The following is a 57,671-nucleotide window of genomic DNA, read 5'->3' on the forward strand; positions in this document are numbered from 1 at the left end:
ATCTACATATGAAACAATATCTTCTTATAGGCTTGGGATTACTGGCCTTAGCTTGTGAAACCCCTAAGGAAAAGGCAGACTTAATAGTACTTAATGCCAACGTATATACTGTAGACGATTCTTTTTCCAAAGCTTCTGCATTTGCCGTAAAGGATGGAAAGTTTGTAGGTGTAGGTACAACGGATGTTATTAAGGAGCAATATACTTCAGATAATATAATGGATGTTGGTGGGAAAACCATTGTCCCTGGCTTAATAGATGCCCATTGTCATTTTTATGGCTTGGGTCTTAATCAGCAAGTGGTAGATTTAACAGGTGCTACAAGCTTCAAGGAGATATTGGAGAGGGTAAAGGCTTTTCAGGAACAAAATCCCAAAGATTTCATTGTTGGTAGAGGTTGGGATCAGAATAATTGGGAGGTAAAAGAATTTCCTACTAAGGAAGAGTTGGATGAACTATTTCCCGATACCCCAGTATCATTACGAAGAATAGATGGTCATGCCCTAATTGCAAATCAGAAGGCGTTAGATATGGCTGGTATTACCAAGACCACTAAAGTAGATGGCGGAGAAGTGATTTTAAAAAACGGCGAACTTACCGGAGTACTGGTTGATGGGCCTATGGGGCTTATAGATGCTATTATTCCCGCTCCAGATAAGGAGACCAAAATTAGAGCCCTCAAGAAGGCGGAAGAATTATGCTTAGATTATGGCCTTACTACGGTAAACGATGCGGGTCTTGGTAGGTCTACGATAGCGCTTATAGATAGCTTGCAGCAGACAGGTGACTTATCTATTAGAGTGTATGCTATGGTAAGTGCCTCCCAAGAAAATTTAGATTACTATTTACCCAAAGGAATTATAAAGACCGATAAATTAAATGTGGGGTCTTTTAAGGTCTTTGGAGATGGCGCATTGGGCTCTAGAGGAGCTGCCATGAGGGAACCGTATTCAGATCAGCCCGGACATTATGGGGCTATGGTTACTTCCGTAGCTACTATTGAGGATATTGCAAGGCAAATTTCTGAGTCCGATTACCAGATGAATACCCATGCTATTGGAGATTCTGCTAATATTGCTGTGTTTAGAGCCTATAAAAATGTTCTAGAAGGAAAACCAGATCGTAGGTGGAAGATAGAGCACGCCCAGATAATATCCCCTGAGGATTTTGATTATTTTTCTGATGGAATTATACCTTCAGTACAGCCTACACACGCTACTAGTGATATGTATTGGGCAGGAGATAGGCTGGGAGAAGAGCGGTTGCAAGGCGCCTATGCTTATAAGACTATGTTGAACAAAGCAGGGACAATTGCATTGGGGACCGATTTTCCTGTGGAACAAGTGAATCCATTCCTTACCTTTTACTCCGCCGTAGCAAGAAAAGATGTGAATAATTATCCAGAGAATGGTTTTCAAATGAAGGATGCACTTAGCAGGGAAGAGACTTTAAAAGGGATGACGATATGGGCTGCCTATTCTAATTTTGAGGAAGCAGAAAAGGGAAGTATTTCGGTGGATAAATTTGCAGACTTTACTATATTGAGTGATGATATCATGACCGTTCCCCTAGAAGAGATCCCCAATATTAAAGCAGAAGCTACCTTTATAGATGGGAAGACAAAATAAGATGGTTAATCTCATTTATTCGGTACAGCGCTTTCTATATTTCTTAGAAACGGTTTCTAGTTTTTCGGATAAATCCTTAAGCCAGACCAATTGGTTATATATTAAGTGTGCCTCTTGTAGGTGAGATAACATATCTTTTTCAATAGTGATATTACCATTCTCTACTGCAGTTTCTCGTTCCCTTACTAAATTGTCATAGGAGAATTTTAAATTTTCTTTTGCGACGTCTATGTTTTCTGGGCGATTGCTAGGGAGTACATCAATTTGATCTATCTCCTTAGCGGCGTTTTTTAGCGTAGTCTCAATATAAGCAACCACTGTTCTAAAGTTAACCGATTCTGCTGTGGTTTTGTTATGCTGAATAAAGGTTCCTAAAGAAGCTAAGGTAGAGAGAATAGTATTATTTAAGGCTACCATTTCATAGATTAAATCTGCAGATTTTTGTTTGGATTTCGGGTCTTGAGACATACGCTGAAAAGCGGCATTTAAATTACTCACCGATAAAAAAGCTTCTTTTCTAGGGATTTTGTAACCTAATTCCGAAGTTTCTTTGGTGCGATATAAATGTCTAATGGCATCTAAATATTTAGCATTGGAGCGTATGCTTTCCGTAAGAAACTTATCTAAATTCATAGCCTCCCAACTGGGCCAGAAAAGATAATTAGCAATAACAGCAAGTACGGCTCCTAAAACAGTATCCAATACCCTGTATTGAATAATTTCTAAGGCATTTGGAACAATTAGGGAATAAACAAATATTACGTTGATGGTAATAAAAGCAGCTGCATATCGGTAGCTTTGTTGAATTAGGGAGAAAGCGATGGTTAAGGATAAGGCAGCTAGTACCCCATATACAATAGGATTTTGAGTTAAAAAGAGTATAACTATTGCAATAGCAGCTCCGGCCAGGGTTCCTATAATTCTATTGATAGATCTTTCTTTAGTAAGCCCGTAGTTAGGCCTCATGATTACAATAAGGGTTAGTAAGATCCAATAGGTATTTGTTATTCCAAAAGCAGTACCAAAAATATAGGCAATGGTAAGGGCAACAGTAAGACGGAGAGAATGTCTAAAAATTGGGGATTTTATACTAAGGTTTTCTAGGATAATATTAAACCCGTACTCTTGATCTGTAATAAACTGATGCGCATCCTTACTTTTTAGGGAGAGCTTAGAATCGTACCTAACATTTGCTAATGCCCGTCGTACAGTACGGATCTTTTGTAGTTGCAAGGTTTGGTAGTCGTGCAAGTTCTTTAGCATTACAGCACCTTCCCTAGCTTCTGGAAAACCAACTGCATCAATATAGGCTTTTATGGCTTCATTAGCCTCTGTAAGTGCCTTCACCATGGGTTCTTTGGAAGGAATGGCTTGTTTGGTGATGATACTATCTGATAATATTTTTAGCTGCTCGCTAAATACACTATTTACTTTTATAAATTTTTCGAGTTGAATTGTATGACCTTTAAAAAGTCGATCTACCTTATGGTAATCCAAACTATTGGCTAAAGCAAGCTCATAAATATCAATTAGGGATATAAAGATCATCAGGTGTTTCTCATCAAAATGAGACCTGTTTACTCTTTTCTCCTTGGTTAGGAGAAGCTCTCTTAGTACCTCGTGTTTTTCGCTAATTTCCGATTGTAGGCTAAAGAGCTTACGTGATAATTCATCTCTTTCCCCGGTTTTCGCTAATAATTCGCTTCTAACAGCTAGGTAGTCGCCCGTAAGGTTTAGAGTGTCCGATAGCAATTGGTCTTCATCCTTTTTTGGGATTATTCTATGAATTAATAGGGAAAAGCCTAAGTAAAAAAGACCACCAATTCCAATTAATAAAACATGAGTCCAAAGGGGAATAGTAGAGAGCCCGTGTGCAAGGCTTAAAATCATTGATAAAAGTCCTGAAAATGCTACTAGGGAGCCCCTAAATCCATATACAGCCAATAAGGAGATGAAAAAAGAAAAGACGAGAATTACGGTAAGTAGTAACCAGAAGTGTGGTTGGGCAAGGCTAACTATAAAGGTAACCCCCATGGTGAGGACTATACTTATTAGAATCCCTCGGACCTTCCTCCTTAAACTTCCTGGAATATCACTAGGGGCATTTAAAAACACCCCAATGGCCATCGGTATAGCGTATTCCGAATACCCCATCAGTCCAAGAGCAAGTAGCGGGATCAGTGCTGAAATAGTGAATTTACCAGCACGGAAAAAGTGTGCGCTTCTAAAATAAAGAGAAGCTAAACGTATCCAATCCTTAATCATAATACAAAAATACGTGCAATATTTTGGCTTTAAGGTTAGTTTGAGAACTAAGAAAGCCTAGGTGCAATTTTTTTGGGTTTTTCTAGGATTTAAAAAGGTATAAAAAATATAAAGACCGAAGCGTACACTTCGGTCTTTATATAGATTAAATTCTTTTTGGCAAGCCCTAAAAGGTGCTGCCGCTAACTTTTTAAAGTAAAGGTGAGACCCTTTAAGGCTCAATTAGCGAGTATTTTTATTAGAATACTATAGGGAGGCTTACTCTAGTATTTCCCCATCCTAAAACTAAATTAGTTCCTTTATCCATATCCTTATAGGCTATAGAAAAGGCATCCAAAGATTCCGATCCCTTGCTTACTTTAGCGGGTACTCTTAGAACATCTGCGCTTTCTTGGTAAGAATAGGCACCCCATTGATTTAGGTTTTTGTTTAAAATAATGGTCCATTCATTTGCACCAGGTATAGTAAATAAGGAATAGGTGCCTGCTGCTACTGCTTTCCCTCCAACGGTAGCATCTTTATAAAATGTTATTTCTGAAGCTTCGTTGGCTCCAGTGCGCCATACTTTTCCTGCAGGGGCCAATTCGGTAATAGACCTTCCTTTTAATTGAGGCCTACTATAAATTACCCTAACTAATTTTTCAGAGACTTTATAATCCGAAGGATAGGAAGCGATGTCAGCTGGACTTTTATCTAATCCGCTGAATTTTTGTGCTGTTGCATCTGTTGTAAAGCACATGGCAATGATCATAAGTGTAATTGTAAAAAGATTTTTCATTTTTAAAGTTTTAATGATTATCAAATTTAAGTAGTATTCCCTATTTATTGGTATAAATAGTCGCAATTTTTATACCAACTTACATTATGGAGCATTAGTTCTACTTAAACCCGACTTTAACTTTTTAATTACAACTAAAATGTAATATTAAGTTTCTATTTGTAACTAATATCACTATATATATTTTATAATTAAAACAATATAAAGACATTTGGTTTATAATTGATATAATAAATAAGTTATGTGTGGAATTGTTTGTGCTTTTGACGTGAAGGAAAGTACTGAGGTTTTAAGGCCTCAGCTATTGGAAATGTCTAAGAAAATTAGACACCGAGGACCAGATTGGAGTGGTATATTTTCTAATAATAAGGCTATAATGGCTCACGAGCGTTTAGCAATTGTAGATCCTGCTTCAGGAAAGCAGCCCTTGTTAAGTGAAGATGGGAAATTAGTTTTAGCAGCAAACGGTGAGATATATAATCATAGGGAGTTGCGTAGTCAATTGACGAGTTCCTATAATTTTCAGACAGAATCGGACTGTGAGGTAATCTTAGCCTTGTACAAAGAAAAGGGGATAAGCTTTCTAGACGAGATGAACGGAATTTTTGGTTTTGCCATTTATGATACGGAGAAGGACGAATATTTTATCGCTAGGGATCATATGGGAATCATTCCATTGTATATTGGATGGGATAGTAATGGTACCTTTTATGTAGCATCAGAATTAAAAGCCTTGGAAGGGACTTGTACTAAGATTGAGTTATTTCCTCCTGGTCACTATTTGCACAGTGCAGATGGCGAATTAAAACAATGGTATTCTAGAGATTGGAAAGACTATGATGAGGTAAAGGATAATGAAACAAGTATACAGAAGATAAGAGAGGCCTTGGAAGCTGCGGTGCACAGACAATTGATGTCAGACGTACCTTATGGAGTATTATTGTCTGGGGGGTTAGATTCTTCTATTACCTCGGCAATTGCAAAAAAATATGCTCAAAAGCGAGTAGAATCAGGTGATACTACAGAAGCTTGGTGGCCTCAGTTGCATTCCTTTTCTGTGGGATTGGAAGGGTCTCCAGATCTTGCTGCAGCTAAAAAAGTGGCAGATCATATTGGAACGGTACATCACGAGATAAAATTTACCATACAGGAAGGTTTAGATGCTTTAAAAGACGTGGTATATAAGTTAGAAACCTATGATGTAACTACTATTAGGGCTTCTACTCCTATGTACCTTATGGCTAGGGTGGTAAAGAGCATGGGAATTAAAATGGTGTTGTCTGGAGAAGGTGCCGATGAGCTCTTTGGTGGATACCTATACTTCCATAAAGCACCAAGTCCAAAAGACTTCCATGAGGAAACAGTGCGTAAATTAGAGAAGTTACATATGTACGATTGCCTTAGAGCAAACAAGTCGTTGGCGGCTTGGGGAATAGAGGGTAGGGTACCTTTCTTAGACAAGGAATTTATGGATGTGGCTATGAGGATTAACCCAAAGGATAAGATGATTAATGGGGAGCGAATGGAGAAATGGGTATTGCGAAAAGCTTTTGAAGATATGTTGCCAGAAAGTGTTGCTTGGAGGCAGAAAGAGCAGTTTTCTGATGGAGTGGGTTATAACTGGATAGATACCCTAAAAGACATGGTAGAAAACGAGGTATCGGATACGCAATTAGAAAATGCTAAATATAGGTTTCCATTACAAACCCCCACCTCAAAAGAGGAGTATTATTACCGTGCTGTTTTTGAGGAGCATTTCCCTTCAGATGCAGCTGCATTATGTGTTCCGCAAGAGGCCTCAGTGGCTTGTAGTACCAAAATTGCACTGGAATGGGATGAAGCTTTTAAAAACATGAACGACCCATCTGGAAGGGCAGTATCTAAAGTACATGCAGATGCTTATGTAAAATAATAAGGTTTATGGTTTTCTATAAGTTTAATTAGTAGTCGCTTTAGACAGCCATAAGAATTATGAATATATTTATGTTAAGTTAGTTTCTATGTTAATTAGAAACACCCACAAATGTCAATTTATTTGGTATGTGGGTGTTTTTTTTGTTTAAAAGTACGTAGTTGGTGTAACAATAAGTACAACTAAAAAGATTGCTTAAAGGGGAGTAATTGGAGTGAATTTATTAGTTGTTTCGATGCTGTTAATTTGATAAAAGGAATTACAAAACATCAATTAAGCAATTATTTGGGGGTATTTACTATGCTGAGGTATATCATGTCAATCAGCTACAATAAATCGCTTAGCGCAGCTGATAACCCCCTAATTTTAGTAAATATCCTTTACGGAAGGCTAAAAACCTAGGTTTTGCACATTTATTGTTGATAACTTGCCAAGTAATACCCGTAACAACCTTATAGTTTACGGGGTATTGATTATATTTGTAGGATTGCTAAAGTTATAATGAAATAAGTATAAATTTATGAGCGAAGAAGGAAAAAACGAAGAGCTTAAAAAGAATGATTATTCTGCAGATAGTATACAGGCTCTAGAGGGGATGGAACATGTACGTATGCGTCCGTCAATGTATATTGGGGATGTTGGTACTAGAGGGTTGCATCATTTGGTGTATGAGGTAGTGGATAACTCCATTGATGAAGCAATGGGTGGCCATTGTGATTCTATCGAAGTCATAATAAACGAAGATAATTCTATTACCACTACGGATAATGGTAGGGGTATTCCAGTAGATATTCATAAGAAAGAAGGGGTCTCCGCATTAGAGGTTGTAATGACCAAAATTGGAGCCGGTGGTAAGTTCGATAAAGATTCTTATAAAGTTTCTGGTGGACTTCACGGTGTTGGGGTATCCTGTGTGAACGCTTTGTCTAAGCACCTTAAAGCTACCGTACATAGAGACGGAGTTGTTTGGGAGCAAGAATATAGTCAAGGAAAAGCACTTTATCCTGTAAAAAGAGTTGGAGAGACCGATAAAAGAGGAACTATTGTATCCTTTACTCCTGATGATACTATTTTTACTCAGTCGATAGAATATAGCTACGAAACCTTATCTAATAGAATGCGAGAATTGGCATTCTTAAATAAAGGGCTAGCAATTACCCTTACCGATAAGAGACAAATAGATGAGAATGGTGAGTATTTAAGTGAGCGCTTTTTCTCTGAGGAAGGATTAAAAGAATTTATCAAATTCTTGGATGGAAATAGGGAGCCGTTAATTGGTACGGTAATCGCTATGGAAGGTGAGAAGAACGATATTCCTGTAGAAGTAGCTATGGTGTATAATACTTCTTATACAGAAAACCTTCACTCTTACGTAAACAATATTAATACCCATGAAGGAGGTACGCACCTTTCCGGTTTTAGAAGAGGTTTAACAACTACTCTTAAGAAATATGCGGATCAGTCCGGAATGTTAGATAAGTTGAAGTTTGAGGTGCAGGGGGACGACTTTAGAGAGGGGCTTACCGCTATTGTATCTGTAAAGGTACAGGAGCCTCAGTTTGAAGGTCAGACCAAAACCAAATTAGGTAACCGTGAGGTTTCTTCTGCAGTGAGTCAGGCAGTGTCAGAAATGCTGACCAACTACCTAGAAGAGCATCCAGATGATGCTAAGGTAATTGTTCAGAAAGTAATACTGGCTGCTCAAGCAAGACATGCTGCTACCAAAGCAAGGGAAATGGTGCAACGTAAAACGGTGATGAGTATAGGAGGACTTCCTGGAAAATTGTCGGATTGCTCGGAGCAAGACCCAACTTTATGCGAGGTATTCCTTGTGGAGGGAGATTCGGCGGGTGGTACTGCTAAACAAGGTAGAGATAGAAACTTCCAGGCAATTTTGCCATTAAGGGGTAAGATCCTTAACGTAGAGAAAGCTATGTCTCATAGGGTGTTCGAAAATGAGGAGATTAAAAACATCTATACCGCTTTAGGAGTTACTATCGGAACTGAAGAGGATAGTAAAGCACTTAACCTAGAAAAATTACGTTATCATAAGGTAGTAATCATGTGTGATGCGGATGTGGATGGTAGCCACATTGAAACCTTAATATTAACATTCTTCTTCCGTTATATGAGGGAGCTTATAGAAGGTGGTCACGTATATATTGCTACGCCACCACTTTATTTGGTTAAGAAAGGATCTAAAAAGCGCTATGCTTGGAGTGATAATGAAAGGGATGAGATTGCAGAAAGCTTTGGAGGTAGTGTTGGTATACAGCGATATAAAGGTCTTGGGGAGATGAATGCCGAGCAATTGTGGGATACCACAATGAATCCGGAACATAGGATCCTTAGACAAATAAATATTGATAACGCTACGGAATCAGATAGAGTTTTCTCTATGTTGATGGGGGATGACGTACCGCCTAGACGTGAGTTTATTGAGAAAAATGCTTCTTATGCTAAGATTGATGTATAAGTAAGACTGATTATAATTAAATCAAGCCCGCACAAATTGTGTGGGCTTTTTTTGTTTTATAAATCGGGTTTTGCTCTTAAAGAGAGATTTTTAAGTAATATGGTTGTTTTTTATTGGTGATTGCCGTTGCATTTAACGTTGAGGGAATTATTCGACTCATGGTACTTGCGCATACACCTACAAAATGTAAGATTTTACAACAATAATTAGATTTTGTATGATGAAATTTATTTATTTTGCTCGTTAATAATAACCACAACATATAATTATGAAATATATTATTGCTTCGGCTTGCCTATTCTTAGGTTTTGCAGGATTTTCTCAATCTAACGTTAATGAGATTTTTGCAGCGGGAATAGAGGATGCCGAGAAGTTTACCGATAACTATTTGGGGCCAGTCTCAGAGGGGGCGTTGTATAGTTTGGCAAATGGCTGGTACAATACTGCAGATGCTAAACCTTTGGGTGGATTTGAGATTTCTATAGTTGGGAATATGACCTCCTTTAAAGATGATAAGAAGACCTTTCTTTTGAACACTGCAGATTATGAAAACCTGCAATTCCAAGATGGTAGTACTTCTAAATTAGTGTCTACTGCTTTAGGGGATTTAGAAGGGATCGGAGTATTTGTAGAAGGAGAGTTTTTGGGGATTAGTTCTAGAGAAGAATTTGATTTACCTACCGGATTGGCTTCTGAAGGAATTAATTTTATTCCAAGTGGGTTTTTACAAGTTGGTGTAGGACTAGTTAAAGGACTTGAAGTGAAGGCTAGATTCTTACCTAAGATAGATAACGATGAGGTAAATATAGGCTTATACGGGGTTGGGTTACAACAAGAAATTACAAAGTTATTTTCTACAGAAAATGCATTGCCCGTAGCTATTTCTGCGGTAATAGGATATACTCATTTAGATGGAACTTATGATTTTACCAATACCAATGTAGTAGATGGTAAGGATCAGCGGATAGATGTGGGAATGGATGTGTGGAATTTCCAAGCAGTAGCAGCTACCAAATTAAAGATTATTAACTTCTACGGAGGCTTAGGATATGTTTCAGGAAAGTCTATTACAGATGTATTAGGTGAATATAATGTTCGTTCTGGACCCTTTCAGTCAGAAACCTATATAGACCCATTTAGTTTTACCAGAAAAGTAAGTGGAATGGCTGCTACTGTGGGAACCAAGTTAAAGCTAGGTTTTTTTAGACTAAATGCCGATTATACCTTTGCAGAATATAATAATTTAACGGTTGGTGTGAATTTCGGTTTTAGGTAAATCGCGTTGTAAAATATTTTGAAAATCCGGTCATGGGAAACTGTGGTCGGGTTTTTTTTGGAATAGTATTAACTATTAAGTAGTGAGATATTGGAATTGAGTTCTTCCCTCGGGCAAGCCCGAGAACACGAACTTTAGCTAACTTAAGTTTGGGTATCTTTTTAATAATATCCTATTTAAATAGCGAAGCAAAATTCCTTATCCTCAGAATAATGGGCCAAAGCTCCGAAATCAGGAGCGAAGGAACGTAGCGACGCGGAGTTTGGCCCATGGTTTTTCGACCTCGGTGTCGAAAAAATTCATAGGAGAAGGCGCCTTTTTCTTTGTTTCGTTTCTTTTGGGCGAGCAAAAGAAATGAAAGCAAGTAGGTTAGAGAAATTGATTAAAAGCACTTATTATTCAATTACAAAACTAACAACATAATGCATACCCAATATATGTTTAGTTAGATGATAGATGTTAGAAGTGAGTAGTGAGATGGGGCTTACTTGTCAAGGTGGAGCCTGCCTACCGAAGGTAGTGCCTGCCTACCGAGGGTAGGGCCTGTCTACCGAAGGTAGACGCAGTGGAGACCTCGTACAGAAATAGTACTGAGTATTAAGTACAAAGTATTTAGTATTTAGATTTGTTGGGTACAAACCTTTAACGCCTTAACAGTGAAAGATTAATTCTAGGTAAAATTAGAAATCTAATTTTAGTATTATATCTCTCCCTCGGGCAGGCCCGAGAACACGAATTTTAGCTAAGGTAAGATTGGGTGTCTTTTTAATAATATCCTAATTAAATAGCGTAGCATATAAAGCTCCTCGCTTTCGCTAGTACAAAGTATTAAGTAGTGAGTAGTTAGATTTGTTTGTTACATACCTTTAACATCCTAACTTGATTTATTACTCCATCACTTTTATGTAAAATCATTTGTAATGGTATTCCGGATTTATACTGAAATAGATTGTTGAATTAAAATTCTTGGTCTTCGCTACGGCTGGCTCCTCTAAACCAAGGTACACTGTACCTTAGTTTATCGGCCCTGTTCGTTTCTTTTATTCATACGCTTACTTATTGATATTAACGGAATTCATGAATGCATAGCATTTGGGCGAGCAAAAGAAACCGACGTAGGAGGTTCATGAATACCTTTAAAAAGGAAATAGAAAGCAATGAACTAAACCGACGAAGGAGCTTCATGAATTCCTATAAGAAACAAATAAAAACCAATGAACTAAATGAAAGCAAGTAGGTTAGAGAAATTGATTAAAAGCACTTATAATTCAAATACAAAACTAACTACATAATGCATACCCAATATATGTTTAGTTAGGTGATAGATGTTAGAATTGAGTAGTGAGATGGGGCTTACTTGCCAAGGTGGAGCCTGCCTACCGAAGGTAGTGCCTGTCTGCCGAAGGTAGACGCAGTGGAGACCTCGTACAGAAATAGTACTGAGTACGGAGTATTAAGTACAAAGTATTTAGTATTTAGATTTGTTGGTTACAAACCTTTAACGCCTTAACAGTGAAAGATTAATTCTAGGTAAAATTAGAAATCTAATTTTAGTATTATATCTCTCCATAGGGCAGGCCCGAGAAAAGGAACTTTAGATAATTAGCCGCAAATACGGTGACTGAGCGTAGTCGAAGTTATAAAATAAATATAGATGTTTAAATAAAAACAACGGTAAATGTAATTATGAGTACAAATCGGAGGGATTTGTTATTGTAATTAAAGGTTAGTATTGAGATGTTAGAATTGAGTAGTGAGATGGGGCTTACTTGCCAAGGTGGAGCCTGCTTACCGAAGGTAGTGCCTGTCTGCCGAAGGTAGATGCAGTGGAGACCTAAAAATAAGGAGATAAAGATAACACATGCAATTTCGCTCTTAGGTTAATGAAGGCTAAGTTTAGAATAATATCCTATAGCAGCCAATGGTAAACCCAAAGATTTTTTCTGAAGGAAATAAATCATTATTTTAAGAAGTATTATAAAGAGAACCATGAAAACAACACCAGAACATAATGAGCGAATAGCGAAAATGACTTTCGCTTCTGTATATCCTCATTATATTACAAAAGTGGAAAAAAAGGGCAGAACCGTGGAAGAGTTGCATCAGGTAATAGAATGGCTTACGGGGTTCAATGTCAGTAAATTGCAAGAGTTGATTAACGAGAAAGTTACTTTTGAAACTTTTTTCCAAGAAGCGATAATAAATCCTAATGCAGATCTTATTAAAGGGGTTATATGCGGTTATAGAATAGAGGAAATTGAAAACCCACTAACAAAGCAAGTTAGGTATTTGGATAAGCTAGTAGATGAATTGGCAAAAGGAAGAAAAATGGAAAAGATTCTGCGTACTAGATAAAAGAGAGGAATATCCTTTTACTTATATCTAACAATTTTTATACAGGCTTTCTTAAGGTTATTTATGCTGATTATTTTTATAAGGGGGGCATAAAATTATGTAGGCGTTTTCACTGGAACTTAAAATTTAATTTAAAGAAATTCGCCCCTGATATAAGGTGAAAATACTCGATTTTATTTTCTAAGAACCTACCATTATTATTAGTATATTTAGAAATAGATTTCTGTTGACTTCTCAGCTGTAATTAGCTGTGCCCTATGCTCATCAGAAAACTAGAATAAGCTAGCAGAAGGTCTGTTAGTGGTTAAGAACAAGAACAAGAGTATTTAAAAGATTATATCATGGCAAAGAGTCAAGACGCAAAGAAGAACGTAAAAAAAGAACCCGCTAAAACTGCAAAAGAGAAAAAGGCGGAAAAAAGGGAAAAGAAAGCTAAAAAAGGATAATCCTAGCTTTATAAAAACCATGGTATTAACTCCATTACATAGGGTCATTAGGCCCATATTAGATAATGATGAAAGTTGTGCTTTGGTGAAAGTTTGTATCCCTCCTGTGTGAGATACGTACTGACTACAATTAATTCTGTTGACAAGAGAAAAGACTCCCGAAATTCGATATTTCGGGAGTTTTTGTTTTATAGCATCTTGGTTTTATTAATCCATATGGCGCTATCCATCATAGTGAAAGCGTTTTAATATTTTATCACTTTGTATTTTTTGTTCCTTGTTAGGGCTATGTTGTACGTTTTAAAGGAAGTCAATAAAACGTTGTTAGGTTTCTTATAATACTTTATATTGTTTTAATATAGCAATATGAAATATCGGCGTGCGATTTATTACTGTCCGCGTTGGAGGTTTCCTTATTCTAGTGGTTGTTGGGGTACATATGAAGAACAGTAAAATAAACAAGGCGTGATTTTACTAATTAAATTTTTCGGGATACTAATGCTCCTCTCGGGGATATCGTTGCTTGTTAAACCAGATATAATTTTCCTCTTTATAGAGAATAATATGGCGAATACCTCATTATATGTCACTGCCATAGTAGTGCGTTTAGTTTTTGGGGTTCTATTTTTATTGACGGCGAGCAAAGCGAAATATTCTGGTGTAATTAAGTTTTTCGGTTACTTGTTTGTAATAGCTGCTTTCGTATTAATTCTCATGGGGGAAGTAGGTTTTAAAGACTTTTTTACTCCTCTTATTTCTGATTTTAGACCTTTTGCTGCAATAGCTGGTCTGTTTGCTATTGTATTTGGAGGGTTCTTAATATTTGCTTTTTCAGGTGGTAAGGAGAAATCGTCTACATAAATTTAAGTCAGCCTATAGCTATTTATAATGCCATCACTGTAATTTTCATTTCTATGCCTTCTGATAACTAGATTTTAATCCTAGCTCCCATCTTTTAATAAGTAGTTAGTTGCTGTAGATTCCTAAAAATTTTAGCGCTCATTCTCCTTCTTTTGCTATATTGTACACATAATACCTTAAAATTGGTTAAGGGTGAATGGGACTGCTGGTTGACGGCATAAACATACGCTTAACCGATTTTTTGCATATATCCACTAAACCAACCAAACTATGAAAATTTTGAAAATCACCATTTTCCTATTCGCCTTACTCCTTTTAACCAGCTGTGAAATTGTTCAGGAAACCCATTTTAATGTCAATGGAAGTGGCACCTATAGCCTTGGTTTTGATATGTCCGAGATGATGAAAATGGGGCTGAGTTCTGAGGAGGATGCTGCTAGTCAACAAATTGACACCCTACTTGTTTTTGCCGATTATATAGAATTAAAAAAAGATAGTATTGCCAAATTAAGTCAGGAAGACCAAGATAAAATTAAAGAGCTAGAACCTTTTAGTTTGTCTATGAAATCGGACTCGGTGACCAATACCTTAGAGATGAAATTGAAATACGATTTTAAGGATCAGGAAGATTTGCTGGCATTTGGGGAAAAGCTAAAAGGGCAGAATTTTGATGAATTGGATATTTTTAGTGGCGCATTAGCTAAAGACATATCCACAGACAATGCAGATGGGGAAGAGGGAAAAGAGGAGAGCGGCTTTCCAGATTTTAATAAATCTTTTATCACCAATTTTAGTAGAGCGGGGTTTTCTGTACGCATAACCCAGGAAGCTATGGAAAAGCAGGAAAAAGAGAAAGATACTACTATTACAGCGGATAGTCCTATGGTAGATATGATACGGTTTAAAAATAGGTATATATTTCCTTACAAAGTAAAATCGGTTAGCAATAAGAATGCGCGAGTCTTATCTGATTTTAAAGGCATCGAAATCTCAGGAAATCTTTATGAGATCACTAATAACCCACAATTCTTTGATACGGAAGTGAGGTTTGAAGGGGAGTGATTGGCTCTTGCTGATTATTTAAAGCATAGTGTTTTTAAGTGTTAGATTACTCTTGAGTTTCACACTCATGTAAGATTTTTAGCTCGGTAAAGTGAGGATGCATTCTAATATTTTATTATCTTGTTTGGTTGAGGTTTTTAATGGCTGGTTAGATGTATTAAGTGACGCACCTTTGATGTAAGTAGAATGAATTTGATTTAGGTAATAAATAAGAATATACTTAAAGTCGCATAGGAAGCGATAAAAATTCAGATGATAAATATTCTTTTACGAGAGCATATAAGTTGTTCATTGATTTCGCTAGAGACCTAGAGAAGCTAAATCACTCGTAATATTTTCAAACTAATTAAATACAAAGCATTATAATAATGATTGAAGTAGTTTGTGCTATAATAATAAAAGATGATAAAATTCTTATCGCCCAACGAAGTGAAGAAATGAAATTGCCTTTAAAATGGGAGTTTCCTGGAGGTAAGTTAAATGAAGGAGAGGACGAAGAGCAAGCTATTGTGAGAGAAATTAAAGAAGAGTTAAATATTGAAATATTTCCTCTTAAAAGGATATCCTCTAATATCCACGATTATGGTTCATTTAAAATAAAATTAACTGCCTATTTATGTGATTTTATAGGAGGTGAAATTGTTCTTTTAGAGCATAAGGATTTCAAATTTGTCAAATATGAGGATCTAATAAATCATGATTTAGCGGAAGCTGATATTCCTTTTATAAAGGAGTTAAAAACAGTTGTGTAATGATTGAAGGTATTTACGAACAGTTAATAACTAAGCTTGTCGCTTCCAAACTTCAAAGCCTCGAAATAAATGAATATTACATTAAGGACTCTGCAATTGATAAAGAGGAAGCGGCACAAGTTTTATCGAAGCACCTGAATAGTACAATTGGATATGCGCTATCCTTAATTAAGGGTGAACACGCAATAGAAAATCAAATTAAAATTGCTAATAAGATTATTGGGGTATTAAAAGATGAAATAGATAATGACCTTATTGAAGATGATCTTATAAAAGCAGAAGGGCGAATTCTAAAAGCTGTTTTCGAAAAAACTGATGCACATTTTTCAGATTTAGAATTACATCTTAAAGAAATAACTCCATATACCAGGCTAACACATAGTGAATTATTTACAGGTGGCAATGTTGGATTGTCTTTAGAGAGCGAATTGAAAAAGGAGATTTTGTCTTCAAACAGAGTAGATTTACTTGTATCTTTTATTAAATGGAAAGGAATAATAATTCTTGAAAGAGAGCTGAGAGAATTTACAGAAAGAGGTGGACGTTTAAGGGTAATCACTACTACATATATGGGTGCTTCAGATTATAAAGCAATTCAATTATTATCTAATCTGCCAAATACTGAAGTTAAAATTTCATATAATACTGGTAACGAAAGATTGCATGCAAAAGCATATTTCTTTTATCGCAATTCAGGGTTTCACACTGGCTATATTGGTTCTTCTAATTTTTCACGAACTGCATTAACAGATGGTTTGGAATGGAATCTTAAAATTACAACCAAAGAAGTTGGACACATCATTGACAAATTTCAAAAAACCTTTGAAGCTTACTGGCAAAATAATGAATTTGAATTATTTGATGACAAGATACATTCTGAGAAATTGATTAAGTCTTTAAGGTCAGGAAAAATGCCGCAACATGGTGTTAGTAATATAGCCTTTTTCGACTTGAAGCCTTACCCTTACCAAAAGGAAATTTTGGAAACATTGGAAGTTGAGCGCACTGTTCATAATCGACATAAAAATCTTTTAGTAGCAGCTACTGGAACAGGAAAGACTGTTATTTCAGCATTTGACTATAAAAAGTTCAAACAAGAAAATAAATCAGCAAAACTTCTTTTTGTAGCACACAGAAAAGAGATTTTAACCCAGGCTGCTTCAACCTTTCGAGGAGTTTTAAAAGACAATAATTTTGGTGAATTATGGGTGGATGGTATGCAGCCAGATAAATTCGATTTTGTATTTGCATCCGTGCAAACCTTAAGAAATAGAATCGAAGAGCTTTCTTTAAGTTCTACATTTTATGATTTTATCATTATTGATGAAGTTCATCACATTGCTGCTTCAAGTTATCGTCCTATTCTGAATCATTTTAAACCAGAAATTCTTTTAGGGTTGACTGCTACTCCTGAGAGAATGGATAATGAAAATATTTTAGACGATTTCTGTGATAGAATTGCTGCTGAAATTCGATTACCCGAAGCCTTAAACAGAAAGCTTCTATGTCCATTTCAATACTTCGGAATTTCTGATAGTGTAGACTTGTCTAAAGTTAGTTGGGAAAATGGAAGATATGTACCAAGTGAATTAACAAAATTGTATTTAGCTAATGACAGACGTGTAGGTGAAGTGATTAGCAACGCAGATAAATATTTAAGAGATATTAATGATGTAAGAGCTCTAGGATTCTGTGTGACTATTGAGCATGCAAAGTATATGGCAGAAAAATTCACTTTAGCTAATTTAAAAGCTCATTATCTAACAAGTGAAAACTCAAGAGAAAGAGAGGATATAAGAATAAAGTTGCGAAATAAAGAAATTAACTATTTATTCGTTGTTGACATATTTAATGAAGGAGTTGATATTCCTGAAATCGACACTGTGCTTTTCTTAAGACCAACCGAAAGTTTAACAGTTTTTCTTCAGCAGCTGGGTAGAGGGCTTAGATTGTCTGACGGCAAAGAATGTTTAACGATATTAGACTTTGTTGCTAATGCAAGACCAGAGTATAATTTTGAAAATAAATTTAGAGCCTTAATTGGTAAAACCACTACACCCGTTCAAAAGGAAATTAAGGATAACTTCCCTCACTTACCATTAGGATGCTCAATTGTTCTTGAAAAAAAGGCGAAGAATAGTATTCTGGAGAATATAATTGCGGCAACTAATGTAAATAAAAGGCAGCTTATTCAAAAGATTCAGAATTTTGAACATCAAACAACTTTGCCTCTTTCGCTAGCTAATTTTATAACTTTTAATAATCTTAGTCTTCAGGCAATTTATAAAAGGGGAAGTTGGAGTAGGCTTCTTCAACTGGCTGGAAAATACAAAGATTTTGAAAGCCACAATGAGAAAGAAATTGTTTCTACTATATTAAGAAAATGGTTGTCGACCAATTCCACAAGTTACTTTCGGTTCTTATTAAAGCTGGCAAAAGAGAACTTTAAGCCTGATTTTAGATTGTTTAATGAAGAGGAAAAAGTAATGTTGTTGATGTTGCATTATGATGTTTGGAAAGGTTCTGAAGGTTTTAAATCGATAAATGAAAGTATAGAAGCAATTGGAAAGAATAAAGTGTTAGTTAAAGAAATTATTGAAGTTTTAGAGATTCTTCTTGATAAAATTAGCTTCAAAGAATTAGATATTGAACTACCATATAAGCAACCTTTAAAATTACATTCTAGGTATACTAGAGACCAAATTTTGGCAGCTTTCGGGCTTAGTACATTTAATAAGAAATCTACTAATAGAGAAGGTGTGGCTGAGAATAAAACACTTAATACCGAAGTCCTGTTTATTGACCTTATTAAATCTGAAGAAGACTTCTCACCTAGCACAATGTATAATGATTATGCAATTAGTGAGACGTTATTTCATTGGCAAAGTCAAAATAAAACAAGAGCTGACAAAGGGAAAGGTTTAACATATATTCATCATCAGAAACTCAATAAAAAAATTCTACTTTTTGTTCGTGAAAAAGCAAAAGACGAGTTTGGAAATACAATGGGTTACGTATTTATAGGTGAGGGTAACATTCAAAAACATTATGGTTCTAAACCAATAAGTATAAATTGGCATTTAAGCGAGCCTCTTCCTCAATATTTATGGAAAACATCTGCTAAAATGGCTGTTGGATAATTTTTCACCTATCTAAACCTCCACCCCTGTCCCATTTTTCACAACTTTCGGTAAATGTGTTTCAATTTATCGAAGGTATGCAGTAGCGGCGGTTACTTACTACCTTTGCAAATTGATAGGGTAGGGGGTTGTCCGTTTGGTGGCTTGAGATTGGCTTTTTTTTGTGATCGTATTAAATAACACTAAGCATTTCCCCTCCTAAGTAGCTAACAATAATTTTAAGGTATTAGTGAGTAAGGAAGTAGCGGAAAATGGAATTAGCCAAAAATTAAAAAGGAATTTGCGAATTAGTAGGTACGTTATCTACAAGGAAACTTTGGTGGATTTTAATGAGCAGTTCTGGTCTTTTATTGGAGCGTTTTTTGGCATTGGCCTCATAGCCCTGTTGCAATCTTCCTTCCTGCATAAAACAGATCATATATTTCTTATTGGCTCTTTTGGCGCCTCTAGCGTGCTTATTTTTGGTGCTATCCAAAGCCCCATGGCTCAACCGAGGAACCTCCTTGGCGGACATATCATATCTGCCATTATTGGGGTGACCATCTTTAAACTCTTTCCAGATATTATTTGGATTACGGCACCACTTGCCGTATCAACTTCCATTATTGTGATGCAGATGACCAAAACCTTGCATCCACCAGGGGGAGCTACTGCCTTAATCGCGGTTGTTGGTACGGCAGAATTAAAGATGCTGGGATTCTTTTATGTTCTTTCTCCTGTTCTGTCTGGTACCCTAATTCTGCTGATTGTTGCACTTATTTTTAATAATATGACCAAGCAGCGTTCCTATCCTACCAATCGTAAATTAACCCGAATTTTTAGGACATGGAAGAGTGATGCTTAGTTTGGGCACGTACTATTGGTAATCTAGATGAAAAAAACCATGGATATTCTTTAAGGGAGGTTGTATTTAGTTTCCTTGCTAAATGCATAATTTATATAATCGCCGCGTTAGGGATAAAAGTGAAAAGCCCGCAGCGAGGTTCTCGCGTGGACTTGCAGCGAATAGCCCGGCCCGGAGGGAAACGCCAAAATATACCACATAAAAAAACCAATACCCCCACTAGAAAGCTAATGGGAAATATTGGTTTTATGCGCAACAGGGGTTAGAGGGCTAAAACGTTGCCCTGTTGTGCGCCATAATATCTTATGAGTCCTATGGGTGGATGGCTAATAGGTTTGCTTTACTTTTATTAAATGCGGTCCCCTTGTCTTTCTCATCTACGGTGGTTGTTACCTCTTCCTCTGGCGCTGTAAGTGGCTCATGGTCTACGGTTATCCTAGTGAAACTGGCGGAAAATAGAATGCCAATAAGTGCTAAGAATACATACGTTTTTTTCATTTTGTTGGTTTTTCTTAAATACGACCTTTTATCTCTAACGCTAACTATTGGGAACTATTGTGTAATTCCGATGTATGTCGCTATATTATAGTGTTTTATAGATGTGTAACCTTAATAGGGAGCTGTTTTCAATCTAGGGTGTAGTATCAGTAGATATTCCGTTTTTAACCCTTTAAAACACTAAAATGGACCGTAGTACATATAATTTTATAGGGTTTAACCTTTCTACTTCATAGTTTTCTATATAAAATCTGTATTTTTGGAAGATTGAAAATTAATTTTAAAAAATAATCTTATAATGAAAGTAACCATAGTTGGGGCAGGTGCTGTTGGCGCTAGTTGCGCAGAGTACATTGCAATAAAGGATTTTGCATCGGAAGTAGTAATCTTAGATATTAAGGAAGGTTTTGCCGAAGGGAAAGCCATGGACCTTATGCAAACCGCATCTTTAAACGGTTTTGATACCAAAATTACAGGGGTTACTAATGATTATAGTAAAACTGCTGGTAGTGATGTTGCTGTTATTACTTCTGGAATTCCACGTAAGCCGGGGATGACTCGTGAAGAGCTTATTGGGATTAATGCAGGTATTGTTAAAAGCGTTGCCTCTAGCCTTATTGAGCATTCGCCTAACGTTATTATAATGGTAGTAAGTAACCCTATGGATACTATGACCTACCTTGTTCATAAAACTACTGATCTTCCTAAGAATAGAATTATTGGTATGGGTGGTGCCTTAGATAGCGCCCGTTTTAAATACAGATTGGCAGAAGCATTAGATGCTCCTATCTCTGATATAGACGGTATGGTTATAGGTGGCCACAGTGATACCGGAATGGTACCATTAACCGCCCATGCTACTAGAAACAGTATTAAAGTATCTGAATTTATCTCTGAGGAGCGCTTAAACCAAGTTGCTGAAGACACCAAAGTTGGTGGTGCTACTTTAACTAAATTGTTGGGAACTAGTGCTTGGTACGCACCAGGAGCTGCAGTTTCTGCTATGGTACAGGCAATTGCTTGCGACCAAAAGAAAATGTTCCCTTGTTCTACCTTTTTGGAAGGGGAGTACGGTTTAGAAGATATCTGTATAGGAGTACCTGTACTATTAGGTAAAAACGGTATAGAGAAAGTTGTAAACATAGAATTAACTGAAGCAGAAAAAGCTAAAATGCAAGAAAGTGCCGCTGGGGTAAGAAAGACTAACGACCTTTTAGACCTATAATACGGAGGCTGATAAAAATTCAGGGCATCCTTTCCATTGCTTTCCGATCATTATCGGAAGTGGGAGGATGCCCTTATTTTATAAATTATTCAAATATATTGTTAGTTCCTATGGGAAATAATATATTTGCACGCTATTTAGGAATACCATATCATAAATTATACAACCAATGCAGAATAAAGGACTGATAAAGCTTTTCGCTTTTTTGTTTGGGTTAGTTAGTATTTACCAACTATCCTACACTTTTATTACCAATAAAGTAGAAAAGGATGCCGCTGAATTTGCTACCAATCGAGTTTCGGAGTCCGAAGAGGATTATCTTGCTAAAAGAGAGGAGCTACAAGCACAGTATTTGGATTCTATAGGGGAAAATTCCATTTTGGGATATACCAGCTATAACGACGCCAAGAAAAAAGAATTAAATAAAGGTCTAGATTTAAAGGGCGGGATTAACGTTACCCTTCAGATTTCCGTTAAGGATATATTGAAAGGCCTTGCTAACAATACCAAGAATCCTGTTTTTAACAAGGCTTTGGCCGATGCTGATTTAGCATCTAGAAGTAGTGATGCTCCTTATGTAGAGCTGTTCTTTACTGCTTTTGATAAGATTAAAGGTGATACCAAATTAGCTTCTCCAGAAATCTTTGCTAATAAGAATTTAAGTGATGCCATTAATTTTCAGATGACCGATGATCAGGTTAAACCTATCATTAGAACTAAAATTGATGAATCTATTGTTTCTGCTTTTGAAGTATTGAGAGAGCGTATTGATGGTTTTGGGGTTACGCAACCAAACATTCAAAGAGAAGGAAATTCTGGCCGTATTTTGGTAGAACTTCCAGGTGCTAGAGATATTGCTAGAGCACAGGACCTTTTGTCTAGTACTGCACAATTAGAATTCTGGGAAACTTATAAGCCAAGCAATCCTAGCCTTGGTAATTTCTTGCAAGCTGCCAATGAGCGTTTGAAAACTTTGGTTAAGGTTGAAGAAAAATCAGATGTTGCTGCTAAGCCAGAATCTGAAATAGACTCTTTATTATCTGATATTACTCAAGAAGGAGACGACTTCTCTCCAGCGTCTAATCCTCTTTTTAGTCTATTGTTGCCTGCCAACCCTAATGGGAATGCTTTGGTTAGTGCTGCTATAAAAGATACTGCTAAAATTGGGGAGTACCTAAGAATGAAGGAAATCCGTAGATTAATTCCTACTGATATTCAATTTGTAAAATTCCTATGGGAGCGTCCTAGTGAAGGGGCTGAAGTAGTTGATCTTTACGCATTAAAATCTAACAGAGAAAATACACCGAGAATCAGTGGAGACGTAGTAACCGACGCTGCTGATGTTTTTGACCAGTTTAATAATCCTGCAGTATCCATGGCTATGAATACTAGAGGAGCAAAAGAATGGGAGAAATTAACTGGTGATGCTTTTAATAACCAAACTGGTATCGCTATTGTTCTAGATAATAAAGTGTATACCGCACCTGGTGTTTCTTCTGGTCCAATTTCTGGTGGTCGTTCAGAAATTACTGGAAACTTTACTATCAACGAGACTAAGGATATTGCAAACGTATTAAGAGCAGGTAAATTACCAGCTTCTGCTGAGATTGTACAGTCAGAGATTGTTGGGCCTTCATTAGGTCAGGAAGCGATTGATAGTGGTTTCTTCTCCTTTATGATTGCTATGGCAATTGTATTGATATGGATGGTTTTCTACTACGGTAAAGCCGGAATTTTTGCTGATGTTGCCTTGTTATTGAATATCTTATTGATCTTTGGAGTATTAGTAAGCTTAAACGCAGTACTAACACTTCCTGGAATTGCAGGTATCGTATTAACCATAGGTATGTCTGTGGATGCTAACGTACTTATATTCGAAAGAATTAAAGAAGAGTTGGCAAAAGGAAAAGGTAAAGGTTTAGCTATCGCAGATGGATTTGGAAACGCACTTTCCTCTATTTTGGATGCTAACATTACTACAGGTCTTACCGCACTTATTCTATTTATATTTGGTTCTGGTCCTATTAAAGGATTCGCAACTACCTTACTTATAGGTATTGTAACCTCTCTATTTACAGCTATCTTTATTACTAGATTGTTGGTAGACTGGTATTCTTCTGGAAAAGGAAGAGATTTAGATTTCTCTACTTCTATCACCAAGAACTTGTTTAGGAATATCAATATTAACTTCTTATCTAAAAGAAAGATATCTTACGCCTTCTCTGCAGTAATGATTGCAGTGGCTCTTATCTCTTTATTTACTCAGGGGTTACAACAAGGGGTAGATTTTGTAGGAGGTAGATCTTATACTGTAAGATTTGAAAAAGCGGTTAACCCTTCGGAAATTGCTTCAGAACTTAATGACGTATTTGGTAGTGGAACCAATGTAAAAACATTTGGAGATGCTAACCAGATTAAGATCACCACTGCTTATAAAGTAGAAGAAGAAGGATTAGAAGTGGATAGCGAAATTCAAGATAAATTATATACTACGCTTCAGAAGTATTTACCAGATGGTACCGCCTTTGATAACTTTATTATTGGAAGTGGTGAAAAGTCCATAGGGATATTACAATCTGTAAAAGTAGGACCTACCATTGCAGATGATATTAAGAAGAATGCTTTCTTAGCTATCTTAGGATCGTTAGCAGTAGTATTCCTTTATATCTTGTTCAGGTTCCGTAAGTGGCAGTTCTCGTTAGGAGCGGTTGCAGCGGTTGCGCATGATGTATTGGTTGTATTAGGTGTATTCTCCATCTTTGGTAAACTAATGCCTTTTAACATGGAGATAGACCAAGCCTTTATTGCTGCTATCCTTACCGTAATTGGTTACTCACTGAACGATACCGTGGTAGTGTTTGACCGTGTTAGGGAGATTGTAGGTGAGAGAGGATGGAAAGCTGGAGAGAATACAAACTTGGCACTTAACAGTACCTTGAGTAGAACGTTGAATACCTCTTTAACCACTTTAGTGGTGTTATTAGCTATTTTCATCTTTGGAGGAGAATCGTTAAGAGGATTTATGTTCGCTATGATTGTGGGTATCATAATAGGTACTTACTCTTCCTTGTTCATTGCAACACCAGTAATGTACGATTTGTTGACTAAGAAAGATAAGTCAGAAAAAGAAGCTTAATAATAAGCTGAATTTATTGAGATAAAAAATGGCCGCTAATTTAGCGGCCATTTTGTTTTATATAATCTTCCCTGTAGATCCGTTAGGACCCGGACTTAGTTCATAGCTGTATTGAGGTTGCAACCCTGGTTCTATTCTATGAGATACAAATACAATAGCCGTATTAGTTTCGTTGGCAATCTTATTTACTAATGAAATAAAAAGTTCAGCGCTCTCATCATCTAATCCGGCAGTAGGTTCGTCTAAGATTAACAAAGGTGGGTGTTTTATCATAGCTCTTGCGGTCATAATCATTCGCTGTTGACCTGTAGTAAGCTCGGCGAAATTTACATCTCGTAAATGCCATAGGTCTAAGATTAAAAGCCATTTCTTGGCCAATGCCTTCTGATTTTCTGTTGCCCGAAGGTAGAGTCCTATTGAGTCGTTTAAGCCTGAGATAACCATGTTAAAAGCGGTATGAAGGCCAGAGAAGTTCTCTGTCATGGTAGGTGAATAGTACCCAATATTTTTTTTGATATCCCAAACGCTCTCCCCACTTCCTTTTCGTCTTCCAAAGAGATAGAGTTCTTGATTATACCCCTTATGATTGTCTCCCGTGATCATGGAAAGTAGGGTGGACTTGCCACTTCCGTTGCTTCCCTTTAATTGCCAAAATTCTCCTGATTTTATGGTCCAATGGATATTATGCAATACTTTTTTGCCAGGGTATTCTACAGAAACACCTCTACACTCAATTAAAATAGGCTCATGATAGTCGGTGGGTTTGTAGGGGAGTGGAATCTGACCGCTAAATGGGGTGAAGTGATTGTATCCTTCTTCCGGTTTCTCCTTTTCTAGTGCTATTTCTTTAAGTTCCGACTTTTCAAGGATTAGGTGATTTGTGCAAAAGGGTAGGAGATCTAATTTTCTACTTAGGAGTTGTATAATGGTTGTGGTTTTTGCTACCTCTTGTAAGCTTTTGCTAAGATCTTGCTGTGACAGTACATCCAAATTATCGAATGGATTGTCTAGTATCAGGAAGTCCGGCTGCAATTGTAAAAGGTGGCGCAACAAAGCTTTCTTTTGTTCTCCGCTAGACATGGTGCTTAAGCGTTGTTTGGTATCTTTGGTAATAATCTTAATATCGTGCCTCTCCTCCTCATCTACTAATTTCTCTAGGGTGATTTTAGAGAACAAAGCCCCTTTTTTGTTAGTTAGTATGCTTAAGGCATCAGGGAATTTTCCCTTCATCAGATTGGTAATAAACTGTTCCTTCTTGGAATTGTTATCAGTGAATATGGCCCAATGGGTTTTAGGAGTCATAATTAATTTCATTTAATAATTAATCACACAAATAATAAGGTCAATATGCCTATAGGTTTACCACTGGCTTCTGCCTTAAATGAATACTGTTGTAAAGTTTGTATTCAGCGTAAACCCTAAAAATAGTACAATTAGGGTGTATGGTTTACCGTATATAGTAAAAGTAGGGTGGGGCCTCTTACTGCATTAAGTTATAATTGCAAAAGATAAAATAGGCGAGATTATGCTGGGGATAGGTTATAAAACAAAGTTAGCTCTTTACAATGCAGGTATGCACTTAAAAGAGCTAATCCTGTTATTAATCTCTATTAATTTTTCTGGTAAGAGATAACGTCCCCTACTTCTAACCCCCATTCATCAGATTTTCCTGCATTAACTTCTAATACAGATTTGGCAGGCACTAGGGAACTTAGGCCAGTTTCATCAAATGGTTTTGCGTTTTTTTGAATGCTAACAATCTTATTGTTCTCATCAATAAAAATAATGTCTAATGCAATCTCTGTATTCTTCATGTAGAACGAGCGCATTTCTAGATCATCAAATAGGAATAGCATAGCTTGTTTTGGCGCCATAGAGCTCCTATACATAAGACCCGTAGCAGTTTCGTATTCGCTTTCCGCAATCTCTATGTCTAGCTTTACCAAAACTGAATCGGTTTGCTGTTGTACAATCTCTAGTGTGCCATCTTTTTTAAATTCGATGGGTGCGGTGGTAATTACTGGCTTATCCTTTTCGCCTTCTTTACACGAAACCACTAATGTAAATATAGCAAGCAATGCTACTAAATAAACTTTTGTCTGTTTCATCTATATAATTATAATACTTAAAACTCTGATTTGGATAGCCTTTTCCTATATAAAATGATAAATCTGTTTGGCTTGCCTAACGTTTATTTTACGGAGGCCGATGTGGGTTTAAACATAAAATAGAAACCTATTAAGATAAACGGGATGCTTAACCATTGCCCTGTTGATAGTACCCCTAGGGATTCTTCAAATCCACCTTGACTCTTCTTAACGAATTCTACGAAGAATCTAACGGTCCATAAAAGGACTAGGAAGAGACCAAATAGAAATCCAGATTTATTCTTTTTATCCGTTTTCCAATAAAGGTAGTGTAGGATGGCAAATACAAAAATATAGCAGATGCCTTCATATAATTGTGCTGGGTGTCGGTATGGAATGGCTTCTAGGTATTCGGCAAACCTAGGGTCTTTTTCTATAAGATTATAAGCGGCGTTGACCGATTTTTCTTTGGTGATCGCCAAAGCATTTGCAGGGTGCAAATCGTCGGAATCTCTTAAAAACCGGGTAGCAAATATAAAAGACTTGTCTACCACTTTTCCGTTGATTTCGGAATTGAAAAAGTTACCTAATCTCACGCAAAAAGCACCTATAGATACCGGAATTACAATTCGGTCTAAGATCCATAGCATTTTAAATTCAGGGAACTTACGGGTATAAAGGTACATGCCTATAATAATCCCGATAGCGGCACCGTGACTTGCTAAACCGGTGAATCCGGTAAATTCATAACCGTTGATGATGCCAAATAAGGCACTTCCTTCAGATTCTCTAATAGGAAGCAAAATTTCTAATAGGTGATTAGAATAATAAGGCCAATCATAGAAAAAGACATGTCCCAAACGTGCACCTAGCATTGTAGCAAGAACCGTGTAGATAAAGAGGGAGTCTAATTGTTCTATAGATTTATTCTCCTTAACAAAGATTTTTTTCATGATATACCACCCTAATGCAAAGGCAATAATCCAAAGGAGGTTGTAATATTTTATTTGTATTACCCCAATTTTAAATAAAGTGTCGGCGGGGTTCCAAGTGAAGCCTAAAAAATACATTCGCAATATAATTTAAGGGACTAAGATAAGTAAATAGTAGGAAGTATCTACCTTGGATATTTAGTAATTAAATGTGGAAAGGCTAAAAATTAAGAAGGGGTGTTAAAACTACCCTGGTTGGAGTGTGTTGGGAGGAAAGGTAGTTGTGAGAAATGCTTAAGGTACAGGATCATACCCGCTTCTAGGTGCTTACTTCCTATAGGGAGGGTATCAATCGTTCGGATATGAAATCATCTAGTTCACTTATATATCAAAAGTAGACCATCAACTAATCTAAGAAGATTGTCGATTAGTTTTCCTGATCTGCAGAATAGGATTCAATCCCGATGCTTCGAGACCGAGATTCAGCTTTTTTATAAAAAGCGCGGAGTTTTGAAGCCGGTTTTTAGATTTGATCTAAAAAAATCATCAGGACCAATCGGAAAATGCAACGATTTGCATTTGTAGAGAGGGGCCAGTTGGCGCGTGGGCTATCGCTACAGCTGGCTCCTCAAATCAAAGGTACACAGTACCTTCGCTTTAATGCCCTGTTCGTTTTCTTTGGACAAGCAAAGAAAATGAAAAGTAGATAGGAAGTATAAATTGATTTGAAGCGCTTATAGCACCAATTATAAAACAAACATCTGTTATTTCATTTAAGCTTAGGTGTTTAAAAAAATCAGGAAATATGAATAAGAGGTTGAGAATCATTACTCTATTAAATTCTTGTTTTACGTTAACAGAGTTATAGGATAGCTTTACAGGTGCAAGTTGGAAGTTGAGGAGAATCTATTAGATAAAAATAGATCTTAAGGTACAGGATCATACCCGCTGCCGCCCCAAGGGGTACAGCTAAATATTCTTTTTATAGCTAACCAGCCGCCCTTAAATAATCCGTGTTTCTTTAATGCTTCCAAAGTGTATTGGGAGCAGGTAGGGGAGTAGCGACAAGTTGCTGGGGTAAGTGGTGAAATAAGAATCTGGTAAGCTCGCACCAAAAACACAAAGGGAGCAATAAGTATTTTCTTAATTTGTTCCATAGTGTTTTTGGTGTGAGTTTTCTATATTTATGACAGACTAAAAGTAGTTCCTTCTTTTCCGTCTTTTAGTTGAATGCCCATTTCTGCCAATTGATCTCTAATTTTATCAGAAGTGGCAAAATCTTTATTGGCACGTGCCTCATTCCTCATTTGGATTAAAAGGCCAACTACATCAGATAGTATATCGGAACCACTTTCTGTAGTGCTCTGGTGAGTTATGCCAAGGATGTCTACCACGAAACTGTGCATCGCATTGGTTAGGATTTCCTTATCAGATGCAGTAATGGTTTCGCTCCCTTCTTTAATCAGGTTTATATGCTTAACAGCCTCAAATAGATTGGCTATAAGGATAGGCGTGTTAAAATCGTCATTCATTGCATCGTAGCATTTCTGTACCCATGCAGGAACATCAAAGCTAGAGGTAGATGCTGTAGACACTTGCTTTAGGTTGCTGATGCTTTCCATTAACCTGTGGTAACCTCTTTCGGAAGCTAATAAAGCTTCATCGCTTAGGTCTAAAATACTAGTATAATGTGCTTGCATCATAAAAAAGCGAACTACCGCTGGAGCAAATGGCTTACTAAGGATGTCGTTCTCACCAGAGAATATCTCATTCGGAAGAATGTTATTTCCGGTGGACTTTGCCATTTTCCTTCCGTTTAAGGTAAGCATATTGGCATGTAGCCAATAATTTACTGGAGACTGATTGTTCCATGCTTCCGCCTGTGCAATCTCACATTCGTGGTGTGGGAATTTTAAATCCATTCCTCCACCGTGAATATCAAAAGTTTCGCCTAGATATTTAGTGCTCATAGCAGTACACTCTAGGTGCCAGCCAGGAAAACCGTCTCCCCATGGGGATGGCCAGCGCATAATATGCTGTGGCTCTGCTTTTTTCCATAAGGCAAAATCTTGTGGACTCTTTTTTTCATCCTGCCCACTAAGCTCCCTAGTATTGGCGATCATGTCCTCTAATTTTCTCCCACTTAGCTTCCCGTAATCGTTGGTCTTGTTGAATTTAGTAACATCAAAATATACAGAGCCATTAACAACATAGGCAAGGCCTTTGTCTAAAATAGCCTTAACAATTTCTATTTGCTCAACAATATGTCCGGTTGCCGTAGGTTCTATACTAGGAGGCAGAAAATTAAACTTGTTTAAAATATTATGGAAATCTAAGGTGTAGCGTTGTACTACCTCCATAGGCTCCAATTGTTCTAATCGCGCTTTTTTAGCAATCTTGTCCTCCCCATCTTCTGCGTCGTCCTCAAGATGGCCAGCGTCAGTAATATTCCTAACATAGCGCACCTTATACCCAAGATGTTTAAAGTACCTAAAAATCATATCAAAAGACATGAAAGTACGGCAGTTTCCTAAGTGTACATTGCTGTACACGGTAGGACCGCAGACATACATGCCTATATGACCTTCATTTATAGGTTTAAAAACTTCTTTTTTCCCCGAAAGGGAATTGTATATTTTTAATTCTTGAGTTTGGTACAACTGCATATTTAAACAGGAAGATTAAAACTTAGTATCAATATTTATATAATTCAAAAACTCTCTTCTTACCGCTTCCTCTTTGAATTTACCACCGTATTCTGCGGTAATGGTGCTGCTCTCGATGTCGCGAATTCCTCTAGAATTTACACATAAATGTTTGGCGTCCATTACACAAGCAACATCCTCGGTGCCCAGGGCTCTCTGAAGTTCCCTTACTACCTGAATGTTTAAGCGCTCCTGTACCTGCGGCCTTTTTGCGTAATAATCTACAATTCGGTTCATCTTAGATAGGCCTATAACACTACCATTGGAAATGTAGGCAATATGCGCCTTTCCAACAATAGGAAGTAGGTGATGTTCACAAGTAGAATATAAGGTGATGTTCTTCTCTACCAACATTTCCCCATATTTATATTTGTTGTCGAAGGTAGAAGGGTTGGGTTTGCGTTTTGGGTGTAACCCACCAAATATTTCGGATACAAACATTTTAGCAACCCTATTCGGGGTACCCTTTAAACTGTCGTCCTCCATATCCAAACCTAGGGTAAGCATAATATCACTTACGTTTTCCCTGATGCGAGCAATTTTTTCCTCGTCGCTAAGTGCAAAGGCATCTTTGCGTAAGGGAGTGTCTTCTGCAGCGGAAACATGATCGTCTCCAATGTCTTCAATATGCTTATCCAATGCGTTATCTATTTTCATTAAAATATAGCTTTTTAAGGGTGCAAAGATATGCATAATATGGCACTTTATACCATATTTGCCTAGTAATACACTATAAATTAGTGTTAACGAATGCGGATTGTAATCTTTTGTTTTTCCAGAATATTACCTCCTAAATATTAAAATACCGCTACAGTATAGTATAGGTAGCGGAATATTTGGAATTTTTTAATGGTTTTGTGGCCGGTCCTAGTAGAGTTTATACTTTGTTTTCAGTGCTACTCCATGTTGTAATAAATATGAAGTGTCGCCTATCTGAGAATGAAAAAAGACGGGAGTTGTCCCGTCTTTATTAAGTTGTAATAGATTGTGTTTTACAAGTTTAATGTGTATCCTAAACTAACAACCGTATTTTTATGGGTAATACCTGCTGGAGTAGGAAGGCCTGTGTCATACAAGGTTTTGTTTATATCTTGCGAAGCCTGACTAAAACCGAGGTCTAATCTGCTGCTTCCAAAACTATATCCTATCCCTGCTGAATAACCGTTAAGGTCGCCTATGGTAGTACCGCTAGCGTACGGACTCTGCTCAAATCGGTATCCTGCCCTTAAGCTAAGTGCAGCTAGGCGGTATTCGCCACCTAATCTAAAGGTTGAAACTCCTCCTAATTCATCACTTATAAAAGTGTTTTCGCTAGCAAAGCTAGGATCGGTCGTAGGTTTTAATTGTGCTTTAGACATATCTTGGTAGCTGTAATCGAAGCTAATAAGTCCTTGTGGTCCAAAAACTACTGCCAAGCTACCCGTTAATTTAGCGGGTGTTTGAATGTTGTATTTCTCAAATACGTTGATTACGTTAAAATTGATGTATGAAATGTCATTATCGGCTAAGTCCGAGTTTATTTTTTGTGAAGTCTCGTCAGTTAAACTATACCAGGTAGGGGACTGATAGCTACCTCCAACTCTAATGTGGTCATTTAATTTACCAATGGCACCAATGCTAAAAGAGAATCCGTTTCCATCGGTTCTAAGTAGATTGTCGAAATAAATATTTTTTAATTCTGAGTCCGAATCAAATCCACTCTCAGAAAGCTGAGTAAGTTTTTCATAGGAGATGTTATGGAAGTTTAAAGAGGCTCCCAAATAAAAGTTGTCTCCATATTGAGAAGCTAAATTGGCAGTGAATTTACTGTTTTGTCCAATAGTACTTTCCGAATATCTTTGGTTTACTGTGTTGTATTTGGCATTGGAGATATATGCTGTATTGTTGTCATTAGACTCATCCATAGGGTCTATTATTCCTCCAAAATACCCTAAAAAGGCTTGCTGATCTGCATACCCAAAACTAGAACCTATATCCAAATAGGCCTCTTCTAAATATTCGTCGTCCTGCAATAGTAAGTCTCCAAAGGGAATGCCATCAGCATAATTTAAAAAGTAATTGTCTATTCCTTGGTTGCTGTTTCCGGTGATATAGAGTTCATTGTCAAACTTCCTTGCTTGGTCGTAATTAAAAGCCAAGGAAATCTTTTTCCAAGCAGCATCATTATCCTTAAAAACAAAAACTCCACCTATCTGATTTAAATCAAAAGAATTTAAAGAAGCAGTGCTATTTGTTGAGAAATAAGAGGCGTCGTTATTATGGTGGTAATTAGAGCCAGTGATAGAAAATACTCCATAGTTAAATACTGCAGATCCAGCAGGATTTACATTAAGCGAGGAAAGATCTCCCCCTAGTGCTCCAAAAGCCCCGCTCATACCTTGGTATCGCGAAGTCCCTTGAAGAGATTCCCCACTGTATCGCAATACGTCGTTTATATTCTGGGCACTAGCAAAAGCACATGCCAAAAGTAGAATGAAAGTATAGTGTCTTCTCATCTTTTTAAATTTTGGATAACTTTAAATGAATTGCAAATTGAATTAGTTGCCACGGCTTCTTCCTCCAGATGATCGGTTAGAATAGCTACTGCTCCTTATGGTCCCAGAGGATGATCTAGACGGAGGACTAGAGCTTCTTATAGTAGGACTAGAAGAACGCTGGTTGCTTCTTGAGCTTCTGATGGTGCTGCTACTAGGTCTGCTAGTGGTGCTAGATCTTCTAGTGGTAGAAGTCCGCGGTGCGGTAGCGCTTCTACTGCTTCTATAAGTACTGTTGCTAGGTGCAGTTCTTTTGCTAGTCTGACTGCTACTACGTGCGCTACTATTGTAATTAGGTGTCGCACGAGTACTTCTGCTTGTCCTATAAGATCTATTTCTATCTAGTGCATCTACTCCAACTCTAGTTCTTGTATTGTTGCTGCTTCTGTAGCGACTTGTATTGTTATTGGTAGAAGTTCCTCTATTAACGGTACTTCTACTTCTAGTACTGCTATTATTAGAATTTAAGGTAGATCTAGTTCTTAAATTATTAGAACGAAGTGTGTTAGATCTATATGCTCCTCTTCTACTAGCATTGTAGGCATAATTTCTATTATAGTTGTAGCGGTTATATCCTAGTCTGTAGTAATTGTTGTAGTAATAAGGTCTGTAGGCATATCCCCATCCATTATAATATCCGTAACCGCCCCATCCCCAATTGTAATAGGCGTATCCTGGGTATCCGTAATGTCCCCATCTATAAGGGTTGTAATACCCACGGTAATATCCACTATAGAACCAAGGGCTTCCCCAACCATAACCATAATTAAATCCTGAATAACCCCAATTGTCATAGATGTTAATAGTTACATTGGATTGGTTGTCTCCCCATGCAGCATAGCCTCTATAATCATTATTGGTGTCGTAGTTATTAATGTTAGAATTTATTTCCATGTTATCATCCTCAACATTTCCGTAATACCCATCGATATCGGTAAATACTTCGCTGTCTAGAATTTCCCCGTATTCATTAGCTTTTTGACCGAAATATTCCCCGTAATTGTTTTGTTTATTTTGTTGGGCCTGAGCTTGCTGTCTATTTGCTTGCTCATGATTATAGGATCTTTCCGTGGTTTGTGTACTGTTGGTGTAAATACCATCGTTATCATAGTAAGATGCCGACTGGTAAGAACCACAGGAAACCGCGAATAACCCTAAAAAGATAAGAGGGCTCGCTATGTGAATTCTTCTATGAAGTAGGGAATGTATCATGGTTTAAAATTTAATTGTTCGACTTTGTAAAAATAGTTAGTTTTGCTGAACTATTTTATATTAATACAAGTCGCAAGTTTTGTGCCAAACTTACTAGCATGGGTAAAAAATTAACGAAAAGAGCAGAGGACTATTCCAAATGGTATAACGAGCTGGTGGTAAAGGCCGATTTAGCTGAGAACTCGGGAGTTAGGGGATGTATGGTTATTAAACCTTATGGCTATGCTATTTGGGAAAAAGTACAAGCCCAACTGGATAAAATGTTTAAGGAAACCGGACATGAGAATGCGTATTTCCCATTATTTATTCCAAAATCGTATTTAAGCAAAGAAGCCAGTCACGTAGAGGGCTTTGCCAAAGAATGTGCCGTTGTTACACATTATAGATTAAAAAATGCTGAGGATGGCAGTGGAATTATTGTGGATCCTGAAGCTAAATTAGAGGAAGAACTTATTGTAAGACCTACATCCGAAACCATTATTTGGGATACCTATAGAAGGTGGATACAGTCCTATAGGGATTTACCTCTTTTAATTAACCAATGGGCTAACGTAGTGCGTTGGGAAATGAGAACGCGACTTTTCCTTAGAACAGCAGAGTTTTTGTGGCAAGAAGGACATACCGCACACGCAACGGAAGATGAGGCTATTGCAGAAGCAGTGCAGATGATGAATGTCTATGCGGAATTTGCAGAGGAGTTTATGGGTGTTCCGGTGATAAAGGGTACTAAAACTGAAAGCGAGCGTTTTGCGGGAGCTTTAGATACCTATTGTATAGAAGCTTTAATGCAAGATGGGAAGGCCTTGCAAGCAGGAACATCTCACTTTTTAGGGCAGAACTTTGCCAAAGCTTTTGATGTAAAATTTGCTAATAAAGAAGGGAAGCAAGAATATGTATGGGCTACCTCATGGGGAGTTTCTACCAGATTAATGGGAGCTTTGATTATGACCCATAGTGATGATAATGGATTAGTGTTGCCTCCTAAGTTGGCGCCTATACAGGTGGTTATTGTACCTATATATAAAGGGGAGGAGCAATTAGATGCTATTTCAGAAAGAGTAGCGCCATTGGTAAAGGAATTACGATCTAAAGGGATTTCCGTTAAATTTGATAACAGGGATACACATAAACCTGGATTTAAATTTAATGAATATGAGCTTAAAGGTGTTCCAGTACGTTTAGCTATTGGGCAACGCGATATGGATAATAATACCTATGAGGTGGCTAGAAGGGATACCTTTGAAAAAGAAACTGTCGCTGCCGATAGTGTTATCGAAAAAATTGAATTTTTACTAGAAGATATACAGAAGAACATCTTTAAAAAGGCATTAGATTATAGAGAGTCTCATATTACTGAAGTAAATTCCTATGAGGAGTTTAAAGAGGTTCTAGAGAACAAGGGAGGGTTTATCTCTGCCCATTGGGATGGAACTACCGAGACAGAAGAGCTTGTAAAAGAGGAGACTAAAGCTACCATTCGTTGCATCCCTATTGATGCCAAAGAAGAGGAAGGGGTGTGTATGGTTACAGGGAAACCATCTGCAAAAAGAGTGCTTTTTGCTAAGGCCTATTAATTTTTTTAAAATTTTTTACTTTAGACTTGTGGTAATTAAAAATAGTTGTATTTTTGCATCCGCAATTAAGTAATAAATGGTCCGTTCGTCTAGGGGTTAGGACGCCAGGTTTTCATCCTGGTAGCAGGGGTTCGAATCCCCTACGGACTACAGAGGTTTTTTGAAATATTAATTTTGGATTGAGACAGTGCACTAGCAAGGTCAAAAACCAAATATTAAAATGGTCCGTTCGTCTAGGGGTTAGGACGCCAGGTTTTCATCCTGGTAGCAGGGGTTCGAATCCCCTACGGACTACATAGTAGTGATCGGGATAGGTCCCAATAAAAAATATAATTAAAAAGAAATGGCAAACCATAAGTCAGCATTAAAAAGAATTAGAAGAGACGAGGCAGTACGTTTACGTAACAGGTACCAGCATAGAACAACTCGTAATGCAGTAAGGAAATTGCGTGCAGAAGAGAATAAGGAAGCTGCAGAGACTTTATTGCCAAGTGTAGTAAGTATGATCGATAGATTGGTAAAGCGTAATATTATACATGCTAATAAAGGTGCAAACCTTAAGAGCAAGCTTTCCAAGCAGGTCGCTTCACTTTAAGCGTCTATCTTACAATATTAAAAACGTTCTTTCTTTTTAGAAGGAACGTTTTTTTTATGGACTATTTTGAGATTTTATACTAGTAAGATCTTCTTTTAGGTGTAATCCAGAATCTTCGACTCATTTTTAAGAGACCTATTATAAAGCATATATAAAGTATACAGATTAAAAATAAATGAATTCTTCTAAGGTGGATGTACTCATTAATTTGAAATAGATGGTTATAGAATCTAGAAATTTTAATGGGTAGATAGCCGGCATAGAAAATAAATAGTCCAATACTAATCCATTTTATCCCGCTAAACTTATAACCGTATATTCCGCCTAAGCGTTTACGTTCTAGGAAAAGTAGTATGGTGCAATACAAGATAAGTACGCTGCCTGCCAAATAACTGTAAACCTGAGGCTCTAGTATAAAGCTCTGGAAGAAAATATTCCCAATTGATACTATCAAAAAAATAACGCTGCCATACAAAACTTGACGTTTGTATTTTGGGTTTTTTAAGTAGCTCCAATACACGAAGTAGAAGAAGCTGAAAAAAATAATATTGTAGATGTTGTATATAATTACATTTCGCTCAGTGAAAGCGGAAAATATAGAGATATCATAAACGTCATAGTTTTTGGTAATATAGCCTAGGCTCTCTGTAAGTAAGGTGTACATTAATATTACCGGAAATAGGGTTAAAGGGGTGTTGTAGTATTTAGGGTACTTAACAAGTGCTATAAACACCGCTATTGCATAAAGGGGTCTGTATAAGTTTTCTAATATATTGTCTAAAAACTCCATCTATTTAGCGTGGATAAAAGTTTTACTTTATTTTGTTTATAGTTAATCCCTGTAAGGTGGTGGGGTCATGTCTGCTTCGTTTAAAATTAGACTTTTGTTATTTTGGAAGATTAGCGCTTTTGTAAAGTTTGGCACAAAAGAGGCTTTAGATTTTTGATGACCTGGCCTTTTGTTAAGCTTATTGGTGGTTGAGTTCCTAGGAGATAAGTTGTCACTAAGGTACATGGGGGTGTTGTTCCCATCATTATCCTCATAGATGTAAAAGGCATAGTCTTCATTCTTTTCATTCTTTGTTGTAGGAATCAAGAAAAATGAATTTTGTCTAGGGTGCTTAATTTTTCTGCCATCTTCAAAGGAATCGAGGTCAGGATAGTTGGAGAAATAAAAGCGTAAAGTTGAAATTTCTACATTAGCCTTTTTGGCTTCTTGTTCAATATAGCTCAAATAATTTTTTATCGTCTGGTAGTCATATGATCCAAATCGGGCTACATCAAATTTCTCTTCAGGATGCTGTTGGTTTTCATACCGCTCTATTAGACTCACCCTGCGGTCTTCATAAGCATCATACATCATCTTTGCTTGTTTAAGACTTACAATTTGTGCAGGTGCCTTTATAGGGGAAGCTTCTGGGTCTGGAGTTGGAGTTTTTTCATTTTCAGAAGTACAGGAGAGGGTGCCTAGAACTAGAGAGACTCCAATGGCAAAAATGCTTGCTGCTCTTTTTGGGTTTTTCATAAGATGAGACTTTTTGGTTGGTTGCTTTAATCTGTTGTTACCTATATAGTGGTGAGAGCTGGGGCATAGCATCTATTAAATTACTGATAATAATAGGGTTAAAAAAATAAAACTTATGAAAAATCTGCATTTATTTCAGTAAATCGATCTTTTTTGTGACTATATACTTATAGTGGATGCCGGAATAAAGTATGGGTTGATTCAGGGAAATGGATCTAAGGAACTTGTAAGTGGTTGTATTTAAGGTTTGTTTTTAACAAGGTCTAACGGTTTTATGGTGCTTTTAGGGGTGGTGGTTAGTTGTAGTTTATAAGGCTAATAAGCTCTTTGTTCCTACTTCTCGCTTTTATGTTGGTAGATGATTAAAGAGGCTAAAAGTAACTTGTTGTTTAGTGCTTTAAATGCGATTTGTCTTTATCGATTATATTCAGGTTTTTTAATGTAATTAAAAGATGGTATAAAGTAAAACTCCCATTTAGCAGATTAGCCAAATGGGAGTTTTTAATTGGGTTAGTTAAAAACGAAGTCTTACTGATTCATAGTCATTAAGAATTCTTCATTGTTTTTAGTTTGTCTAAACCTTTGCTCTATAAATTCCATTGCTTCTACTGGATTCATATCTGCTAAATACTTTCTCATGATCCACATTCTTTGGATGGTGTTTTCATCCAATAGAAGGTCGTCACGTCTTGTACTAGAAGAAGTAAGGTCAATGGCAGGGAATATTCTACGGTTAGATATTTTTCTATCTAATTGTAATTCCATGTTACCTGTTCCTTTAAATTCTTCAAAGATAACTTCATCCATTTTAGAGCCGGTTTCGGTAAGTGCAGTTGCGATAATCGTTAACGATCCGCCTCCTTCTATATTCCTAGCTGCTCCAAAGAATCTTTTAGGTTTGTGAAGTGCGTTAGCATCAACACCTCCACTTAATACTTTTCCGGATGCTGGTTGTACGGTATTGTAAGCTCTGGCAAGCCTAGTGATGGAATCTAATAAGATAACCACATCATGACCGCATTCTACAAGGCGTTTAGCCTTTTCTAAGACGATGTTCGCTACACGCACGTGTTCTGTGGCTTCCTTATCAAAAGTAGAAGCTACAACTTCTCCACGTACATTACGTTGCATATCCGTAACTTCCTCAGGTCTTTCATCTATTAATAGAATAATTTGATATACCTCTGGATGGTTTGCAGCAATACCATTGGCGATATCTTTTAATAACATGGTCTTACCAGTTTTAGGCTGGGAAACGATCATCCCTCTTTGTCCTTTTCCTATTGGTGAGAACAAGTCTATTATCCTAGTAGAAATAGTGCTTTGGCGCTCAGCCAAATTAAATTTTTCTTGAGGAAATAGAGGAGTCAAATGTTCAAAAGAAACCCTGTCTCTTACAATTTGAGGATCTATACCGTTAATCTTGTTAACCTTTATAAGAGGGAAATATTTTTCTCCTTCTTTAGGAGGTCTTACATTACCTAAAACGGTATCACCGGTTTTTAAACCAAATAATCTTATTTGAGATTGAGATACATAAATATCATCTGGTGAAGAAAGGTAGTTGTAATCCGATGATCTTAAGAACCCGTATCCATCTTGCATGATATCTAATACTCCTTCGCTTTCAATAATGCTATCGAATTCGTATTCTGGTTCTTTGTATTTATTTTTTAGATCCTTGTCAAAGTTGCTGTTGCCTTTGTCTGTAGAAGACTTTTGGTGATGAGAACTTTTTCTGTGCTGTGATTTGTTAGATTGTGAGCTGTTTTGAGGGGAGTTGTTTTTTTGGTGCTCCCTTTTGTTCGGTCCACTTGTGTTTTGTGGGCGTGGAGTTCTTTCTGCTCTAGGTTTTTCCTGCTTGTTCTCTTCGGGGGATGATTTCTTAGGAGTTGCCCGTTTTGTTTCTACAGTCTTAACATCCTCATCTTCTGTTTCCTTCTTAGTTGAAGCAGGGCTTTTTTTCTCAGCAGAGGTAGGTTTGTCGCTTTTAACTACTCTAGCACGTTTAGGTTTGGGGGCTTCCTTTTTTGTTTCCGCAGGGGTTGCGGCAATGGTTTCTTGAACTATTTTCGGATTTGAAGCCTGAACGTCTAAAATTTGGTATACCAAATCCAATTTTTTTAAGGATTTAAACTTGGCTACATTTAGGCCTTTGGCTATTTCCTGAAGCTCAGGAAGCTTTTTTGATTTTAATTCTGAAATTTCAAACATTAAGTTTTGAATAAATTATACGTATTTCGAAAATATGAAGTGTACTATATTAATTTGTGTACTAATTGGGGGCACGAAAGCCCCTGTTGGTAAGTGATTTGACTTATAACATGGCGAAATTACAAATAATTTTCAATATTTAGTCGATAAATTTTAAAAAGACGCTTATTTTTGTTTTTTATTTTACCATAAGAAGACATGATTCAAAGAATACAAACCGTTTATTTAATCGTTGTTATCCTTCTTGGGGCAGTTTTACCCTTTTTTGTGAATCTGTGGTCCGATGCGGCTGGAAACGAGATATATGCAGATAACGCAGTGTTTATTTCGATTGTTTTTTATGGTAGCGCAGTATTGGCATTAATGGCCATTTTAATGTATAAAAATAGGAAAAATCAATTTGTGATGAACAGGTTGAATATGATATTAAATCTTTTTTTACTAGGATTTTTCGTTTATCGATCGCTAAATTTATCCGGAGAAACTTCGGTTTCTGAGAAGGGTATTGGGATGCTGATTCCTGTATTTTCTATCGTTTTTTTAGTCCTGGCTAACAGGGCAATAAAAAAGGATGAAGATCTTGTAAAATCTGTGGATCGTTTACGTTAAACCTAACATCTTAGTAGTATTAGTGCGTTAAACCCGGGGTTGTTCCCGGGTTTTTTATTTTCTTTAAAAAGCTTTTTATATCATTTTATCCTCCCCTTTTGCCTAATTCAATAATTTCGAGGTCTTTTATCTCTTCTTTATCTATAACAAAACGCAACATGGTGCGCACTTGGTGAAAACCTTGTATTCCACAGGCGCCTGGATTCATATGTAATAGGTTAAGTTTTTTATCCCACATTACTTTTAAAATGTGTGAATGTCCGGAGATGAAAAGTTTCGGGGGATTCTTTTTTATTTCTTCTCGTATTCTTGTGTTGTATTTATTGGGATAACCGCCTATGTGGGTGATCCATACATCAACTCCCTCGCATTTAAATCTGTTATCTAAAGGAAATTCTAGCTGAATTCGGTTTTCATCAATATTGCCATAAACGCCCTTCAAGGGTTTTATTTTCTCAATAGTGTCCGTGACATCTAAACTGCCAATATCTCCCGCATGCCATACTTCATCTGCCTGTTTTACATATTTTAAAATTTGTTCATCTATGTGTCCGTGTGTATCGCTTAGTAATAATATTTTGGTCATTATGCTATTTTTATAATATTGAGATTGGCCTCTAGCTGCCTACTTAATCTTTAACTGGTTATCGGAATAGGGGTGGACGATGGATTATTGCGGAAATAAAATCTTCCTTTTGCTATCCTTTTTGGGATACTCTATAGGATCTTTTTTCTTTTATCTAGTCCAGAACAAGTATCTTTGCAAACCACAAAACTAAATCATTCTGTTGAGATATTTTATCCAATTTTCATATCACGGCAAAAGGTATCACGGCTCTCAAATTCAGCCTAATGCTATCACAGTACAGGAGGTTTTGCAAGATGCCTTATCCTTATTATTAAGAGATGCTATTCAGATTACCGCAGCTGGTAGAACCGATGCTGGGGTACATGCTAGGGTAATGTATGCGCATTTTGACTTTAAATCGGTAATAGAAAGTAAGTCTATGTGTTATAGATTGAATGCGTTTTTGCCAAGTGATTTGGCGGTTCAATCTATTTTTCATGTTCCTGATGAAGCACATGCCAGGTTTGATGCAGAAGAGCGTACTTATGAATATTGGGTAACTACCCAGAAAGACCCCTTTTTAAATGATGGGGCGTATTATGTGAAGTACCCATTAGATATTGCTCTTATGAATGAGGCGGCTACTAGGTTGATAGGGGAACGAGATTTTGAATGTTTTTCTAAATCTAATACGGATGTAAAAACCTATAGGTGTGATCTTCGTAGTGCAGTTTGGACTAAAGATAACGAGAAGTTGGTCTTTACCATTTCGGCAGACCGATTCTTGCGGAATATGGTCCGCGCCATTGTAGGAACATTAATCAATGTAGGGATGGGGAAAACATCATTGTCGGAGATATCCGCTATTTTAGATAGTAAAGATAGGAGTAGGGCAGGCGCATCCGTGCCCGCAAAAGGATTATATTTGACAGGAATAAAATATCCAGATAATATTATAAATAGCCATGGATAAAGATACTGGTAAAGCATTTGATTTTAGATTATTCAAGCGATTGTTACGGCACGTAAAGCCTTATATGCCTACTTTCGTTGGGGTTGCCTTAGCTGCTATTTTATTATCGGCATTTGCGGTGTTGTCCCCCATTTTACTTGGAGAAATTGTGGATAATGCTATTACTACTAAGGATAGTACTATGTTATTAAACCTTACCCTGGCTATGCTTGGTGTATTGTTGGGAGAGGTAATTTGTCAGCTGTTGTTTAATTACTACGCCAATTGGTTGGGAGAATCAGTGATTAAAGATATTCGAATTCGACTTTTTCAGCATTTGATGAGTTTTAAAATGAAGTATTATGATAATTCTTCCATTGGACTACTCGTCACTAGAGCTGTTACCGATATGCAACGAATAGGAGAAATTTTTAGTCAGGGTTTCTTTGTAATTGTTTCCGATCTATTGAAAATGCTGGTAGTAGCCTTGGTAATGCTCTATACCAATTGGAAGTTGGCCTTAATTGTTTTTGCAGTACTTCCTATATTGTTGTACGCTACTAGATTGTTTCAACAAGCAATGAAGGTGGCCTTTATTGAAGTTAGAGCACAAGTATCTAATTTAAATTCTTTTGTGCAAGAGCGTTTATCTGGGATGAAGATTGTACAGCTCTTTACTAGAGAAGAAATAGAAAAGGAGAAGTTTAGGGAGATTAATGAGAAGCATAAAAAGGCTTGGTTAAGAACAGTATGGTATAACTCTATCTTTTTTCCAATTGCAGAAATTGTTTCTTCTATTACCGTAGGATTGATCGTGTGGTATGGCGGACTTCAGAATGTGGCGAATATTGAGGAAGAGGAATATGGTACTATTTTTATGTTTATTCTTCTTTCTAGTATGCTTTTTCGTCCGCTTAGGCAAATAGCAGATAAGTTTAATACCCTGCAGATGGGGATGGTAGCAGCTAATAGGGTGTTTAAGATTTTGGATACCAATAGTAATATAGAGGATGTTGGTACTGTAGAAAAGGAGAATATTAAAGGAGATATTGAGTTTTCTAAGGTGCATTTTGGTTATTTAGAAGATGAAGAGGTTTTGCATGGTGTTTCATTTAATGTTAAAGCAGGAGAGACTATTGCCATTGTTGGAGCAACGGGTGCCGGGAAATCTACCATTATTAATTTGCTAAATCGTTTTTATGAAATTAACTCCGGTAACATAAAGGTTGATGGAATAGATATAAAAGACTATAAATTAAGTGCTCTACGGTCTAAAATTGCAGTGGTTTTGCAGGATGTATTTCTATTCGCCGATACCATAGCTAACAATATTTCCCTAAAGAATGATGACGTTACAGAGGAAGATTTAGAGGAGGCGGCTAAACAGATTGGGGTACATCAATTTATTATGAGCCTCCCAGGTGGTTATAATTTTAATATTAAGGAGCGTGGAGGTATGCTCTCTAGTGGTCAGCGGCAACTTATTGCCTTTTTAAGAGCCTATGTGAGTAATCCTAGTATTTTAGTCTTAGATGAAGCTACCTCCTCGGTAGATACCTATTCTGAACAATTAATACAACAGGCTACCGAAAAAATTACGGAAGGTAGAACGTCTATTATTATTGCTCATAGATTGGCAACAATAAAGAAAGCTGATAAAATTTTAGTAATGGACGCTGGTGAGATTGTAGAAATGGGTAGCCATAAGGAGTTGTTAGATAAAAAAGGCTACTATCAAAACCTATACGAAGCCCAATTCTTAACCGAGGAATTGCTATAGTTGATTGTTTCCCTATGGGAGGAAGGTAAAGTTGTTGGTTCCTAATAAAAAGATGAACTTAACCTCTAATACTCGTTATAAAAGATCTTCCTTTATAATGCTAGCTAATTCTTTGTAGTCATTATATAAGACGAATTCGCCATTCTTAATGTAGGATGTTAGTCCGGTTTCCTCACTAACGACCAATGCTAATGCGTCTGTTTTCTCGGTAATACCAACGGCTGCTCTATGTCGTAAGCCAAACCTTAGTGGAATGGTACGTTCATTGGATACGGGAAGAATTGCTCGGGTAGCCACAATATAATTGTCTTGAATTACCGTAGCGCCATCGTGTAAGGGGCTATTTTTAAAAAAGATACTTTCTATAATAGGCTGGGTAATCTCAATGTTCATTTTATCTCCAGTAGACTTTACAAAATCTAAAGAATTATTTCTTTCTATTACTAAAAGTGCACCCGTTTTAGTCTGGCTCATTTTCTCGCATGCGCTAATTATAGCGTCTACATTAGTTCCTATAGAGAGGCCGTCTTCTCGTGTAAAGTTAAAACGTTTAAAAAAATTGCGTTTAGAGGCAAGGTTGGTAGATCCTACCATTAGTAGAAACTTTCTTATTTCTTGTTGGAATACAATTATAAGCGCAATAAGTCCCACTTGCATAAATCCTCCTACCATGCTGCTAATCATGGTCATGCCTAATACTTCTGTTAATTTCCAAAACGCCCAAACAATAACAATCCCTATAAAAATATTAATCGCTACCGTTCTGCGTACTAGTTTGTAGACATAATACAGTAATATAGCCACCAGAAAGATGTCTAATATATCGGTAATGTTAAAATCTAAAAAGTTGAGAAAATCCAATTTAAGGGGTTTTTGTAAAGAGTAAAAATAGGAAATAAGCGAGAACCATAAATTAAATACCTGAAAAATGTTAAAATAACCTTTTTGCCTTTGCTAGGGGGTAGCAAGTGTGGTTAAATGAAATTTAATTTCTATTGGCATTAATGCTATTAAAAATGGTTATACATTCCATGGCTTCTTTTACATCATGTACTCTTAATAGGTTGCTTTTCTTAGAAAGGGCATACATATTAAGAGCAGTGCTGCCATTTAGAGCTTCTGCAGGGGTGGTATTAAGGAGTTTATAAATCATAGATTTCCTGCTTATCCCTGTTAAAATGGGGAGGTTAAAGTGTTGAAACAATTCCATCTTATGCATAATTTCATAATTCTGTTCTAATGTTTTGGCAAATCCAAATCCTGGGTCAATAATAACATCATTAATACCTGCTTGCCTTGCTAAGTGGATTTTTTCGGAAAAATAATACATGATTTCACCTAGAAGATCTTGATAATCGGTTAGTTGAGTCATGTTTCTAGGGTTCCCCTTAGTATGCATCATTATATAGGGCACTTGGTGTTCTGCCACCGTAGTCATCATTTCTGTATCTAATGTACCTGCCGATATATCATTTATTAGAGCGGCGCCTTCGTTTAGACATTCATTAGCAACCTTACTCCTAAAGGTGTCTATTGATAGTAAAATATTTGGGAAGGTTTGTTTTAGTAGCTTTACAATGGGAACGATGCGTTGGCACTCCTGTTCTGTGCTTATGTCTTGTGCTCCAGGTCTACTGCTATAGGCGCCTACATCTATAAAAGTAGCGCCGTCATTCAACATTTTCTCTACTTGAGCTAATATTTCACCCTCATTTTTATATTGACCTCCGTCGTAAAATGAATCGGGAGTAACATTAAGGATACCCATTACTTTAGGAGTACTGAGATCTACTAAATTTCCATTACAATTAATTGTCATGCTTTTATTGAGATAAAAGGGCTTAAAAGGTTGGGAAGTTAACTAAAAAACCGCGATTTTTGATTTCCTTAAAAATTTAGCCGAAATTTACACAAATTAGATTAAATACATGCGTAAAACCTCCGAGCAATACGATACCGTAGTGGAAATATGTAGGGCACTATTCCAGAAAAAGATGCACGATTACGGGAGTGCATGGCGTATATTAAGACTGCCTTCCCTTACCGATCAAATTTATATTAAAGCACAACGCATTAGGAGCTTGCAGGAGAACCAAGTGCGCAAAGTGGATGAGGATGAGCAATCAGAATTTATTGGGATAATAAATTATTCCGTTATGGCCTTAATCCAATTGCAAAAAGGAGTGGTAGATCAACCCGATCTTTCTACCGAGGAAGCTGTGGCTCTTTATGATGAGCATATTACCGTAGCCAAAACATTAATGGAGAATAAAAATCACGATTATGGTGAAGCGTGGCGTGATATGAGGGTGAGTTCCTTAACGGATCTAATTTTGCAAAAATTATTAAGAGTAAAGCAAATAGAAGACAATAAAGGAAAAACATTGGTGAGTGAGGGTATCGACGCTAATTATCAAGATATGATAAATTACGCAGTATTCGCTATGATACTTCTTGATTCCAATAACCAATAATATTAGATAAGCTGTTTAAAACTTAATATGAAATATTTAGTAGGATTTAGTCGTGTTGTTGTAGGATTGTTATTTATTATCAGTGGATTTATAAAACTGAATGATCCCGTTGGATTCTCCTTTAAATTGGAGGAGTATTTTAGCTCTGGGGTATTAAACCTTCCTATGTTAGAGCCTATAGCCTTAGAAATTTCTATTGCTGTAGTTATCCTAGAAGTGCTGCTGGGAGTGATGCTTCTAGTGGGGTTCCGAATTAAATTTACGATCTGGAGTCTGTTAGCCATGATTGTATTTTTTACTTTCCTAACTTTTTATTCGGCTTACTTTAATAAGGTGACAGATTGTGGTTGTTTTGGTGATGCTATTAAACTTACTCCTTGGGAGTCTTTTACTAAGGATGTAATATTATTGGTGCTGATCATAATTATGATTGTGGGGATTAAAACCATAAAACCAATCTTAGATAACGGAGCTAAAAGATTTATTGTTGGGATTACCTTGCTTGCTTCTGCTATCTTTGCCTATTATGTGCTTAACCATTTACCGGCAATAGATTTTAGACCCTATAAAATTGGTGCTAATATAGAAGAGGGGATGAGTATACCTGAAGGTGCACCCTCGCCAATTTTTGATTATGCTTGGAAGTTTAATGTAAATGGAGAAGAGGAAATTGTAGTGACCCAGGGAGACTATCCTAGCGTAGATGGAGAATTTATTGGTGTAGAAACTACGGAAGTACAGAAAGGGTATGAGCCTCCAATTCACGATTTTACTATAGAGCAGGAGGGGGAAGATTTTGCAGCTTCCTTGTTGCAAGAGCCAAAATTAGTAATGATCATAGCTTATGACTTAAGGAAAAGTAACCTCAATGTATTTGGCGATATTAAAAGTCTTTCGGAAAAGGCTATTAAAAATGGCTATAAAGTAATTGGAATGTCTGCTTCGGGACCGGAATATACAGAGGGTATTAAAAAGGATTATAAATTGGGGTTCGATTTTTATTTCACCGATGAAACTACATTGAAAACCATAGTTAGATCTAACCCTGGGGTCTTAGTCCTAGAAAAAGGTACAATTACAGAGAAGGTTCATTATAAGGATATAAAGAAACTTAAACTTGAATAGTTTGTGTACGGTTGTAACTAAGTACCAATAAATTAAATTGAACAAGAATATAATTATAATAATATGAGAAGTAAAATTGTAGCTGGAAATTGGAAAATGAATAAGAATTTGGCAGAAACTGAAACGTTGTTGACTCAACTTTCAGCAAAAATGCCAGAGACTAATGCTGAGGTAATGGTAGCACCCACATACGTGAATCTAACCGCTGCTAAAAGCGCTTTAAAATCATCTTCAATTCAAGTAATTGCGCAGAATATGCACTTTGCAGAAAGTGGTGCCTATACTGGTGAGATTTCTGGCGATATGTTATTAGGAATTGGGGTAGATACTGTAATTATTGGACATTCTGAAAGAAGAGCCTTTTTTGGAGAAACCGATGAAATTCTTGCAAAAAAGGTGAAAGCTGCCTTAGCTAAGAATATGAGAGTAATGTTCTGCTTTGGTGAAGAGTTGGCCGATAGAAAATCTGATAATCATTTTGCGGTTGTAGAAAATCAGTTGAAAAATGCATTGTTTGATTTAGATGCTTCTGATTGGAGTAAAATTATATTGGCTTATGAACCAGTATGGGCAATAGGAACTGGTGAGACTGCTTCTCCCGAGCAAGCACAAGAGATGCACGCTTTTATCAGAAAGGCTATTACCGAAGCTGTTAATGCGGAGGTAGCGAATAAGGTTTCCATTCTTTATGGAGGAAGTGTTAAACCAAATAATGCAGAAGAGATTTTCTCTAAACCAGATGTGGATGGAGGGTTAATAGGAGGTGCTTCTTTAGTAGCAGAAGATTTTGTAGCGATTATTAACGCAATATAATTACCTTATATAGGAAGATTCGTTCAGCTACAGATAAAGTTTATGAGCAGTGTAAGCACGCTATAAAATTTGCTTTAGCTGGACGAATATTACCTTTGTACACCCTAATTTTTGTCCTTTAGTTAATCCCAGATCTTTTCAATAATTCAAATTATTTAATCTACTACCATGTCTAATTCCGTTTATATAGAGTACAATTTTACGGTAACACCCGTACAACCCGCATCGGATATTTTGATTGCCGAATTAGGTGAGCGAGGTTTCGAAAGTTTTGTAGAGACCGATGACGGGGTGCAAGCTTATATTAATAAGGAAGATTGGAATTCAGAAATCCTAAAAGACTTACCTATTCTAGAAAATAGCTTGTTCGCTATTGAATACCATTATGTGGAAATAGAACAGGAAAACTGGAATGCTACTTGGGAACAGAATTTTAATCCAATTCAGGTTGAAGATCAATGTGTGGTTCGTGCTCCTTTTCATGAAAAGCCAAATGTAGCCTACGATATTGTTATTGAGCCTAAAATGAGTTTTGGAACTGGACATCACGAAACTACCTATATGATGATGCAACATATCTTAAAGCACGATTTTAAGGGTAAATCTGTTTTGGATATGGGAAGCGGAACCGGAGTGTTAGCAATATTAGCTGCTATGAAGGGAGCAGAAACTATAGATGCTATTGATATTGATAATTGGTGCTACCTAAATGCCATGGAAAATGTGGAGCGAAACAATTGTAGTCACATTAATGTTTATGAAGGTACAGCTGATTTGTTGGTAGATCAGAAATACGATATAATCATTGCTAATATTAATAGAAACATTCTTTTAGAGGATATTCCTGCCTATGTAAAATGTCTTACAAAAGGCGGTATTTTGTTCTTAAGTGGATTTTATGTAGAAGATATCCCTAAAATCACAGAAAAATGTGAGGAGGTTGGACTGAAATTCGAAAATAATTTGGAAAAGAACAAATGGGTTGCGGTAAAATATGTATTTTAGATAGTAATGAAAATTGATTCTATGAGTACCAAGGAAAAAGTCTCGGAGGAATTACTTTTAGAAGAAGAGACTGCTAATCAGAATGAGATTGTATTGTTTAATGATGATGTCAATACTTTTGATCATGTTATTGATACCCTAATGGATGTATGTGACCATACACCAGAACAAGCTGAACAATGTGCCCTAATTGTACATTTTAATGGGAAATGCACTGTTAAAACAGGAGCGTATAAAGATTTGGAGCCAAGGTGTACCTTGCTTTTACAAGCGGGATTAAGTGCTGAAATAATCTAGGCGATCTTAGATGCCGAAACTAGGGGTAAATTATTTGAAATAGGTGATTTTAATGAGGATAGAAGTTTAAACCTCATTTTGTGGTGTTATATAATATTGTCTTCTAAAATTTTGCTTTTCACCTCGTTTATATAAGATCTGCCAATGGTGTATCTTGTTCCATTAATCTCTATACTATTACCTTCAATAGTATCTATTTTGTCAATGGCAATAGTGTATGATCTGTGAATTCTTAAAAACTTATCTTGGGGAAGGTCTTCCGTAAAACTAGTGAGCGTGCTATGGATAATATGTTTATTTGTGTGTGTAATAATTCGGATGTAGTCCTTCAGGCTCTCAATTACTAAAATTTCATCTAAAAAGACCTTTTGTAATTTTTTCTTATCCACTTTTACGAAAATGCTAGGATTTTCTACTGTGGTAGGCGTGTCTGGTTTTTTAACTCCTTCTATAAGAGAGATGATTCTGTTTACCGATTTTAGGAATCGTGGAAAGGGGATGGGTTTTACTAAATAATCTATGGCTTGTAGCTCGTAACTCTCTAAGGCATAATGTTCATGAGCGGTAGTAATAACCACCATGGCATTGGAATTAATGATGCTTAATAGGTCTAAACCACTCATTACTGGCATATTAATATCCAGGAATACAATGTCTACCTCGTCTTTTTGAAAGAAAGAGGAGGCTTCAACGGCGTTTGTAAAGGTGGCTACTAGCTTTAGTTCCTTAATCTGTTCTACATAGTTCTTTATTACTTTTATGGCTAGTGGTTCGTCGTCAATTATCGCTACCTTATAACTCATTGTACCTTTAATTTAAGAATAACATTAAACGTTTGGTCTTTCTCATATATAGAAAGGTGGTAATCTTTTTGATCATACCCCAATTCTAATCGCTTTTTTACGTTGGCGAGACCAATTCCTCCTTCGTTAATCACAACGGGAGTGTGTTGATTGTCTTGAGGAATAGTATTAGTGGCTTTAAAATTTAAATAAGGGCCTTCGATGCTAATATCTATAAAAATGAGCATCTTGCCAATATTTTTATTTGCCCCGTGCTTAAAGCAGTTTTCTACCAAAGGTATCAAAAGCATCGGAGCTATAGTTTTATTCCTTAGATCTCCAGAAATATTTAGGTCAATAGATAGTGATTCATCAAAACGAATCCGTTCCAAATCCACATAGTTTTGGATGCATTCCAATTCTTTGCTTAGCTCCTGATGCTTCTTTTTGGTGCCATAAAGCAAATATCGCATTAGGTCAGACAGTTTTAAAATAATCTGGGGCGCCTTATCAGATTTTTCCAAGCTTAATGCATAGATATTGTTAAGTGTATTAAAGAAAAAATGTGGGGAGACCTGAGATTTTAAAAATTTTAATTCTGTGGTTAACTGTCTTTTTTCCAATTCATGGAGTTTATTGCTTTCATTGAGCCAATCTACGGTGACTTTTATTGCAGTGACAAAAGCAATTACATAGAGTTCCCCTAGCATAGAGGTAATGGCATAATTTAAAGTAAGCCCTTCTATATTTTCGGGACCTTCAGGCCATACATTGGTGCTTACTAAATAATAAGTAAGATTGTATTTTACCAAAAGCATAATAAACAGGGATGCCAATAAGACTAATGTATAAAGGATATATTTTTTGGTGAAAATCAATTTGGGCATTAAGTAATATACGTTAAAATAAGCCAAGGCCATGTGAATGGGGAATCCTAGTAGGTTGGTTTTAAGGGAGTATATAAAATCGTTATGTAGGCTAGTCCAGCGAAGGGTGTTAAAGGTAAAATACACTAACCAAAATACAATATGTTGCTTGTAAGTGATAGTGTAGTCATTAGACTTTTTATTATTGAGTAATTGATCTAAATGATCATTTAATGACATAGGTTATAGTCCTTGTATTATACGTTAAGCCTTAATGAGCAGTTATTGGTCTAATTTACTTTAAGATGGATTAAAAATTGTCAAATATTTCAAATCGATTCTAATATATCTTGTTAATTATCGCTATCGATAAGGTTTAGACCTGAAAATCCGCGAAATTTAGCAAAAATTAGGGAATTCAGCCTTTATTTATAAGAAGGAAAGGCCATATTTTTGTTGTTTTAGTAATAAGGGAAATAATAATTTATACAATGATGAATTTTGTGAAAAATACAGGTAGATGGGGAGTGTTGGTTGTATTTGCGTTCTCCGGGCTTTTTGCGACAAATGCTCAGAATGTACCCAGAAGTTATATTGCGCATAAGACTAATGAGCCAATGGTGATAGATGGCAAAATGGATGAGAAGGCATGGAAATTGGCGCCTTGGTCGGAGGATTATATTGATATAGAAGGGGAGGTTACTCCTACCTATAGAACGCGAATGAAAATGTTGTGGGATAAGGACTATCTGTATGTTTTGGCCGAAATGGAGGAGCCTCATGTTTGGGCTACCTTAAAGCAGCGTGACACCGTTATTTTTTATAACAATGATTTTGAAATTTTCATTGACGCTGAAGGGGATACTCATAATTATTATGAGTTTGAAATGAACGCCCATAATACTGTATGGGACCTTTTCCTTACCAAACCCTACCGTAATAATGGAAATAAGGTAATAGATAGTTGGGATATTCAGGGAGTTAAGTCGGCCGTAGATATTAGAGGAACTCTTAACGATTCTTCTGATACGGATGAAGGTTGGTCCGTGGAGATTGCGCTTCCTTGGAGTGTAATTACCGAGGCTTCTAAAGATGGAAAAATACCGGAGAATGACTTTTGGCGACTTAATTTTTCTAGAGTGAACTGGGATTTTGACTTAACCGATGGTCGCTATTCAAGAAAAAAAGATGATAATGGCAATTACCTGCCAGAATATAATTGGGTGTGGTCTCCGCAGTGGGTAATAAATATGCATGAACCTGAGTATTGGGGGTATGTTTATTTTTCATCTGAACCAGTAGGTGGTAAGGACGAGTTTACCATTCCTAAAGACGATTACATTAAGTGGCATTTGTATTCGTTGCACAGAGCAGTATTGCACAAGGATAAGGATGCTGAGAGGAGAATTGCACAACCTAAGAAGATTTTTGGAAGTGTTCTAAAACCTACTATAGAAAAACATAAATCAGGTTATAATATTTGGGTTAAGAGTCCATTTACTGGTAAGATTCTATTGGTTAAGGAAGATGGACAGTTTCAGAGTTTTGAAGATAAAAAGTAAAGTAATAAATATTAAATAAAAGTAGAATGAATAAGTGTGTGGGAGTTTGGCTGAGCTTAGTAATGCTTTTTGCTATTACTGGTTGTAGTGAAGAAGGAAAAACTGTTTTTAAGGAAAGTGATGTTAAAATTATTCCTCAACCGGAGAAAATAGAATTTAGAGAGGGGGCGTTCCGGTTTAATAAAGACACCAAGTTTGTGGTGCCTTCAGAATATGCCGAGGTGACAGATGTGCTTCTTGATAAATTTAATAAAGCAGCGGGGTGGAGCATGGAGGTTGTTAATACTGCACCAACTAATAACTATATAGAGTTGATACTGGACGAGAATCTGGAAGATGAGGCTCATAATGTTGTAATCGAAGATGAGAAAATTGAAATAACCGCAAATGGAACCTCGGGTTTTTTATATGGCTTGGAAACCCTAAGACAATTACTTCCTGTAGCTATAGAAAGTGTTGATGTTGTTGCCGATGCAAAATGGGATGTTCCTACCGTTAAAATTTCAGACAGTCCTCGTTTCAAATGGCGTGGATTTATGATGGATGTTTCTAGACATTTCTTCGATAAGGAATACATCTTGTCTACAATAGATCAATTAGCGCTATTAAAAATGAATACCCTTCACCTGCATTTAGTTGATGATCAGGGGTGGAGGATTGAAATCAAAAAATATCCAAAACTTACGGAAGTAGGTGGATTTAGGGTAGATCAAGAAGACAAGCATTGGGATGCTAGGCTAACTCCAGAATTGGGTGAAGAAGCTACCTATGGTGGATTTTATACCCAGGAGGAAATTAAAGAGATTGTGGCATACGCTACTAGTAGAGGAATTAATGTGGTGCCGGAAATAGAGATGCCTGCCCATGTTATGAGTGCTATTGCTGCCTACCCAGAATTATCTTGTTTTCAGAATCCTATTATGGTGCCTTCAGGAGGTGTTTGGCCAATAACAGAAATTTATTGCGCGGGTAAAGAGTCTACCTTCGAGTTTTTGGAAAATGTATTGGTAGAGGTAATGGAGTTGTTCCCCTCACAATATATTCATGTTGGGGGAGACGAAGCGACGAAAACCAATTGGGAAAAATGTCCAGATTGTAGTAGAAGGGTAAAAGAAGAAGGCTTGGCTAATGTAGAGGAACTACAAAGTTACTTTATAAAAAGAATGGAGCGTTTTATAAGCTCTAAAGGAAGAACCCTAATTGGATGGGATGAAATATTAGAAGGTGGACTTGCACCAGGAGCAACCGTAATGAGCTGGCGTGGATTTAAAGGAGGGTTAGAAGCCTCAGAAGCCGGGCATGATGTGGTAATGTCCCCAACGTCACATTCGTATTTTGATTATTACCAGGGTAACCAAGATGTGGAGCCTATGGCATGGGGAGGATATACTCCTTTGAGTAAGGTGTATGAGTTTGATCCCGTGGTAGAGGGAATGACAGCAGAGCAGGCAAATCACGTTTTAGGGGGTCAAGCAAATTTATGGACAGAATTTGTTCCTACCGTAGCCCAAGCACAATATATGACCTACCCTCGTTTGGCTGCTCTTGCTGAATCGGTTTGGACTACTAAGGAAAATAAAGATTGGGCCGACTTTTCTTCTAGGATAGACGCTTTGTTTAAAAGGTATGATGTTATGAAAGTCAATTATGCTAAAAGTGCCTACCAGGTTACTACGGATGTTTCAGTGGATCCTGAAAATGGCTCGCTTTCCATCACTCTTAAAAATGAATTTCCTAATGCGGATATCCGTTATTCTTTAGATGGAAATGATATTACTGCAAATTCTCAGCAGTATAAAAGTCCTATCGTAATAGATGAAACTACCGAAATAAAAGCACAAGTTTTTAAAGATGATGAGCCTGTAGGGGTGCAATTAGAGAAAATAATCAATTTTCATAAAGCAGCCGGAAAACCGGTAACCTACTTAAATAAATACCATGATAACTACCAAGGGGCAAAAGAAATTGGAATGGTGAATGTGGTACGTGGTTCTAAAAACTTTCACGACGGACAATGGCAAGGCTGGTTAGGTGATAATATGGAGTTGGTAATTGATATGGAAACGCCAACAGAAATCGAGGAAATCATAGTTGGGTCATTAGAAAATCAAGGATCCGGAATCTACTTTCCTATTGAAATAAATGTCTATCTGTCCGATGATGGTAAAACCTATAAAAAAGAAGGAACTTTAAAACGGGATTTTGCTGCAAACATTAAATCCGAACTAAAAGAATTTGTCATCGACCTTAATAAGCAAACCACTAGATTTATAAAGGTAGAGGCCATCAATTTGGGTACGCCTCCTACCGGTGGTGGATCATGGATGTTTATAGATGAAATTATCGTTCAGTAATTGAGTTTCGAAAAAAAATAAAATTTGGCTCAAAGCCATTTATTAAAAATCATATTTAAGTAATGCAGTATAAAATTCTTTTATGGGTTGTCTTATTTTCAACTCAACTATTTTCACAAGATCAGCCAGTTGATTACGTGAATCCATTTATAGGAACCTCTAATTATGGAACTACTAACCCCGGCCCTATAGCAATGAGAGGGATGGTAAGTGTATCTCCCTTTAATGTAGCAGGGCCACAAAACTTACCCTTAGAAAAAGATAGTAGGTGGTTATCTACTCCCTATGTGCATGAGAATACTTTCCTCACTGGATTTAGTCATGTTAATTTAAGTGGGGTAGGTTGCCCAGATCTCGGTGTTATTTTGGCCATGCCCACAACAGGAGATTTAGAGGTAGATCATTTAAAATATGGTTCTCCCTACTCTCAAGAAAAGGCTAAAGTTGGGTATTATTCAAGTAAAATGGATAAGTACGGGATAGGCGTGGAGGCAACCGCAACAACAAGAGTTGGAGTGAGTAAATACGCTTTTCCAGAAGGAGATGCTAACATACTAATAAACCTAGGACTAGGGCTTACCAATGAGCAGGGGGCTTCCGTAAAGGTAGTATCTCCTACGGAAATTGAAGGAGTACGGAGTGTAGGTTCTTTTTGTTATTACAAGCCAGAAGAAGCTTATCCTGTATATTTTGTTGCTCGTTTCTCTGAACCTGCTGCTGAATTTGGCGTATGGAAAAAACCTACTACTTATAAGGGGGCAGAAGCAGAATGGATGTGGTATAATGGAGAGTCCAGGATAATGAAGGGGTATACCAAAGAGGTGATGGGAGATAGTATAGGGGCGTATATGCGTTACAATTTTAAAGTCCCAACAGAAGTGGAGATGAAAATTGGAGTGTCTTATGTGAGTATCGAGAATGCACGGGAGAATTTAGAAAAAGAAACCAGTACTAGAACCTTTGATCAGATTTTAGAGGAGGCTCAATCTAAATGGAATAAACACTTATCTAAAATAGAGGTTGAAGGGGGTACAAAGGACGATAAAATAAACTTTTATACGGCTTTGTATCATACGTTGATACATCCTAATACGTTGAATGATTATAATGGGGAGTACCCCAAAATGAAAACTAGGGAAACCTTAAAAACCGAAGATACCCGGTATACGGTATTTTCGTTATGGGATACGTATCGTAACCTACATCAGTTAATGAGTTTAGTGTATCCAGATCAGCAATCGGATATGATAAAGAGTATGTTGCAAATTTATGATGAAAGTGGATGGTTGCCTAAGTGGGAGTTAAATGCTACGGAGACTACTACCATGGTGGGAGATCCTGCAGGTATTATAATTGCAGATACCTACCTAAAAGGGATAACGGATTTTGATGTGGAGAAGGCATATAGTGCAATGGTAAAAAGTGCAGATCAACTAGAAAACAATCCACTCCGACCTGGTTTAAAGGATTATTTGGAAAAAGGATATTTAACAACTAAAACCACAAATAGTGGGTCTGTTTCTACTACCCAAGAGTATAATATTTCTGATTATGCTATAGCGCAATTAGCTCAGGCCCTTGGAAAAAAGAAGGATTATAAACGCTTTTCAAAACGTTCTGTATCCTATAGGAACTTATTAGATAAAGAGATTAATCTATTGCGTCCCAAAAATGATGATGGTAGTTGGTTAACACCATATAGCCCTGAAACAGGTGCTAACTTTGAGATGAATTTAGGTTTTATAGAAGGGAATGCCTGGCAGTATACCTTTATGGTGACACATGACGTAAAAGGGTTAATGAAACTAATGGGAGGAGAAAAGCCTTTTGTTAATAGGTTGCAGGATGTTTTTGATAAAGGGCAGTTTGACATGGCTAATGAGCCAGACATAGCCTATCCTTATCTTTTTAATTATGTAAAGGGAGAAGAGAGGCGTACTCAAGAAACAGTTGCCGAATTACTAAATACCTATTTTAATAATAGTCCCGACGGGTTACCAGGGAATGATGATACTGGGACTATGTCTGCCTGGGCGGTATTTTCTATGATGGGGATTTATCCGGTGAGTCCAGCTAATACCAGTTACGCTATTACGGCCCCCAAATTTAATAAGGTAACCATACACCTAGATCCTAAATATTACGGTCAGGAGAAATTGGTGATTACTTCTAATGCTTCTTCTGAAAATAGGTTTATTAAGGATATTACGGTGAAGGGTGTGCCTCATTCGTCTTATTTTATTAATCATCAGGAATTAGTGAATGCTAGGAAAATAGAATTCCTATTAGAGGAAGAGGAGTTAGAAAGCAAATAAATAGGTTTGATTCTAAATAGTTAGTACCAAAGTATTAATAGATTAACTTTAACTAGGATAGCTGAACAATAACGTTTTTGTTCAGCTTTTTTTCTTTCCTTTTCTTTTTCTGTCCGTTAGGGGGAATTTGAGGGGTA

43 protein-coding genes and 2 tRNA genes are annotated in these 57,671 nt (G+C 36.8%); 27 read left to right on the plus strand and 18 right to left on the minus strand.

The window, feature by feature from the left end; translation table 11 throughout:
• Window positions 1-8 precede the first annotated feature (8 nt).
• On the plus strand, window positions 9-1,628 hold the full coding sequence (locus H344_RS0118245) for an amidohydrolase (RefSeq protein WP_026811585.1): 1,620 nt from the start codon (window positions 9-11) through the stop codon (window positions 1,626-1,628).
• A gap of 15 nt (window positions 1,629-1,643) precedes the next feature.
• Here H344_RS0118245 and H344_RS0118250 read toward each other — a convergent pair whose 3' ends face one another.
• Together H344_RS0118250 and H344_RS0118255 are read right to left on the minus strand one after the other, a co-directional pair.
• Complete coding sequence (locus tag H344_RS0118250) at window positions 1,644-3,893, minus strand: FUSC family protein (RefSeq protein ID WP_051254395.1); 2,250 nt, start codon at window positions 3,891-3,893, stop codon at window positions 1,644-1,646.
• Between the two features lie 238 nt (window positions 3,894-4,131).
• Window positions 4,132-4,671, minus strand: a complete 540-nt coding sequence (locus H344_RS0118255; RefSeq protein WP_026811587.1) for a DUF2911 domain-containing protein — start codon at window positions 4,669-4,671, stop codon at window positions 4,132-4,134.
• A 241-nt stretch (window positions 4,672-4,912) separates the two neighbouring features.
• Here H344_RS0118255 and asnB point away from each other — a divergent pair, with 241 nt between their 5' ends.
• The 9 genes from asnB to H344_RS0118310 all read left to right on the plus strand — a co-directional run bounded on the left by asnB (window position 4,913) and on the right by H344_RS0118310 (window position 19,795).
• Entirely contained in the window at window positions 4,913-6,583 is a 1,671-nt protein-coding gene (asnB, locus tag H344_RS0118260) for an asparagine synthase B (RefSeq protein ID WP_026811588.1), read from the plus strand.
• Between the two features lie 520 nt (window positions 6,584-7,103).
• Window positions 7,104-9,059 (plus strand): DNA topoisomerase (ATP-hydrolyzing) subunit B, encoded by a 1,956-nt coding sequence (gene gyrB, locus H344_RS0118265; RefSeq protein ID WP_026811589.1) that lies wholly within the window; start codon window positions 7,104-7,106, stop codon window positions 9,057-9,059.
• Window positions 9,060-9,327: 268 nt separating this feature from the next.
• On the plus strand, window positions 9,328-10,335 hold the full coding sequence (locus tag H344_RS0118270; RefSeq protein WP_026811590.1) for a DUF6588 family protein: 1,008 nt from the start codon (window positions 9,328-9,330) through the stop codon (window positions 10,333-10,335).
• Window positions 10,336-12,324: 1,989 nt separating this feature from the next.
• Entirely contained in the window at window positions 12,325-12,690 is a 366-nt protein-coding gene (locus tag H344_RS0118280; protein WP_026811591.1) for a DUF2200 domain-containing protein, read from the plus strand.
• A 1,010-nt stretch (window positions 12,691-13,700) separates the two neighbouring features.
• The gene (locus tag H344_RS0118290; protein WP_157378391.1) at window positions 13,701-13,997 is read left to right on the plus strand and encodes a hypothetical protein; all 297 of its coding nucleotides are present in this window, start codon (window positions 13,701-13,703) and stop codon (window positions 13,995-13,997) included.
• Between the two features lie 270 nt (window positions 13,998-14,267).
• Window positions 14,268-15,059 (plus strand): hypothetical protein, encoded by a 792-nt coding sequence (locus H344_RS21290; RefSeq protein WP_051254396.1) that lies wholly within the window; start codon window positions 14,268-14,270, stop codon window positions 15,057-15,059.
• Between the two features lie 368 nt (window positions 15,060-15,427).
• Window positions 15,428-15,811: a (deoxy)nucleoside triphosphate pyrophosphohydrolase gene (locus H344_RS0118300; RefSeq protein ID WP_026811593.1), complete on the plus strand. Its 384-nt coding sequence runs from the start codon at window positions 15,428-15,430 to the stop codon at window positions 15,809-15,811.
• The gene (locus tag H344_RS0118305) at window positions 15,811-18,951 is read left to right on the plus strand and encodes a DUF3427 domain-containing protein (protein WP_026811594.1); all 3,141 of its coding nucleotides are present in this window, start codon (window positions 15,811-15,813) and stop codon (window positions 18,949-18,951) included. The genes H344_RS0118300 and H344_RS0118305 overlap by 1 nt, the downstream gene beginning before the upstream one ends.
• Before the next feature lie 229 nt (window positions 18,952-19,180).
• On the plus strand, window positions 19,181-19,795 hold the full coding sequence (locus tag H344_RS0118310; RefSeq protein ID WP_240485024.1) for an HPP family protein: 615 nt from the start codon (window positions 19,181-19,183) through the stop codon (window positions 19,793-19,795).
• Between the two features lie 312 nt (window positions 19,796-20,107).
• Here the strand turns inward: H344_RS0118310 and H344_RS0118315 are convergent, their stop codons facing one another.
• The gene (locus H344_RS0118315; protein ID WP_026811596.1) at window positions 20,108-20,293 is read right to left on the minus strand and encodes a hypothetical protein; all 186 of its coding nucleotides are present in this window, start codon (window positions 20,291-20,293) and stop codon (window positions 20,108-20,110) included.
• 298 nt (window positions 20,294-20,591) lie between these two features.
• Between H344_RS0118315 and mdh the strand changes: the two genes are divergently transcribed.
• Both mdh and secDF read left to right on the plus strand, forming a co-directional pair.
• Complete coding sequence (gene mdh / locus H344_RS0118320) at window positions 20,592-21,518, plus strand: malate dehydrogenase (RefSeq protein WP_026811597.1); 927 nt, start codon at window positions 20,592-20,594, stop codon at window positions 21,516-21,518.
• A 169-nt stretch (window positions 21,519-21,687) separates the two neighbouring features.
• Window positions 21,688-24,654 (plus strand): protein translocase subunit SecDF, encoded by a 2,967-nt coding sequence (gene secDF, locus H344_RS0118325; RefSeq protein ID WP_026811598.1) that lies wholly within the window; start codon window positions 21,688-21,690, stop codon window positions 24,652-24,654.
• A gap of 57 nt (window positions 24,655-24,711) precedes the next feature.
• On the opposite strand, the gene H344_RS0118330 is transcribed toward secDF, so the two are convergent.
• From H344_RS0118330 to H344_RS0118370, 8 genes are all read right to left on the minus strand, one after another.
• Complete coding sequence (locus tag H344_RS0118330; RefSeq protein ID WP_051254398.1) at window positions 24,712-25,956, minus strand: ATP-binding cassette domain-containing protein; 1,245 nt, start codon at window positions 25,954-25,956, stop codon at window positions 24,712-24,714.
• Window positions 25,957-26,264: 308 nt separating this feature from the next.
• A complete protein-coding gene (locus H344_RS0118335) occupies window positions 26,265-26,762 on the minus strand; it encodes a DUF192 domain-containing protein (protein WP_026811600.1) in 498 nt (165 codons plus the stop codon).
• An 83-nt stretch (window positions 26,763-26,845) separates the two neighbouring features.
• A complete protein-coding gene (lgt, locus tag H344_RS0118340; RefSeq protein WP_026811601.1) occupies window positions 26,846-27,811 on the minus strand; it encodes a prolipoprotein diacylglyceryl transferase in 966 nt (321 codons plus the stop codon).
• A gap of 788 nt (window positions 27,812-28,599) precedes the next feature.
• Entirely contained in the window at window positions 28,600-28,830 is a 231-nt protein-coding gene (yidD, locus tag H344_RS0118350) for a membrane protein insertion efficiency factor YidD (RefSeq protein ID WP_034256990.1), read from the minus strand.
• Between the two features lie 27 nt (window positions 28,831-28,857).
• On the minus strand, window positions 28,858-30,339 hold the full coding sequence (cysS, locus tag H344_RS0118355; RefSeq protein ID WP_026811603.1) for a cysteine--tRNA ligase: 1,482 nt from the start codon (window positions 30,337-30,339) through the stop codon (window positions 28,858-28,860).
• Window positions 30,340-30,354: 15 nt separating this feature from the next.
• Window positions 30,355-31,035 (minus strand): GTP cyclohydrolase I FolE, encoded by a 681-nt coding sequence (gene folE, locus H344_RS0118360; RefSeq protein ID WP_026811604.1) that lies wholly within the window; start codon window positions 31,033-31,035, stop codon window positions 30,355-30,357.
• Between the two features lie 335 nt (window positions 31,036-31,370).
• Entirely contained in the window at window positions 31,371-32,873 is a 1,503-nt protein-coding gene (locus H344_RS0118365; protein ID WP_026811605.1) for an OmpP1/FadL family transporter, read from the minus strand.
• A 42-nt stretch (window positions 32,874-32,915) separates the two neighbouring features.
• Window positions 32,916-34,124 carry a hypothetical protein gene (locus H344_RS0118370; RefSeq protein WP_026811606.1) on the minus strand — a complete coding sequence of 403 codons (1,209 nt, stop codon included), beginning with the start codon at window positions 34,122-34,124 and terminating at the stop codon, window positions 32,916-32,918.
• A gap of 98 nt (window positions 34,125-34,222) precedes the next feature.
• On the opposite strand from H344_RS0118370, the gene proS reads away from it, so the two are divergent.
• The 4 genes from proS to rpsT all read left to right on the plus strand — a co-directional run bounded on the left by proS (window position 34,223) and on the right by rpsT (window position 36,293).
• A complete protein-coding gene (proS, locus tag H344_RS0118375) occupies window positions 34,223-35,698 on the plus strand; it encodes a proline--tRNA ligase (RefSeq protein WP_026811607.1) in 1,476 nt (491 codons plus the stop codon).
• A gap of 78 nt (window positions 35,699-35,776) precedes the next feature.
• Window positions 35,777-35,848: transfer RNA gene (locus tag H344_RS0118380), tRNA-Glu, on the plus strand.
• A 72-nt stretch (window positions 35,849-35,920) separates the two neighbouring features.
• Window positions 35,921-35,992, plus strand: a tRNA-Glu gene (locus H344_RS0118385).
• A 49-nt stretch (window positions 35,993-36,041) separates the two neighbouring features.
• Complete coding sequence (gene rpsT, locus H344_RS0118390; RefSeq protein ID WP_026811608.1) at window positions 36,042-36,293, plus strand: 30S ribosomal protein S20; 252 nt, start codon at window positions 36,042-36,044, stop codon at window positions 36,291-36,293.
• 832 nt (window positions 36,294-37,125) lie between these two features.
• Here the strand turns inward: rpsT and H344_RS0118400 are convergent.
• Both H344_RS0118400 and rho read right to left on the minus strand, forming a co-directional pair.
• Window positions 37,126-37,818 (minus strand): hypothetical protein, encoded by a 693-nt coding sequence (locus tag H344_RS0118400; RefSeq protein ID WP_026811610.1) that lies wholly within the window; start codon window positions 37,816-37,818, stop codon window positions 37,126-37,128.
• 528 nt (window positions 37,819-38,346) lie between these two features.
• The gene (gene rho / locus H344_RS0118405) at window positions 38,347-40,032 is read right to left on the minus strand and encodes a transcription termination factor Rho (protein WP_026811611.1); all 1,686 of its coding nucleotides are present in this window, start codon (window positions 40,030-40,032) and stop codon (window positions 38,347-38,349) included.
• Window positions 40,033-40,230: 198 nt separating this feature from the next.
• Between rho and H344_RS0118410 the strand changes: the two genes are divergently transcribed.
• A complete protein-coding gene (locus tag H344_RS0118410; RefSeq protein ID WP_026811612.1) occupies window positions 40,231-40,641 on the plus strand; it encodes a DUF4293 domain-containing protein in 411 nt (136 codons plus the stop codon).
• Window positions 40,642-40,726: 85 nt separating this feature from the next.
• On the opposite strand, the gene H344_RS0118415 is transcribed toward H344_RS0118410, so the two are convergent.
• On the minus strand, window positions 40,727-41,227 hold the full coding sequence (locus H344_RS0118415) for a metallophosphoesterase family protein (protein ID WP_026811613.1): 501 nt from the start codon (window positions 41,225-41,227) through the stop codon (window positions 40,727-40,729).
• Window positions 41,228-41,429: 202 nt separating this feature from the next.
• Here H344_RS0118415 and truA point away from each other — a divergent pair, with 202 nt between their 5' ends.
• Window positions 41,430-42,182, plus strand: a complete 753-nt coding sequence (gene truA, locus H344_RS0118420; RefSeq protein WP_034256993.1) for a tRNA pseudouridine(38-40) synthase TruA — start codon at window positions 41,430-41,432, stop codon at window positions 42,180-42,182.
• The gene (locus tag H344_RS0118425) at window positions 42,175-43,941 is read left to right on the plus strand and encodes an ABC transporter ATP-binding protein (protein ID WP_026811615.1); all 1,767 of its coding nucleotides are present in this window, start codon (window positions 42,175-42,177) and stop codon (window positions 43,939-43,941) included. Before truA ends, H344_RS0118425 begins: the two co-directional genes overlap by 8 nt.
• Window positions 43,942-44,016: 75 nt before the next feature.
• Here the strand turns inward: H344_RS0118425 and H344_RS0118430 are convergent, their stop codons facing one another.
• Both H344_RS0118430 and folP read right to left on the minus strand, forming a co-directional pair.
• Window positions 44,017-44,802 (minus strand): diadenylate cyclase, encoded by a 786-nt coding sequence (locus tag H344_RS0118430; protein ID WP_026811616.1) that lies wholly within the window; start codon window positions 44,800-44,802, stop codon window positions 44,017-44,019.
• Window positions 44,803-44,926: 124 nt separating this feature from the next.
• Window positions 44,927-45,760 carry a dihydropteroate synthase gene (folP, locus tag H344_RS0118435; RefSeq protein ID WP_026811617.1) on the minus strand — a complete coding sequence of 278 codons (834 nt, stop codon included), beginning with the start codon at window positions 45,758-45,760 and terminating at the stop codon, window positions 44,927-44,929.
• A gap of 109 nt (window positions 45,761-45,869) precedes the next feature.
• On the opposite strand from folP, the gene H344_RS0118440 reads away from it, so the two are divergent.
• The 5 genes from H344_RS0118440 to H344_RS0118460 all read left to right on the plus strand — a co-directional run bounded on the left by H344_RS0118440 (window position 45,870) and on the right by H344_RS0118460 (window position 49,655).
• Window positions 45,870-46,415 carry a DUF1599 domain-containing protein gene (locus H344_RS0118440; protein WP_026811618.1) on the plus strand — a complete coding sequence of 182 codons (546 nt, stop codon included), beginning with the start codon at window positions 45,870-45,872 and terminating at the stop codon, window positions 46,413-46,415.
• Window positions 46,416-46,442: 27 nt separating this feature from the next.
• Window positions 46,443-47,540 (plus strand): BT_3928 family protein, encoded by a 1,098-nt coding sequence (locus tag H344_RS0118445; protein WP_026811619.1) that lies wholly within the window; start codon window positions 46,443-46,445, stop codon window positions 47,538-47,540.
• Window positions 47,541-47,603: 63 nt separating this feature from the next.
• Window positions 47,604-48,353: a triose-phosphate isomerase gene (gene tpiA / locus H344_RS0118450; RefSeq protein ID WP_026811620.1), complete on the plus strand. Its 750-nt coding sequence runs from the start codon at window positions 47,604-47,606 to the stop codon at window positions 48,351-48,353.
• A 168-nt stretch (window positions 48,354-48,521) separates the two neighbouring features.
• Entirely contained in the window at window positions 48,522-49,358 is an 837-nt protein-coding gene (prmA, locus tag H344_RS0118455; protein ID WP_026811621.1) for a 50S ribosomal protein L11 methyltransferase, read from the plus strand.
• 21 nt (window positions 49,359-49,379) lie between these two features.
• Window positions 49,380-49,655 (plus strand): ATP-dependent Clp protease adaptor ClpS, encoded by a 276-nt coding sequence (locus H344_RS0118460; protein ID WP_026811622.1) that lies wholly within the window; start codon window positions 49,380-49,382, stop codon window positions 49,653-49,655.
• 86 nt (window positions 49,656-49,741) lie between these two features.
• Here H344_RS0118460 and H344_RS0118465 read toward each other — a convergent pair whose 3' ends face one another.
• Entirely contained in the window at window positions 49,742-50,458 is a 717-nt protein-coding gene (locus H344_RS0118465) for a LytR/AlgR family response regulator transcription factor (RefSeq protein WP_026811623.1), read from the minus strand.
• Entirely contained in the window at window positions 50,455-51,543 is a 1,089-nt protein-coding gene (locus tag H344_RS0118470; RefSeq protein WP_026811624.1) for a sensor histidine kinase, read from the minus strand. Before H344_RS0118470 ends, H344_RS0118465 begins: the two co-directional genes overlap by 4 nt.
• A 251-nt stretch (window positions 51,544-51,794) precedes the next feature.
• On the opposite strand from H344_RS0118470, the gene H344_RS0118475 reads away from it, so the two are divergent.
• From H344_RS0118475 to H344_RS0118485, 3 genes are all read left to right on the plus strand, one after another.
• Window positions 51,795-52,865, plus strand: a complete 1,071-nt coding sequence (locus H344_RS0118475) for a carbohydrate-binding family 9-like protein (RefSeq protein ID WP_026811625.1) — start codon at window positions 51,795-51,797, stop codon at window positions 52,863-52,865.
• A 26-nt stretch (window positions 52,866-52,891) separates the two neighbouring features.
• Window positions 52,892-55,219 carry a beta-N-acetylhexosaminidase gene (locus H344_RS0118480; RefSeq protein ID WP_026811626.1) on the plus strand — a complete coding sequence of 776 codons (2,328 nt, stop codon included), beginning with the start codon at window positions 52,892-52,894 and terminating at the stop codon, window positions 55,217-55,219.
• 62 nt (window positions 55,220-55,281) lie between these two features.
• Window positions 55,282-57,534, plus strand: a complete 2,253-nt coding sequence (locus tag H344_RS0118485) for a GH92 family glycosyl hydrolase (protein WP_026811627.1) — start codon at window positions 55,282-55,284, stop codon at window positions 57,532-57,534.
• Window positions 57,535-57,671: the final 137 nt, after the last annotated feature.

The organism is Arenibacter latericius DSM 15913, from assembly GCF_000424985.1.
Lineage (GTDB): Bacteria > Bacteroidota > Bacteroidia > Flavobacteriales > Flavobacteriaceae > Arenibacter > Arenibacter latericius.

Bases quoted from the DNA above. Each gene is read 5' to 3' on its own strand.
- H344_RS0118245 (WP_026811585.1), top strand. From the start codon at position 9: ATGAAACAATATCTTCTTATAGGCTTGGGATTACTGGCCTTAGCTTGT.
- H344_RS0118250 (WP_051254395.1), bottom strand. From the start codon at position 3,893: ATGATTAAGGATTGGATACGTTTAGCTTCTCTTTATTTTAGAAGCGCA.
- H344_RS0118255 (WP_026811587.1), bottom strand. From the start codon at position 4,671: ATGAAAAATCTTTTTACAATTACACTTATGATCATTGCCATGTGCTTT.
- asnB (WP_026811588.1), top strand. From the start codon at position 4,913: ATGTGTGGAATTGTTTGTGCTTTTGACGTGAAGGAAAGTACTGAGGTT.
- gyrB (WP_026811589.1), top strand. From the start codon at position 7,104: ATGAGCGAAGAAGGAAAAAACGAAGAGCTTAAAAAGAATGATTATTCT.
- H344_RS0118270 (WP_026811590.1), top strand. From the start codon at position 9,328: ATGAAATATATTATTGCTTCGGCTTGCCTATTCTTAGGTTTTGCAGGA.
- H344_RS0118280 (WP_026811591.1), top strand. From the start codon at position 12,325: ATGAAAACAACACCAGAACATAATGAGCGAATAGCGAAAATGACTTTC.
- H344_RS0118290 (WP_157378391.1), top strand. From the start codon at position 13,701: ATGGCGAATACCTCATTATATGTCACTGCCATAGTAGTGCGTTTAGTT.
- H344_RS21290 (WP_051254396.1), top strand. From the start codon at position 14,268: ATGAAAATTTTGAAAATCACCATTTTCCTATTCGCCTTACTCCTTTTA.
- H344_RS0118300 (WP_026811593.1), top strand. From the start codon at position 15,428: ATGATTGAAGTAGTTTGTGCTATAATAATAAAAGATGATAAAATTCTT.
- H344_RS0118305 (WP_026811594.1), top strand. From the start codon at position 15,811: ATGATTGAAGGTATTTACGAACAGTTAATAACTAAGCTTGTCGCTTCC.
- H344_RS0118315 (WP_026811596.1), bottom strand. From the start codon at position 20,293: ATGAAAAAAACGTATGTATTCTTAGCACTTATTGGCATTCTATTTTCC.
- mdh (WP_026811597.1), top strand. From the start codon at position 20,592: ATGAAAGTAACCATAGTTGGGGCAGGTGCTGTTGGCGCTAGTTGCGCA.
- secDF (WP_026811598.1), top strand. From the start codon at position 21,688: ATGCAGAATAAAGGACTGATAAAGCTTTTCGCTTTTTTGTTTGGGTTA.
- H344_RS0118330 (WP_051254398.1), bottom strand. From the start codon at position 25,956: ATGACTCCTAAAACCCATTGGGCCATATTCACTGATAACAATTCCAAG.
- H344_RS0118335 (WP_026811600.1), bottom strand. From the start codon at position 26,762: ATGAAACAGACAAAAGTTTATTTAGTAGCATTGCTTGCTATATTTACA.
- lgt (WP_026811601.1), bottom strand. From the start codon at position 27,811: ATGTATTTTTTAGGCTTCACTTGGAACCCCGCCGACACTTTATTTAAA.
- yidD (WP_034256990.1), bottom strand. From the start codon at position 28,830: ATGGAACAAATTAAGAAAATACTTATTGCTCCCTTTGTGTTTTTGGTG.
- cysS (WP_026811603.1), bottom strand. From the start codon at position 30,339: ATGCAGTTGTACCAAACTCAAGAATTAAAAATATACAATTCCCTTTCG.
- folE (WP_026811604.1), bottom strand. From the start codon at position 31,035: ATGAAAATAGATAACGCATTGGATAAGCATATTGAAGACATTGGAGAC.
- H344_RS0118365 (WP_026811605.1), bottom strand. From the start codon at position 32,873: ATGAGAAGACACTATACTTTCATTCTACTTTTGGCATGTGCTTTTGCT.
- H344_RS0118370 (WP_026811606.1), bottom strand. From the start codon at position 34,124: ATGATACATTCCCTACTTCATAGAAGAATTCACATAGCGAGCCCTCTT.
- proS (WP_026811607.1), top strand. From the start codon at position 34,223: ATGGGTAAAAAATTAACGAAAAGAGCAGAGGACTATTCCAAATGGTAT.
- rpsT (WP_026811608.1), top strand. From the start codon at position 36,042: ATGGCAAACCATAAGTCAGCATTAAAAAGAATTAGAAGAGACGAGGCA.
- H344_RS0118400 (WP_026811610.1), bottom strand. From the start codon at position 37,818: ATGAAAAACCCAAAAAGAGCAGCAAGCATTTTTGCCATTGGAGTCTCT.
- rho (WP_026811611.1), bottom strand. From the start codon at position 40,032: ATGTTTGAAATTTCAGAATTAAAATCAAAAAAGCTTCCTGAGCTTCAG.
- H344_RS0118410 (WP_026811612.1), top strand. From the start codon at position 40,231: ATGATTCAAAGAATACAAACCGTTTATTTAATCGTTGTTATCCTTCTT.
- H344_RS0118415 (WP_026811613.1), bottom strand. From the start codon at position 41,227: ATGACCAAAATATTATTACTAAGCGATACACACGGACACATAGATGAA.
- H344_RS0118425 (WP_026811615.1), top strand. From the start codon at position 42,175: ATGGATAAAGATACTGGTAAAGCATTTGATTTTAGATTATTCAAGCGA.
- folP (WP_026811617.1), bottom strand. From the start codon at position 45,760: ATGACAATTAATTGTAATGGAAATTTAGTAGATCTCAGTACTCCTAAA.
- H344_RS0118440 (WP_026811618.1), top strand. From the start codon at position 45,870: ATGCGTAAAACCTCCGAGCAATACGATACCGTAGTGGAAATATGTAGG.
- H344_RS0118445 (WP_026811619.1), top strand. From the start codon at position 46,443: ATGAAATATTTAGTAGGATTTAGTCGTGTTGTTGTAGGATTGTTATTT.
- tpiA (WP_026811620.1), top strand. From the start codon at position 47,604: ATGAGAAGTAAAATTGTAGCTGGAAATTGGAAAATGAATAAGAATTTG.
- prmA (WP_026811621.1), top strand. From the start codon at position 48,522: ATGTCTAATTCCGTTTATATAGAGTACAATTTTACGGTAACACCCGTA.
- H344_RS0118460 (WP_026811622.1), top strand. From the start codon at position 49,380: ATGAGTACCAAGGAAAAAGTCTCGGAGGAATTACTTTTAGAAGAAGAG.
- H344_RS0118465 (WP_026811623.1), bottom strand. From the start codon at position 50,458: ATGAGTTATAAGGTAGCGATAATTGACGACGAACCACTAGCCATAAAA.
- H344_RS0118470 (WP_026811624.1), bottom strand. From the start codon at position 51,543: ATGTCATTAAATGATCATTTAGATCAATTACTCAATAATAAAAAGTCT.
- H344_RS0118475 (WP_026811625.1), top strand. From the start codon at position 51,795: ATGATGAATTTTGTGAAAAATACAGGTAGATGGGGAGTGTTGGTTGTA.
- H344_RS0118480 (WP_026811626.1), top strand. From the start codon at position 52,892: ATGAATAAGTGTGTGGGAGTTTGGCTGAGCTTAGTAATGCTTTTTGCT.
- H344_RS0118485 (WP_026811627.1), top strand. From the start codon at position 55,282: ATGCAGTATAAAATTCTTTTATGGGTTGTCTTATTTTCAACTCAACTA.